This window comes from Rothia kristinae NBRC 15354, assembly GCF_001570865.1.
GTDB classification, from domain to species: domain Bacteria; phylum Actinomycetota; class Actinomycetes; order Actinomycetales; family Micrococcaceae; genus Rothia; species Rothia kristinae.
This window is the reverse complement of record NZ_BCSM01000007.1, coordinates 56,847-114,517: the sequence shown is the minus strand read 5'-3', so window position 1 is coordinate 114,517 and position 57,671 is coordinate 56,847. Positions and strand designations below refer to the sequence as shown.

Below are 57,671 nucleotides of genomic sequence, written 5' to 3'. Positions count from 1 at the left end.
TGACCGTGCAGCTGCTGGAATCCCAGGGGCTGCGGGTGTTCACCAACCGCACCGGCTCCAACTTCGTGCGCGGGGTCGCCGCGGCCCTGCTCGGGGAGATGGACCTGCGCGGGCGCCTGGAGGCGGACATCGCCGTGCTGGAGCTGGACGAGGCCCACGCGGTGCACTTCGTGCGGGCCGTGAAGCCCCGCCACGCCCTGCTGCTCAACGTCATGCGCGACCAGCTGGACCGCTTCGGGGAGATCGACACGACCCGCAAGATGCTCACCCAGGTCGCCCAGGCCACCACCGAGTCCGTGGTCCTCAACCGGGAGGACCCCCGGATCCGCCGGATCGCCGCGGACCTGACCCCCGGCACCCGCGCCGTCTACTACGGCCTGTCCGAGCAGCTGCGCTCCCGCTTCCCCTCCGACGATGAGATGCGGGACAAGACCCCGGCCCACCAGGCCGCGGACCTGCCCGAGGCCGACGTCGTGCTGGAGGCCTTCGAGGGCACCCGCAGCGTGCTGTCCATCGCCGGGCGGGAGGTCACCGCGCAGATCACCCTCTACGGCATCTACAACATCTACAACGCCGCCGGCGCCCTGGCCCTGACCCGCCAGATCATGGGGGAGCGCACCGACGAGGCGGCGCTGCTGCGCGCCCTGTCCGAGGTCACCCCGGCCTTCGGGCGCGGGGAATCCGTGCGGATCGGGCAGAGCACCCTGCAGCTGCTGCTGGTGAAGAACCCCGCCGGCTTCCGCCTGTCCCTGGCCTCGGCCACCGGGGACGACTGGGCCACGATGATCACCATCAACGACGAGTACGCCGATGGGCGCGACGTCTCCTGGCTGTGGGACGTGGACTTCGACGTCCTGCGCGAGGGCGGCGTGGACGTGGTCGGCGGGACCCGCGCCTGGGACATGGCCCTGCGCCTGGAGCACGACGACGTCCCCGTGCGCGAGGTGCACCCGGAGCTTCCCGAGGCCCTGCGCGCCTTCCTGGACGGGGCCGGGGACCGCCCGATGCGCGTGTTCTGCACCTACACCTCCATGCTCGTGCTGCGCCGCGAGCTGGGGAGGATCACCGACGTGGAGGAGATCTGACCATGACCGAGCGCACCGCGCCCGCCGCGCAGTCCCACCAGCCCGACAAGGTAGCGGCCAAGGGCCACCTGCGGATCCTGCAGCTGTACCCCCGGGACATGAACATCTACGGGGACTGGGGCAACGTGCTGTCCCTGTCCCGGCGCGCCCAGAAGCACGGATACACCACCAAGATCATCGACTACAACCCCGAGGACGAGTTCCCCGAGGACGTGGACATCGTCATCGGCGGCGGCGGCCAGGACTCGGGGCAGTCCGTGATCCAGGAGGATCTGCACGCCATCGCCCCCCGGCTGCGCCGGATGGCCGAGAACGGCGTGCCCATGCTGGTGATCTGCGGGCTCTACCAGCTGTTCGGCCACGAATTCACCACCGTGGACGGGCAGGTCCTGGAGGGCATCGGGATCTTCGACGCCCGCACCGTGGGGGGCAGGCAGCGGCTGATCGGCAACATCGTCCTGGACACCCCGGAGTTCGGGCAGGTCGTCGGCTACGAGAACCACTCCGGACTGACCTACCTCGGCCAGGACGTCCAGCCCCTGGGCACCGTGACCCTGGGACAGGGCAACAACCTCGACGACGCCGGGGAGGGCGCCCGGGTGCACCACGTCATCGGCTCCTACCTGCACGGCTCCCTCCTGCCGAAGAACCCCCGGATCACCGACTACCTGATCGGCCAAGCCGCCCGGCGCCGCTGCGGCTCCTTCGACCCCGAGCCGATCGACGACACCCTGACCGAGCGCGCCCGCGAGGTCGCCGCCTCCCGGCCCCGCTGAGTCGGCCGCACCGCACCCCGCCCCCGGCGCCGTCCGAGAGCCGTCAGCGAGTCGTCCGGTAGCCGTCCCGGGGCGGGGCTGGACAGGCGCACTAGACTGGGGAGCAGCCGTGCCCGCGGGCCCGCGCCCCTCGGCGCGCCCGCGGCACCCCGATGATTTTCCGACGATTCCCCGACGCACGAAGGAGACCCCGTGTCCGGTCACTCCAAATGGGCCACCACCAAGCACAAGAAGGCCGCGATCGACGCCAAGCGCGCCAAGGCCTTCGCCAAGTACATCAAGGGCATCGAGGTCGCCGCGCGCATGGGCGGGGCCGACGTCGCCGGCAACCCGGCCCTGGACCTGGCCGTGTCCAAGGCCAAGAAGAACTCCGTGCCCAACGACAACATCGACCGCGCGATCAAGCGCGGCGCCGGGCTGACCGGCGAGGTCGTGGACTACTCCGAGATCCTCTACGAGGCCCGCGGCCCCCAGGGCTCGGCTCTGTACATCGAGTGCCTGACCGACAACAAGAACCGCGCCGCCGCGGACGTGCGCACCGCGGTGACCCGCTCCGGCGGCACCATGGCCGATCCCGGCTCCGTGTCCTTCATGTTCGAGCGCAAGGGCGTGGCCGAGGTGGCCAAGAAGGACGGGCTGACCGAGGACGACGTCCTGATGGCCGTGCTCGACGCCGGGGCCGATGAGGTCAAGGAGGAGGACGAGGTCTTCGAGGTCATCTCCGAGGCCTCCGACCTGCCCGAGATCCGCAAGGCCCTGGACGCCGCCGAGCTGGAGTACAACAACGACGACCCGCAGTTCCGGCCCACCATGACCGTGGACCTGGACGCCGACGGGGCGAAGAAGTTCCTCAAGCTCGCCGACGCGATCGAGGCGCTGGACGACGTGCAGAACGTCTACTCCAACGTGGAGATCTCCCCGGAGGTCATGGCCCAGCTCGAGGATGCCGAGTAGCACCCGATCCCTGCGCATCCTCGGGGTGGACCCGGGGCTGACCCGCTGCGGGTTCGGCGTCGTGGACATGGACGCCACCCGGAAGGCGAGCCTCGTGCGGGTGGGGGTGGCCGGGACCCAAGCCGCCGACTCCCTGGACGCCCGGGTGCTGCACATCCAGGAGCACGCCCTGGCCTGGATGCGCGAGCTGCGCCCGGACGTCATGGCCATCGAGCGGGTCTTCGCCCAGGAATCCGTGAACACGGTCATCGGCACGGCCCACGCCTCCGGGGTGGTCATCGCCGCGGCCGCCTCCCTCGGCATCCCCGTGGCCTGGCACACCCCCTCCGAGGCCAAAGCCGCGGTGACCGGCGACGGCCGGGCGGACAAGGCCTCGGTCGGGCGGATGGTGACCCGCATCCTGGGCCTGGAGGCCATGCCGCGCCCGGCCGACGCCGCTGACGCGCTAGCCCTGGCGATCTGCCACGGCTGGCGCTCCGGCGGGCTGGGCACCGGCTACGACATGACCGCGGGCGTGCAGACCCACCAGGGCTCGATCCCCGCCCGGGCGACCCGCACCGGGCTGACCCCGGCCCAGCGCGCCTGGCGGGAGGCCGAGCGCTCCGGGCGCCGCGGCGCAGGATCCGGCGGGGTCGGCCGCCGCTGAGCCCGCGGCCGACGCCGAGGCTGGGATTCGCAGATGTGTTCGAATAGGATGGGTCCATGATCTCCACGCTGTCCGGAACCGTGGCCCACGTGGGCCTGCACGAGGCCGTCCTCGAGGTGGGCGGCGTCGGCCTGCTCGTGGCCGCGACCCCGGCCACCCTCGCCGGCCTGAAGGTGGGGGAGACGGCCCGGGTGCAGACCCACCTGGTGGTCCGGGAGGACTCTCTGACCCTGTTCGCCTTCCGCACCGCGGAGGAGCGGGAGGTGTTCACCACGATGCTCGGGGTCTCCGGAATCGGCCCGCGCATCGCCTTGGCCGTGCTGGCCGTGCACTCACCGGCCGACGTCGCCCGCGCGGTGGCCGCCGGAGACGACAAGGCCTTCTCCCAGGTCCCCGGCATCGGCCCCAAGGGCGCCCGGCGGATCGTGCTGGAGCTGGCCGGCAAGCTCGTGCTGCCCGAGGAGGAGCCCGCCCCGCAGGGCGGGACCGGCTCCGCCGACGGGCCCGCCTGGGCCCCGCAGGTCACCGAGGCGCTGATCGGGCTGGGCTGGTCGGAGAAGGACGCCGCGACCGCCGTGGACGGCTATGTGCGCACCGACCCGCAGGCGGCGGACCTGACGGTGCCGGCCGCGCTGAAGGCCGTGCTCGCCGGACTCGGCGCGGCCCGCCGCTGACCCACCGCCACCCAGAGCCCTGCCGCCGCGAGGTGCGGCGCAGGATCGACCACGCGGCGGACCCGCCGGCCCGCCAGGAGGAGCACCCCGCATGAGCCAGCAGCCAGCAACCGGCGGCCCGGCGCCGCACGAGCGCCTCGTGGACGCCCAGGCCGAACCCGAGGACCAGGCCATCGAGGCGGCCCTGCGCCCGCGCACCCTGGACGACTTCGTGGGCCAGCAGCGGGTGCGCGAGCAGCTGTCCCTGGTGCTGCGGGCCTCCAAGCTGCGCGGGCGCAGCGCGGACCACGTCCTGCTCTCCGGCCCGCCGGGGCTGGGCAAGACCACCCTGTCGATGATCATCGCCGAGGAGATGGGCGCCCCGCTGCGCATCAGCTCCGGCCCGGCGATCCAGCACTCCGGGGACCTCGCCGCGATCCTGTCCTCCCTGACCCCCGGGGAGGTGCTGTTCCTGGATGAGATCCACCGGATGTCCCGCCCGGCCGAGGAGATGCTCTACATGGCCATGGAGGACTTCCGGGTGGACGTCGTCGTCGGCAAGGGCGCCGGGGCCACCTCCATCCCGCTGGAGCTGCCCGCCTTCACCCTGGTCGGGGCAACCACCAGGGCCGGGCTGCTGCCGGGGCCGCTGCGGGACCGCTTCGGCTTCACCGGGCACCTGGAGTTCTACGCCGTGGAGGAGCTGGAGCTGGTGCTGCGCCGCTCCGCAGGCCTGCTGGATCTGGACATCTCCGCGGAGGGCTACCGGGAGATCGCCTCCCGCTCCCGGGGCACCCCGCGCATCGCCAACCGCCTGCTGCGCCGGGTCCGGGACTGGGCCTTGGTGCACGACGTTGCCCGGATCGACGCCCGCGCCGCCGGGGCCGCCCTGGACATGTACGAGGTGGACGCCCGGGGGCTGGACCGGCTGGACCGCTCCGTGCTGCAGGCCCTGGTGGGCACCTTCGGCGGGGGACCGGTGGGCCTGTCCACCCTGGCCATCGCCGTGGGGGAGGAGACCGAGACCGTGGAGACCGTCGCCGAGCCGTACCTGGTGCGCGAGGGGCTGATGGGCCGCACCCCGCGCGGGCGCATCGCGCTGCCGGCGGCCTGGGAGCACCTGGGCCTGGACCGACCGGAGCAGTGAGCCCGCGCGATGCGCCCCGGAACGGGACGCATTCGGTGGGCACCCAGTTGCGTCCTCTAGGATGGGCGGGACCGTCCGCCACCTCCCCGATCCTCGAAGGAAGACATGCACCTGTTCGCTGACCCGTCCGCCGGCACCCTGCAAGCAGCCGAAGGAGGTGCCGCGGGAGGCAACCTGATGTTCCTGCTCATCGCGGTCGTGTTCATCGTGCTCTTCCTGGTGCTGCCGGCCCGCCGGCAGAAGAAGATGCGCCAGGAGATGCAGCGCAAGCAGGAGGCCATGGGCCCGGGCACCCCCGTGATGACCCAGTTCGGCCTCTACGGCACCATCGCCTCCGTGGACCGCGACAACGCCACCGCGATGCTCGAGGTCTCCCCGGGCACCACCGTGAAGGTGCACCTGCAGACCGTGACCACCATCCTCGATGAGAACGGCAACGTGCCGGGCTCCCCGCAGGCCGCGGCCGCCGGGGCCCGCCCCGAGCAGGAGGTCACCGGGCACAACGACGCCGAGGGCACCGGGCAGCAGCAGGTCCGCGGCGGCACCACCGTCAACGGCGAGACCGTCGACCCCGAGGACCCGCGCGGCACCGACCGCTGACCCGCCTCACCCCCTCCCACCCCGCCAGGTGCCGGATGACCGCCTCCGCGCGGCCCGGCACCTGCGCATGAGCACTTCAGGACCTCCCTCCATGGCAAGGAAGAACCGCACGGCCGGGGCGCGTCGCGCCCTGATCCTGCTGACCGCGATCATCGCGATCATGATCGGGGCGATCGGGCTGAGCGCCGCCAAGTTCGGCGGCAGCTGGACCCCCAAGCTCGCCCTGGACCTCTCCGGCGGCACCCAGATGATCCTCTCCCCGGAATCCACCGACGGCGGGAGCATCTCCTCCGATCAGCTGGACCAGGCCGTGGAGATCATCCGCCAGCGCGTGGACGGGGCCGGGGTCTCCGAGGCCGAGGTCACCACCCAGTCCGGGCGCAACGTCGTCGTGTCCATGCCCGGCGTGCCGGATCAGCAGACCCGCGACCTCATTCAGGCCTCCGCCCAGATGTCCTTCCGCGCGGTGCTGGCCTCCGGGGACGGCAAGCCCGTGCCTGAGGGGCAGCGCACCGACTACGCCAAGCTCAAGGAGCCCACCGAGAAGCCGAAGAACGGCTCCGACCAGAACTGGATCACCCCCGCGCTGCAGAAGGAGTACGAGCTCAAGGACTGCTCGGCCACATCCTCCCAGCAGGGCCAGCGGCAGCTGCCCGCGGACCGCGCCGTCGTCGCCTGCTCGGCCGACGGCTCGCAGAAGTACATCCTCGGGCCCGTGGAGCTGAAGGGTCAGGACATCAAGGACGCCTCCTTCTCCCAGGTCACCTCCGGCAACGGCATGACCACCACCGGGCAGTGGGGCGTGGACATCACCTTCGACGACGCCGCGAAGAGCACCTTCAAGGACGTCACCACCCGGCTGTACCAGATCTACGGCCAGGACCCGAACAACCCCCGCGCCTCCTTCGCGATCATGCTCGACGACGAGGTGCTCTCCGCCCCGCGCGCCGAGGCCGTGATCGCCGACGGGCAGGCGCAGATCACAGGGAACTTCACCGAGGAGACCGCGAAGAACCTCGCCGAGCAGCTGAAGTACGGGGCGCTGCCCATCAGCTTCCACATCGAATCCGAGCAGCAGATCTCCGCGACCCTGGGCACCGACCAGCTGGAGATGGGCATCATCGCCGGACTGATCGGCCTGGCCCTGGTCTGTGTGTATTCCCTGTTCCAGTACCGCCTGCTCGGCTTCGTGACCATCGCCTCCCTGGTGGTGGCCGGGGTGATCTCCTTCGCCGCGATCATCCTGCTCGGCTGGGGCATCAACTACCGGCTGTCCCTGGCCGGGGTGGCCGGGCTGATCGTGTCCATCGGGCAGACCGCGGACTCGTTCATCGTCTACTTCGAGCGCATCCGCGACGGCCTGCGCGATGGGCGCAGCGTGCCCTCCGCGGTGGATCACGGCTGGCTGCGGGCCCGGCGCACCGTGCTGGCCTCCAAGGGCGTGAACCTGCTGGCCGCCGTCGTGCTGTACTTCGTGGCCGTGGGCAACGTCCGCGGCTTCGCCTTCGCCCTGGGGCTGACCGCGGTCGCGGACCTCATGGTGATCTTCTGGTTCACCCACCCGGTCATGGTGCTGCTCTCGCGCACCCGCTACTTCGGGCAGGGCCGCAAGCACTCCGGGCTGGACGCCGAGGCCCTGGGTGCGGTGCCGCTGTACCGCGGGGCCGGGCGGCTGCGGGACCCGCAGGACGCCCCGCGGCGTCGGCGCCGGAGGAAGGGCGCCGCCTCGGAGGAGCCGGCGGCCCCGATGACCATCGCCGAGCGGCGTCGGGCCGAGGCGTGCGCGGCCGAGGACGCACCGGCGCAGGACGCGCAGGATGAGCAGGACGCGGCGGGCGAGAGCCCCCGCACCGAGCAGACCCCGGGCGCCGGGACCGACGCCGAGGACACGGAAGGAGCCCGCCGTGGCTAGATTCGCCGAGTTCGGCAGCAACCTCTACACCGGGAAGACCTCCATCCCCTTCGTGCCCAAGCGGCGCCTGTGGCTCAGCATCGCCGCGGCCCTGGTGGTCATCTCCGTGCTCATCCCCGTATTCGGGGGCGGGCTGAAGTTCGGCATCGACTTCCGCGGCGGCTCCGAGTTCACGGTCTCGGACGTGTCTAACACCGACGTGAAGATCGGGCAGCAGGCCGTGGCCGATAACGCCCAGGCCGAGCACACCGAGGTCACCAACATCGCCCCGGGCACCATCCGGGTCCAGACGGACCAGCTGGATGACGCCCAGACCCTCGCCGTCAAGCAGGCTCTGAAGGACGCCTACCACGTCACCGACGACGAAGTGACTTCCTCCTTCGTCGGACCCTCCTGGGGGGCCGGGGTCACCCGGCAGGCCACCTGGGGGCTGATCGCGTTCGTCGCCCTGGCCACCGTGGGCATGGCCCTGTACTTCCGCACGGTCAAGATGTCCCTGTCCGCGATCGCGGGCCTGCTGTTCACCGTGATCACCACGCTCGGGGTGTACGCCGCATGCGGCTTCGAGATCACCCCCTCGGCGATCATCGGCTTCCTCACGATCCTCTCCTACTCCCTCTATGACTCCGTGGTGGTCTTCGACAAGATCCGCGAGAACACCCAGGGCTGGCAGACCAACCGGCGGCGCACCTTCGCCGAGGAGGTCAACCTGGCTGTGAACCAGACGCTGGTGCGCTCCATCAACACCTCCGTTGTCGGGATCCTGCCGGTTGGCTCGATCCTGTTCATCGGCGCCATCCTGCTGGGGGCCGGGACCCTGCAGGACCTGTCCCTGTCCCTGTTCATCGGCATCATCATGGGCACCCTCGGGACGCTGTTCGTCTCCGCCCCGCTCTACGCGGTGCTGCGCGGGCACGAGGCCGGGATCCGCGAGCAGACCGCCGCGGTGCTCACGGCCCGTGAGAACGGGCAGAGCCCCGAGGAGGAGGCTCAGCCGGAGGCCTCCGAGGGCACCGGCAGCGGGTCCCACCGCGCCGGGGACCCGGAGACGGGGGAGGAGGAGCAGGCGCTGCCGGTGCCGCGCTTCGAGCCGCAGGCCAAGGGTCGGCCGGACAACGGCGCCGTCGTCTGAGCGGGCTTCCGCGGCCGACTACACTAGGTCCATCACACAGACGGGACCCGCCGCAGGCGGGCGCGAGGAGGCCGATGTGAGCACACAGCACGACGGCGAGGGCCACGGGACCCACCGGGTCATGTCCGCGTCCGCGCGCACCCCGGTGCGCCGATCCTTCCCGACCCTGAAGAAGCTCGAACCGGGGGCCGGCACCCTGACCAGCCAGCTGCCGGCCATCTCCCCGGTGCTCGTGCCCCTGCTGCGCACCGTGATGCAGCACAATCCGCAGGAGGACATCGGGCGCATCGAGAAGGCCTTCAAGGTCGCGGACCGGTGCCACACCGGGCAGAAGCGCAAGTCCGGGGACCCGTACATCACCCACCCGGTCGCGGTCACGACGATCCTCGCCGAGCTCGGGGCCTCCGGGGCCACGCTGATCGCGGGGCTGCTGCACGACACCGTGGAGGACACGGACTACACCCTGGAGCAGCTGACCGAGGACTTCGGGGCGGAGGTCGCCGAGCTGGTGGACGGGGTGACCAAGCTGGACAAGGTCACCTACGGCGAGCACGCCCAGGCGGAGACCGTGCGCAAGATGGTCATCGCCATGGCCAAGGACATCCGGGTGCTGGTCATCAAGCTCGCGGACCGGCTGCACAACGCGCGGACCTGGCGCTTCGTCTCCCCGGAGTCCGCGGCCAAGAAGGCCAAGGAGACCCTGGAGATCTTCGCCCCGCTGGCCCATCGCCTCGGCATCAACACCATCAAGTGGGAGCTGGAGGACCTCTCCTTCGCGGCCCTGGAGCCGCGGATCTACGACGAGATCGTGCGCATGGTGGGGGACCGGACCCCCCAGCGGGAGAAGCAGCTGCAGCAGATCCGCACCGGGGTGATCGAGGAGCTCGAGGCCGCCGGCATCGACTGCCAGGTCACCGGGCGGCCCAAGCACTACTACTCCATCTACCAGAAGATGATCCTGCGGGACAAGGAATTCGACGAGATCTACGATCTGCTGGCGATCCGCGTCCTGGTGGACAGCGTGCGGGATTGCTACGCCGCCCTCGGGGTGGTGCACGAGAAGTGGAAGCCCCTGCCCGGGCGCTTCAAGGACTACATCGCCGTGCCGAAGTTCAACACCTACCAGTCCCTGCACACCGCGGTGATCGGGCCCAGCGGACGCGCCGTGGAGGTGCAGATCCGCACCCACGACATGCACCAGAAGGCCGAATACGGCATCGCGGCGCACTGGAAGTACAAGGCCGCCGCCCGCGGGGAGGCCACGGGCCGCGATGCCCGCACGGAGGAGTCCGCCGAGGGCATGAAGTGGCTGCAGTCGCTGATGTCCTGGCAGTCCGAGACCCAGGACTCCTCCGAGTTCCTGGACTCCCTGCGCTACGAGGTCAACGCCCAGGAGGTCTTCGTCTTCACCCCCGCCGGGGACGTGCTCTCCCTGCCGGCCGGCTCCACCCCCGTGGACTTCGCCTACGCGATCCACACGCAGGTGGGGGACCACACCATCGGCGCGCGGGTCAACGGCAAGCTCGTGCCGCTGTCCTCCAAGCTGCAGCACGGGGACCGGGTGGAGGTGCTGACCACCAAGGCTGAGGACGCCGGACCCAGCGAGGACTGGCTGAAGTTCGTCGCCAGCCCCCGGGCCCGCACCAAGATCCGCCACTACCTGACCAAGGAGCGCCGCGAGGGGGCGATCGAGAAGGGCAAGGACAACCTGACCCGCTCGATGCGCCGGCACAGCCTGCCCCTGCAGAAGCTGCTGACCTCCCAGCTTCTGGTCTCGGTGGCCGAGGAGCACGGCAAGTCCGACGTCGCGGCCCTGTACGAAGCGGTCGGCGAGGGGCAGATCAAGGCCCAGGACGTCATCGACCGCCTGGTGGACCTGCTGGGCGGGCGCGCGGGCACCGAGGAGGACCTCGCCGAGGAGACCTCCATCACCACCCGCTCCCGCCCGCAGTTCGGGGACTCCGGGGTGATCGTGGAGGGCGCGGACAACGTGTTCACCAAACTCGCCCGCTGCTGCACCCCGGTGCCCCCGGACGAGATCATCGGGATCGTGACCCGGGGCAAGGGCATCTCCGTGCACCGGGTGGACTGCCCGAACATGCGGGGAGCCCAGGACGACCCGCGGCGGATCGTCGTGCGCTGGGCGCCGACCTCCTCCTCGGTGTTCCTCGTGGAGATCCAGGTGGAGGCCCTGGACCGGCGCTCCCTGCTCTCGGACGTCACCCGGGTGCTCTCCGAGTCCCAGGTCAACATCCTCTCCGCGACGGTGCACACCAACGTCTCCCGGCTGGCGATCTCCCGCTTCGCCTTCGAGATGGGGGACCCCCGCTACCTGGACCACGTGCTCACCGCGGTGCGCAACATCGACGGCGTCTACGACGTCTACCGCATCACCGGCTCCCGCCCCGCGCCGGACCAGTGATCACGGACCGATGAGTCCGGTTCGGTGATCCCGGCTCCGTGATCTCCGGCGCGGCGTCGGATCGGGCGGCGTCGGGCGGGGGCAGCGCGCCTGCGACCTCCCGCAGGGTCGCCAGGGCCCGGTCCCTCGCGCTGAGCCGGGGCTGGGCCCGCAGCGCCACCGCGATCGCCTCGGGGCTGACCCGCAGGCGCGGGTGCAGCATCAGGGTGGCCAGCGCCGAGCGCGCCGCGGGGCTCAGGGGACCCCGGGTCAGGTCCACCGCGGTGCGCAGCGGCGTGCTCACCCGCACGGGGCCGATGCGCTGATCCTCGTAGCGGGTGTGCCGCAGGTACCGCCGCTGCACGTGCAGCAGCTCCAGCGGGTGCAGGCGCCGGGCCCCGCGGGCCGCCGCGATCTCCAGGGTGCGCGGGGCCGCGGCCGCGCCGTGCACCCACGCGGCGGACAGCCCGCAGATGACCGCCTGCTCCCGTGTCCCCGGGCGCAGGTGCAGCCCCGCCGCCCAGGCACGCAGCAGCGGATCCGGGCAACGGGGGCTCCACAGGCCCGGCATGAGGGGGTGCAGCAGCCCCCGGGCGTCCAGGGCGGAGGCCTCCCCGGGGCTCAGATCCACCCCCTCGCACAGCAGCTGGCGGGGAGGCAGCAGCCCGGAGATCATCCAGAGGCGTCGGGGGTCCATGACGGTGGCGCTCATGCCACCATCGAACACGCCGTCGCGGCCCGCCCGCTGCCTCGGACCGGCCCCCTGTGGATAACGGGGCCGGTGCGGCTACCGGTCGGCGGCCTCCAGCTGCGCCAGCCAGGCCCGACGGGTTTCCAAGGCCTCCCGGGCCTGGCGGGCCCGGCGCTCGTCCCCGGCCTGCTCGGCCTCGGCCAGGGCGCGCTCCTCCTGCGCGATGGTCTCGCGCAGCTGACCCAGCATGGAATCGGCCCGGGCCCGGGTCTCCGGGTCCGAGCGCTCCCACTCGCGCTGCTCGGCCTCGGCCACGGCGTTCTGCACCTTCTGCAGCTCGGATTCGATGCGCCGGAAGTCCGTGCGCGGGACCATCCCGGTCTCGTCCCAGGCCTCCAGAATCGGGGCGAGCTGCGCCTTGGCCCGCTCCGGGTCCTGCACGGGCAGCACCGCCCGCGCCCGCTGAAGCAGCTCCTCCTTGACCCGCAGGTTCTCCCGGAACTCCTGCTCGGTTTGCTCGTTTGCGGCGGTGCGGGCGGCGAAGAACACGTCCTGGGCGGCCCGGAAGCGGGCCCACAGGGCGTCGTCCTCCCGGCGGGCCGCGCGCGGGGCCTGCTTCCACCGCTGCATCAGCTCCCGGTACCGCCCGGAGGTCTCGCCCCAGTCGGTGGACCCCTGCAGGGCCTCCGCCTCCGCGATCAGCCCCTCCTTGATGCGCACGGCCTGGGCGTTGCGCTGATCGAGGTCGGAGAAGTGCTCCTTGCGCATTCGCTCGAACCCGGAGCGGGCGGCCCGGAAGCGGGCCCACAGGGCGTCATCCTGCGACTTGGGCAGCCGCTGGGTGCGCTGGGCCTGCTTCCAGGCGTCGAACAGCTGGTTCAGCCGGGTGCTGGAATCCTTCCAGTGCAGGGTCTGCGGATCCTGGGCGGCCACCTCCTCGGCCGCGGCGACGATCCGCTCCCGCTCGGCCACGGCCTCCTCCCGGGCCCGCTGGGCGGTCTCCCGCTGCTCGGCCTCCAGGGCATCGATGCGCGTGTGCAGCTCCTCCAGCCGCGCGTCCAGGGCGGCGAGATCCCCGACGGTGCGCCGGGCCGCGGCCTGCTCGCGCAGGGTCGCCAGGGCGCGGCGGGCCTCCTGGGCGCCGGCCCCGCGCTGCACCCGCCCCTCCAGCAGGGCGATCTGGGCCAGCAGCTCCAGGTGCTTGCGGGCGAAGTAGTGCAGCGCCTCCTCGGGTCCGGCCTCCGGGTAGGCGCCCACCGGCACCTCCTCGCCGGCCACCACGACGACGACCTGCCCGTCCTCGCGGACCCTGCCGTGGGAGGCGGCCTCGGCCAGGGCCGCGGGATCCTCGGTGGAGGGCGCGTGCACCGGGGTCGTGGCGGCGGGGCGGGCACCCGGCGTCGCCGCGGGCCGCGGGGCGGGACCGCGACGCAGGGCCGAGGGCTTCGGCGCGGCCGGCTTCGGCGCAGCGGGTTTCGGAGCGGTGGACTCCGACGCAGAGGCGTTCGGCGCGGAGGAGTCGGGGGCCGCGGCGTCGCGCGGTGCGGAGGCGGGCTGCGAGTGATCATCGGTGGGGCGCATCCCTCCAATATATCTGTCGCGTGCATCACGCGGAGAATCCTCGAGGCCCCGTGACGGGTCCGGCGCCGTCGTGCCCGGTGCGCGCCGGCGGTACAGTGGTGGGGCGCGCGGCCCATCCGCGCGGTGTCGACCCCGAACCCCGTGGAGGAGAGGCCCATGGCCCGCAAGGCGTCCCTGTCAGGTTTCCCGGAGCTGCTGCCGGAGGAGCGGGTGGTGGAGAACCACGTGCTGGACACCCTGCGCCGGACCTTCGAGCTGCACGGCTTCTCCAACATCGAGACCCGCTCGATGGAGACCCAGGAGCAGCTGCTGCGCAAGGGCGAGATCGACAAGGAGGTCTACGCCGTCTCCCGGCTGCAGGAGGACGGACCCGCCCCGGAGCGCCGGGCCAAGGACCGCCTGGCCCTGCACTTCGACCTGACCGTGCCCTTCGCCCGCTACGTCGTGGAGAACGCCGGGCACCTGGACTTCCCCTTCCAGCGCTACCAGATCCAGAAGTCCTGGCGCGGGGAGCGGCCCCAGGAGGGCCGGTACCGGGAGTTCACCCAGGCCGATGTGGACGTCGTCGGCGACGGCGCCCTGCCCTTCCGCTACGACGTCGAGCTCGCCCTGGTCATCGTGGACGCCCTGTCCGCCCTGCCGCTGCCGGCCTTCCGGATGCGGGCCAACAACCGCAAGCTCTCCGAGGGCTTCTACCGCGGCATCGGGCTCACCGACACCGCCGGGGTGCTGCGCAGCATCGACAAGCTGGACAAGATCGGCCCGGAAGCCGTCGGGAACCTGCTGCGCGAGGAGCTCGGGGCCACCGAGGAGCAGGTCGGCAAGGCCCTGGCCCTGGCGGAGATCACCGCGGAGGATCTGTCCTTCGTGGACCGGGTGCGGGCCCTGGGCGTGCAGGACCCGCTGCTGGAGGAGGGCCTGGCGGAGCTGGCCGAGGTCGTCGGCCAGGCCGCCAAGCGCGCCCCGGGCCAGGTCACCGCGGACCTGTCCATCGCCCGCGGGCTGGACTACTACACCGGCACCGTCTACGAGACCGTGCTGGTCGGACACGAGGAGCTCGGCTCCATCTGCTCCGGCGGGCGCTACGAATCCCTGGCCTCGGACGGCAAGCGCACCTTCCCCGGCGTCGGGCTGTCCATCGGGGTCACCCGCCTGGTGGCCCGCATCCTCTCCCAGCACCTGGCCGCGGCCAGCCGCAAGGTCCCCACCGCGGTCTACGTGGCGCTGACCGACGAGGACACCTGGTCCGCGGCGCAGGACGTCGCCCAGCAGCTGCGCGCCCGCGGAATCCCCACCGAGGTCTCCGCGCAGGCGGCGAAGTTCGGCAAGCAGATCCGCCACGCCGACCGCCGCGGCATCCCCTACGTCTGGTTCACCGGCAGCGACGAGCAGGGGAACCCGACCCACGAGGTCAAGGACATCCGCTCCGGCGAGCAGGTGCCGGCCGATCCCGCGACCTGGATGCCCCCGGCCACGGACCTCGCCCCCCAGGTCACCGCCCCCGCCGCAGACTGAGCCGAGCGCTGCCCCTCCCGGGCGGGGCGTGAGCCCGCGCGATAGACTCGATCACCAGAACCCGCCGTCCCGTACGCCGTCCCCCTCGGGGCCGGCGCGCGGTCCGGCACGCACCCCACCGAAAGGCCGTAACCCCCGTGCTGCGCACCCACACCCTCGGCGAGCTGACCGCCGAGAACATCGGAGAGACCGTGACCCTGGCCGGCTGGGTCGCCCGACGCCGCGACCACGGCGGGGTGGCCTTCGTGGACCTGCGGGACCGCACCGGCATCACCCAGTGCGTCTTCCACGACGAGGCCGACTTCGACGCGCTGCGCAACGAGTACGTCCTGCAGGTCACCGGCACCGTGCGCGCCCGCCCGGAGGGCAACGAGAACCCGAACCTGGTGACCGGGCAGATCGAGGTGGAGGTGGCCTCCACCGAGGTGCTCAACACCGCGGCCCCCCTGCCCTTCCAGATCGACGAGCACGTGGAGGTCGGTGAGGAGGCCCGGCTGCGCCACCGCTACCTGGACCTGCGCCGCCCGGAGCCGGCGAAGATCATGCGGCTGCGCTCCGAGGCCAACCGCACCGCCCGCGAGCTGCTGCACGAGGACGGCTACGTGGAGGTGGAGACCCCCACGATGACCCGCTCCACCCCGGAGGGCGCCCGCGACTTCGTCGTCCCGGCCCGCCTGGCCCCGGGCTCCTGGTACGCCCTGCCGCAGTCCCCGCAGCTGTTCAAGCAGCTGCTGCAGGTCGGCGGGATCGAGAAGTACTACCAGATCGCCCGCTGTTACCGGGACGAGGACTTCCGGGCGGACCGCCAGCCCGAGTTCACCCAGCTGGACATCGAGGCCTCCTTCGTGGAGGAGGACGACGTCATCGACCTCGGGGAGCGCATCGTCGCGGCCCTGTGGAAGCTGATCGACGTCGAGGTGCCCCGCCCCATCCGCCGGATGACCTACGCCGAAGCCATGGAGAAGTACGGCTCGGACAAGCCGGACCTGCGCTTCGGCCTGGAGCTGACCGAGCTGACCGAGTACTTCCAGGACACCACCTTCCGCGTGTTCAAGGCCCCGTACGTGGGGGCCGTGGTCATGCCGGGCGGGGCCTCCCAGCCGCGGCGCACCCTGGACGCCTGGCAGGAGTGGGCCAAGCAGCACGGGGCCAAGGGCCTGGCGTACGTGCTGGTCCAGGAGGACGGTACCCTGACCGGCCCGGTGGCCAAGAACATCACCGACGCCGAGCGCGAGGGCCTGGCCGCCGCGACCGGTGCCGAGCCCGGGGACTGCATCTTCTTCGCCGCGGGCGAGGCCAAGGCCTCCCGCGCCCTGCTGGGCGCGGCCCGCGTGGAGATCGGGCACCGCACCGGGCTGATCAAGGACGGCGACTGGGCCTTCGTGTGGGTCGTGGACGCCCCGCTGTTCGAGCCGGCCGCCGACGCCGAGGAGTCCGGCGACGTCGCCCTGGGCCACTCCGCGTGGACTGCAGTGCACCACGCCTTCACCTCGCCCAAGCCGGAGTTCCTGGACACCTTCGACCAGGACCCGGGTGCGGCCCTGGCCTACGCCTACGACATCGTGTGCAACGGCAACGAGATCGGCGGCGGCTCCATCCGCATCCACCGCCGGGACGTGCAGGAGCGGGTCTTCCAGGTCATGGGCATCTCCGAGGAGGAGGCGCAGGAGAAGTTCGGCTTCCTGCTGGAGGCCTTCAAGTACGGCGCCCCCCCGCACGGCGGCATCGCCTTCGGGTGGGATCGCGTGGTGGCCCTGCTGGCCGGCACGGACTCCATCCGCGAGGTCATCGCCTTCCCGAAGACCGGCAACGGCTACGACCCGCTGACCGCGGCCCCCGCCCCGATCACCGCGCAGCAGCGCAAGGAGACCGGGGTGGACGCGAAGCCGGAGCCGGCGAAGGACTGACCGACGTCGGCGAACCCGCCGAGACCGCACATCATGGCCGAGACCGCGCCCGACGGGTGCGGTCTCGGCCGTTTCGTGCGGTCTCGACGGAGGTGAGCTCGGCGCCGTCGGCTACGGTGGGACCATGCGCATCGTCCTGCAGAGAGTCAGCACCGCCGAAGTCACGGTCGTCCCCGAGGACGGGGGAGAGCCCGAGGTCGTGAGCGCGATCGAGGGCCCGGGCCTGCTGGCCCTGGTGGGCGTGACCCACGGGGACGGACCCGACGAGGCAGCCAAGCTCGCGGAGAAGACCTGGCGCCTGCGGCTGCTGGACGGGGAGCGCTCCTGCGCGGACCTGGACGCCCCGATCCTGGCCGTCAGCCAGTTCACCCTCTACGGGGACGCCCGGAAGGGCCGGCGCCCCTCCTGGTCCGCGGCCGCCCCCGGGCCCGCCTCCGAGCCGATCGTCGACGCCTACGTGCAGGCCCTGCGGGATCTCGGGGCTACCGTGGCCACCGGGCGCTTCGGCGCGCACATGCGGGTCCAGCTGACCAACGACGGGCCGGTCACCCTCATCCTGGACACCGCGGACCTGTGACCGGCGGGAAGGCCGAGCCCTCACCATGACCCAGTCCCTGTTCGGCGACGACGACGCCGCGGCCGCCCCCGCCCGCGGGCGTACCGGACGCGGCGGATCCCGCACGCCCGCCCCCGGCCCTGCGAACGGCCGGTCCGCCGGCGCCCGCAGCCCGCTGGCGGTGCGGATGCGCCCGCGCACCGTCGAGGAGATCGTGGGGCAGGCCCATGCTCTGAAGCCCGGCTCCCCGCTGCGGGTGCTCGCCGGGGAGGACGCCGGCCCGGCCGGACCCAGCTCCGTGATCCTGTGGGGCCCGCCCGGCACCGGCAAGACCACCATCGCCCACGTCATCGCCCGCGGTTCCGGGAGGAAGTTCGTGGAGCTGTCCGCGATCACCGCCGGGGTCAAGGATGTGCGCGCGGTGATGGAGCAGGCCCTGGATGACCGGGACCTGCACGGCATCACCACCGTGCTGTTCCTGGATGAGATCCACCGCTTCACCAAGGCCCAGCAGGATGCCCTGCTGCCCGGGGTGGAGAACCGCTGGGTGGTGCTGGTGGCCGCGACCACCGAGAACCCGAGCTTCTCGGTGATCTCCCCGCTGCTCTCCCGCTCCCTGCTGGTCACCCTCACCCCGCTGGAGGACGCGGACATCGCCGCGCTGATCGACCGGGCCGTCGCCGATCCGCGCGGGCTCAACGGGACCGTGACGCTGGAGGAGGAGGCCCGGGATCACCTGGTGCAGCTGGCCTCCGGGGACGCCCGGCGGGCCCTGACCACCCTAGAGGCCGCCGCGGCCGTCGCCTTCGGCCACGCCGAGGCCGCACACGACCGGGCCGAACCGGTCGGCGAGGAGGCCGGGGACGAGGCCGCGGAGGCGACGCAGCCGGGGGCCGAACCCGCCGCCGTGGTGGTCACGGCGGCGCACGCCGAGGAGGCCACGGACCGGGCCGCGCTGCGCTACGACCGGGCGGGGGATCAGCACTACGACGTCATCAGCGCGTTCATCAAGTCCATCCGCGGCTCGGATCCGGACGCCGCCCTGCACTACCTGGCCCGGATGATCGAGGCGGGGGAGGACCCGCGGTTCATCGCCCGGCGCATCGTGGTCCACGCCAGCGAGGACATCGGCATGGCCGATCCCACCGCGCTGCAGACCGCGGTGGCCGCCGCCCAGGCGGTGCAGCTGATCGGGCTGCCCGAGGCCCGGATCAACCTCGCCCAGGCCGTGATCCACCTGGCCACCGCCCCGAAGTCCAACGCCGTCATCCGGGCGATCGACGCCGCGCAGGCCGACGTGCGCGCCGGGCGCTCCGGCGTCGTGCCCCCGCACCTGCGCGATGCCCACTACGGCGGGGCCGCCGCCCACGGACACGGAAAGGGGTACGTCTACCCGCACGACGTGCCCCACGCCGTGGCCCCCCAGCAGTACCTGCCGGACACCCTGCGCGACGCCCAGTACTACCGGCCCACTGAGTACGGGGCGGAGCGGACCGTGAAGCGGCGACTGGGGATCCTGCGCGACATCCTGCGCGGCCGCCGACCCCGAGCGGGCGGGGACGCGGGCGGGACGCCGTGACCAGAGGCACCCTCGCCCGGTCGGCCCGGTGACCTGACAGCCCGGCCCGCGTGCCGTAGAGTGGGGCGCTGTCTGGCACGCCGTGGACGAAACGCATCCCGACCCCCGGGATGATCACCGACCGCGGTGGCAGCAAGGGTAGCGGCTGACCCGCGCTCTCCGCCGCGCAAAACCGTGCGCGGATCCCGGAGGCCAGTTGACACCAGAACAAATGGGGCGGGCTCCCGCTGAGCCCGCGCCAACCGCATGAAAGGCAATCCTTGGCTACTACCACCAAGACCAAGCGGGCGCGCAACCTCGTCCGCAAGTCCCGCGCCCTCGGGATCCCGCTGACCCCGAAGGCCGAGAAGTACTTCGAGCGCCGCCCCTACGGCCCCGGCCAGCACGGGCGCGCCCGTCGTCGGCAGGACTCCGACTACGCCGTGCGTCTGCGCGAGAAGCAGCGTCTGCGCGCGCAGTACAACATCCGCGAGGCGCAGATGCGCCGCGCCTACGCCGAGGCCAAGCGCACCGAGGGCCAGACCGGTGAGAACCTGGTCGAGCAGCTCGAGACCCGCCTGGATGCCCTGGTGCTGCGCTCCGGCTTCGCCCGGACCATCACCCAGGCCCGCCAGATGGTCGTGCACCGTCACATCATGGTCGACGGTGTGCGCGTGGACCGCCCCTCCTTCCGCGTGAAGCCGGGCCAGCTGATCCACGTGCACCCGCGCTCGGAGAAGATGGACCCCTTCCAGGTGGCCGCCACCGGCGCCAACCAGGACGTGCTGCCCCCGACCCCGCCGTACCTGAACGTCGAGATCGACAAGCTGCACGCCAAGCTCGAGCGCGCCCCCAAGCGCCCCGAGATCCCCGTCACCTGCGAGGAGCAGCTGGTGGTCGAGTACTACGCCCGCATGGCGTAGCCCGATCCCCACGGGAGACGGCCCGCGACGCAGCCCGCGTCGCGGGCCGTCCCCGTTCCCGCCCCGTGCCGAGGACCGGGGGAGCGCGTCGGACCTGCTGATAACCTAGGCTGGAAACGGTCACGGTTCGGTCACGACGCCGGGACCCGGCGGTCCTGCCCGGACCGCCGCAGCACACCTTTGACCACCACCTGCGAGGAGACGGTTGCGCACATGACGGTCGGATCGATCGCGGGGCTCATCGCCGCCGGCGTCTTCGCCGTGCTGGTGGCCCTGCTGGCCCTGCCCATCGTCAAGCTCGGACGGGTCTTCGATGAGCTGCGCGTGACCGTGCGCCAGCTCAACGAGGGCACCGGCCCGCTGATCGACGAGGTCACCCGCACGGTGGCCACCACCAACACCCAGCTGGAGAAGGTGGACGGGATCACCGACAACGTCTCCGACGCCTCCGCGAACGTCTCCGCCCTGTCCAGCCTGGTCGCCTCCACGGTCGGCCAGCCCCTGATCAAGGTCGCCTCCTTCTCCTACGGCGTGCGCAAGGCCTTCCGCGGCCGCGACGGCGAGACCCAGGCCGCCGATCCCGCAGGCCCCACGGAGGAGAGCGCATGAGCTTCTGGTCCAAGGCCGCACTGACCCTGGCCGGTGCGGCCGCGGGATACTTCGCGGCCCGCCGCGGCCCCGCCGTCGTGCGCACCGGACGCGAGCTGGTGCTGCGCGGGCCCTCCGCGCTGTCCGAGCAGACCCCGAGCCCGGGAGGAAACGCCATGGCCCGCTTCTGGAGCTCCTCCGCCGCCGCCCCGCTGCGCGCCGGGGCCCTGAAGGCCGTGCGCTTCGCCGCGACCGTGAAGCAGGGCATGGCGGAGAAGGAATCCGAGCTGAACCGCCGCTACGCGGCCCAGCAGCGGGACCTGCGCCCCGGCTCCCTGGACAGCTGGGACCGGCCCCTGCCGCCGCAGCCGCCGCAGCACATCGCACCCCGAGACGTCAGCGCCGCGCCGCCCCCGCAGGCCCACGACGCCGAGACCACCACGAGCCCCACCGAGAAGGACGACCGCTGAGCATGCTCTCCCAGGAAATCTCCCAGCGCTGGACCGACTACTTCGCCGAACGAGGCCACACCGTGGTCCCCTCGGCCTCGCTGGTCTCCAACGCGCCCGGCTCGATGTTCACCATCGCCGGCATGGTCCCGTTCATCCCCTACTTCCTCGGCCAGGAGACCGCCCCGTACTCCCGCGCGGTCTCCGTGCAGAAGTGCATCCGCACCCTGGACATCGAGGAGGTCGGCAAGACCGCCCGGCACGGTACCTTCTTCCAGATGGCCGGGAACTTCTCCTTCGGCGACTACTTCAAGGCCGAGGTGATCCCGTGGGCCTGGAACCTGCTGACCTCCCCGGTCTCCGAGGGCGGCTACGGCCTGGACCCGGAGCGGCTGTGGGTCACCGTCTACGAGGGAGACCAGGAGGCCTACGACCTGTGGACCCGCGAGGTCGGGGTGCCCGCGGAGCGGGTGCAGCGGATGGACATGAAGGAGAACTACTGGTCCACCGGCCAGCCCGGCCCCGCCGGCCCGGACTCCGAGATCTTCTACGACCGCGGCCCCGCCTACGGCAAGGAGGGCGGGCCGGCGGCCGACGACGACCGCTACATCGAGATCTGGAACCTCGTGTTCATGCAGTTCCAGCGCGGCGAGGGCATCGGCAAGGACGACTTCGAGATCCTCGGGGAGCTGCCGAAGAAGAACATCGACACCGGCCTGGGCGTGGAGCGCCTGGCCATGCTCCTGCAGGGCGTGGAGAACTTCTACGAGACCGACCAGGTCCGCCCCGTCCTGGACGCCGCGGCCGAGCTGTCCGGCAAGCGCTACTCCGGCTCGGAGTCCGCGAAGGACCCCGGCTACGAGGACGACGTGCGCATGCGCGTGGTCGCCGACCACGTCCGCTCCTCCCTCATGCTGATCAGCGACGGGGTGACCCCCTCCAACGAGGGCCGCGGCTACATCCTGCGCCGCCTGCTGCGCCGCGCCATCCGCGCGATGCGCCTGCTCGGGGTCACCGAGGCCTGCCTGCCCGTGCTGCTGCCGGCCTCCCGCGACGCCATGAAGGGCGCGTTTCCCGAGGTCGAGCGGGACTTCGAGCGCATCTCCCGGGTCGCCTACGCCGAGGAGAAGGCGTTCCTGCGCACCATCGAGTCCGGGACCAGCCGGCTCAACGAGGCCGTCACCGCGGCCAAGGCCGAAGGCCACGCCGTGACCGGCGAGGACGCCTTCACCCTGCATGACACCTACGGCTTCCCCATCGACCTGACCCTGGAGATGGCCGCCGAGGCCGGGGTCTCGGTGGATGAGGCCTCCTTCCGCGAGCTCATGGAGGAGCAGCGTCACCGCGCCCAGGCCGATGCCCGGGCCAAGAAGGGCGGGCACGCGGACCTGCACGTGCTGCGCCAGCTGGCCGACGAGCGCGGCTCCGTGTTCACCGGCTACACCCAGCTGCGCACCGAATCCGCGATCCGCGCGATCCTGGTCGGCGGGGCCACCGTTCCGGCCGCCTCGGCCGGGCAGGAGATCGACCTGGTGCTGGATGAGACCCCGTTCTACGCCGAGGCCGGCGGTCAGGCCGCCGACACCGGCACGATCTCCGGCAACGGCTTCTCGATCCGCGTCAAGGACGTGCAGCAGCCGGTTAAGGGCCTGAGCGTTCACCGCGGCGTCGTCACCGAGGGCGAGGTCCCCGCGGGTGCCGCGGCGGTCGCCCAGGTGGACGTGCAGCGGCGCAAGGACGCCGAGAAGGCCCACTCCGGCACGCACATCGTGCACGCGGCCCTGCACCGGGTGCTGGGCCCCGAGGCCGTGCAGCGCGGCTCCTTCAACAAGGAGGGCTACCTGCGCTTCGACTTCGCGTGGAACGAGGGGCTGTCCGAATCCGTGCAGGCGGAGGTCGAGGAGGTCTCCAACACCGCGATCCGCGACAACTACGAGGTCATCACCCGCGAGATGCCGCTGGCCGAGGCCAAGGCCATGGGCGCGATGAGCCTGTTCGGGGAGAAGTACGGGGACATCGTGCGCGTGGTGGAGATCAACGGGGACTTCTCCCGCGAGCTGTGTGGGGGGACCCACGTCGGGTCCTCCGCGGAGATCGGCTCCCTGTCCCTGCTCTCGGAGGCCTCCGTGGGCTCCGGGAACCGGCGCGTGGAGGCCCTGGTGGGCCTGGACTCCTTCAACCACCTGGCCGCCGAGCGCACCCTCGTCAACCAGCTCACCTCCCTGATGCGGGTCCAGTCCTCCGCCGAGCTGCCCGAGCGCATCGGTCAGACCCTGGAGAAGCTGAAGTCCGCGGAGAAGGAGCTGGAGAAGCTGCGCCGGGAGAAGCTGCAGGCCGAGGCCGGCAAGCTCACCGAGTCCGCCGAGCTGATCTCCGGGATCCGCGTGCTCACCCACGACGCCGGGCAGATCCCCGCCGACGACGCCCGGGGCCTGGCCACGGATCTGCGCCACCGGCTCGGGGAGGACCCGGCCGTGGTGGCGGTGGCCGCCGAGGCCAAGGGCCATCCCGTGATCGTCGTGGCCACCAACCAGGGCGCCCGCGACGCCGGGATCAAGGCCGGTCAGCTGGTGCGCACCGCCGCCGGGATCCTCGGCGGCGGGGGCGGCGGCAAGGATGATCTGGCCCAGGGCGGCGGTCAGAACCCGGCCAAGATCGCCGAGGCCCTGGAGGCCGTCGCCGGCCAGATCGCGACCGCGGCGAAGTAGCCGCCGCACCACGGGCCGGGAGGACACGGGAATGGGATTCAGCCGAGGCGTGCGGATGGGCGTCGACGTGGGCAACGCCCGCGTCGGCCTGGCGCTGTCCGATCCGGACGGCATCCTCGCGACCCCGTTGAAGACCCTCAAGCGCAACCTCAACACGGATTCCGATCGGCGGGTACTGCGCCGCCTGCTGGAGATCCACGAGGTCGCCGAGGTCTACGTCGGGCTGCCCCGCACCCTGTCGGGGGGCTCCTCGGCCTCCACCCAGATGGCCGAGGACTACGCCTCCGGCCTGGTGGCGGAGCTTGCCGCCGAGGGACGCGAGATCCCCGTCTGGTTGGTCGATGAGCGGCTGAGCACCGTCTCGGCCCAGCGGTCCCTGCACGAGGCGGGGGTCTCCTCCCGCCGGTTCAAGACCATGGTGGACCAGGTCGCGGCCGTGGCCATCCTGCAGCAGAGCCTGGACGCCCTGAAGGCCGATCGCGCCGTGGCCGGGTATCGTGTGGAAGCGCTCACCGTGCCGCGCGAGGACGCCCGGTCCCAGCACCTCGATCCGACCTCGGAGCCGAGGCCCGAGCAGAACGGAGATCCCGCGTGAGCGACGACTCGACACGCCGACGCCCCACCTCGTCCGAGGACGAGGCCGGGTTGCACGACATCCTCGCGCCCAGCGACGCGGACCGACGCGATGGGGTCCTCGGGCTGCGGGTGGAGGACGAGGACATCACTCCGGAGCAGGCCCGGCGACGCCGGAAACGGCGCCAGCAGTCCCTGGTGGCCGCGGTGCTGGTCTTCGTCCTGGCCCTGGTGGTCTCCGGGGCGATCGTGGGGCCCAAGCTCGGATTGTTCCAGGCCAAGGACTACGACGGGGACGGCAACGGCACGGCCGTGACCTTCACCGTCAGCTCCGGGGAGACCAACCAGCAGATCGCCCAGGGCCTGGAGGACAAGGGCGTGGTGGCCGACGCGGGCCGCTTCGTGGACGTCTACGAGGAGAAGTCCGACGGCTCCTTCATCCAGCCCGGCACCTTCCAGCTGCAGGAGCGGATGAGCTCCGAGGCCGCCGTGGACGCCCTGCTGGGCACCGGTGGGGAAGCGGTGCACTACGTCGCGATCAACCAGACCCTGCGCAAGGACGAGGCCTTCAAGGCCCTCGCCGACGGCACCGGCATCCCCGTCTCGGAATTCGAGCAGCTGGACAAGGACCCGGCGAAGTTCGGCATCCCCTCGCAGTTCCCCTCCCTCGAGGGCTACCTGCACCCGGGGGAGTATCGCTTCAAGACCGACGCGACCGCCGAGGACATCATCCGCGAGATGGTGGATAAGACCAAAGCGGATCTGAAGAGCGCCGGGGTCACCGGGGACCAGCACACCTTCGACGTGCTGACCATCGCCTCGATCCTCGAGTTCGAGGCCACCCCGCAGGACTACCGCGCCGTGGCCGGGGCGATCCACAACCGCATCGACAACCCCGGCGGGGAGACCAACGGGTACCTGCAGTCCGACGCGACCGTGGCCTACGGGCTGGGGGAGAAGACCTACCAGATCACCGCGGAGCAGAAGCAAGACGCTTCCAACAAGTACAACACCTTCGCCAACAAGGGCCTGCCCGAGGGGCCCATCGGCTCGCCGGGACTGAAGGCCATCCAGGCCGCGCAGAACCCCCAGAAGAACGACTACTACTACTGGGTCACGGTCAACCTGGACACCGGCGAGACCAAGTTCGCCAAGACCTACGCGGAGCATCAGAAGAACGTGGAGGAGTACCAGAGCTGGTGCTCGGATCACGAGGGCAAGTGCTCGTGAGCCCGGAGCCCCCGAAGGAACCGGACCCAGCCGCATGGGCGGCGGTGCTGGGCAGTCCGGTCGGGCACAGCCTCTCCCCGGACCTGCATGCGGCCGCCTACCGCGAGCTCGGCGCAGCCGTGCGGTACCGGCGTCTCGAGACGCCTCGGTCCGAGCTGGGGGCCCGGCTGGCCGCCGCGGCCGAGCCCGGATGGCGCGGCTACTCCGTGACCATGCCCCTGAAGGCCGACGCGGCCCGGGCGGTCTCCGCGCTGACCCCGTTCGCCCGCGCCGTCGGGGTGGTCAACACGGTCGCGGCCGCGTCGCGGGGCGCCGACGGGGCGGCCCGGGGCCTGCTCGGGCACAACACCGACGTCGCCGGCATCGTCAACGCCCTGCGCGACCTCGGGCCCGCTGACCCGGAACCGGTCGCCCCCGCGGCCGTCATCGGCGGCGGCGGGACCGCGACGGCCGCCGCGGCCGCGCTGCGGCTGATGGGCTGGGAGGAGACCTTCGTGTACGTGCGCGACGCCTCCCGCACCCGCGAGCTGCGCGCGGCGGCCGAGCGGCTCGGGCTGCGGCTGCGGATGCGTCCCCTGGAAGACTGCCCGGCGGAGCTGGACGGGATCGGCACGGCCGTGTGCACCCTGCCGGCCCGCGCCTTCGACCCGCACGCCCGGCGGCTGAGCGGGGACCTGTCCGGGCTGCGCCTGCTGGACGTCTCCTACGATCCCTGGCCCTCCGTCCTGGCCGAGCGCGCGCAGCAGCGGGGGGCGCGGGTGGCCTCCGGGGCGCACATGCTGCTGCACCAGGCGGTGGACCAGGTCAAGCTGTTCCTCGGCCTGCCTCTGGACCGCCCGCTTCCGCACCAGCAGACCGTCCTGGAGGCCATGGCTGCGGCGATCGGGCTGCCCGCTCCCGTCCGGGAGCCCGTGCCGGTGCATACTCTGGATGGGCTGACCGAGACCGCGCCCTCCGAGGACGGGTGAGCGCCGCACCGAGAGGACCCGCACCGGCAGGCGCTTGCGGCCGGAGCCCGCGCCCGCGGAGAATGGGACGACCCCCGATGACGCCGCCCGGCACCGTGCCCCATGCACGGCCGGGCGGGTTCGCCGAGACGAGACGAAGGAACGTGACCAGGTGACCCTACGCTGGCTGACCGCAGGAGAATCCCACGGCGAGGCGCTCGTCGGCATCATCGAGGGGGTGCCCGCCGGCGTGGAGCTGACCACCGGGCAGCTGCGCGAGGCCTTGGCCCGGCGCCGTCTGGGCTACGGGCGCGGGGCGCGGATGAAGTTCGAGGAGGACCGGGTCCGCATCCTCGGCGGCGTGCGCCATGGGCTGACCCAGGGCGGGCCCGTGGCCGTGGAGATCGCCAACACCGAGTGGCCCAAGTGGACCGAGGTCATGTCCGCGGACCCCGTTAACCCGGCGGTGCTGGAGGGCAGGGCCCGCAACGCGCCCCTGACCCGTCCCCGGCCCGGCCACGCCGATCTCACCGGCATGCAGAAATACGGCTTCGACGAGGCCCGCCCGGTGCTGGAGCGGGCCTCCGCGCGCGAGACCGCGACCCGCGTGGCCCTGGGCGTGGTCGCCGCGCAGATCCTGGACAGCCTCGGCGCGCAGCTGGTCAGCCACACCGTCGCCCTGGGCGGGGTGAGTCTGCCGGAGGGCCACCCGGCCCCGGTGCCGGCGGACACGCCGACCCTGGACGCGGATCCCCTGCGCTGTGCCGACCCGCAGACCTCCGAGGCGATGGTCCGGGAGGTCGACGCCGCGCACAAGGACGGGGAGACCCTCGGCGGCATCGTCGAGGTCCTGGCCTACGGGCTGGTGCCCGGGCTGGGCTCCTACGTGCACTGGGACCGGCGCCTGGACGCGCGCCTGGCCGGAGCGCTGATGGGCATCCAGGCGATCAAGGGGGTCGAGGTCGGCGACGGCTTCCGCACCGCCGCCCGGCGCGGCTCCGCCGCCCACGACGAGATCGTCCCGGACGCCGAGGGCGCCGCGCACCGGACCTCCAACCGGGCCGGGGGCATCGAAGGCGGGATGAGCATCGGGGACTTGCTGCGGGTGCGCGCGGCGATGAAGCCGATCGCGACCGTGCCCAAGGCCCTGCGCACCGTGGACACCACCACGGGCGAACCCACCCGGGCCCACCACCAGCGCTCCGACGTCGCCGCCGTGCCGGCCGCCGGGGTCGTCGCGGAGGCCATGACCGCCCTGGTGCTGGCCGACGCGTACCTGGAGAAGTTCGGCGGGGACTCCATCGCGGAGACCGCGTGCAACAAGGACGCCTACCTGGCCGCGATCCCGGCCTCCCTGCGCACCGTGGGCGACGGGCGGGACCCCCGCGCATGAGCGAGGTCCCGACCGCACCCGACGCCGCCGTGCACCCCCGGCCCGTCGTGCTGATCGGGCCGATGGCCGCCGGCAAATCCGCCGTCGGACAGACGCTGCGCACCCGCCACGGCTACCGGCTCATCGACTCCGACGCGCGCATCGTCGCCGCCCAGGGCACGATCCCGGAGATCTTCGCCCACCACGACGAGGCCCACTTCCGGCGCCTGGAGGCCGCCGCGATCGGCGAGATCCTCGCGGATCCCGACAGCGTCGGCGCGATCGTCTCCGTGGGCGGGGGCGCGCCGATGACTCCGGCGGTGGCCCGCCTGCTGGCCGAGACCACCGTGGTCTACCTGCTGGTGGACGAGCAGACCGTCGCGGAGCGGATCCGGACGGAGGGGGACCGGCCGCTGCTGGCCGGACACCCCCTGCAGCGCTGGCGGCAGATGTACGCCCAGCGCCACGAGACCTACGAGCGGCTGGCGGACCTGGTCGTGGACGCCCGCGGGCACCGGGACCTTGTCACCCTGGCCGATGAGATCCACGAGCACCTGGCCCGCGCGGCCGGGAAGGAGCAGCGATGAGCAGCCAGCCCAGCGGCGAACCCGAGCCGATCACCCGGATCCCCGTGACCGGTCAGCGTCCCGGCGAGAGCTACGAGGTGCTCATCGGCCATGACCTGCTGCGCGAGCTGCCCGGGATCCTGGGCCCCCGGGTGCGCCGGGCCCTGATCGTGCACCCGCGGGCCCTGCGCTCCACCGGCGAGCTGGTCATGAGCGATCTGCGCGCCGCCGGATACGAGGCCTTCTCCGCGGAGATCCCCGACGCCGAGGAGGGCAAGCACGCGCAGGTCGCGGCCTTCTGCTGGCAGGTGCTCGGGCAGAACGACTTCACCCGCTCCGACGTCGTGATCTCGGTGGGCGGGGGAGCGGTCTCCGACCTCGCCGGCTTCGTCGCCGCGACCTGGCTGCGCGGGGTGCGGGTCGTGCACCTGCCCACGACGCTGCTGGGCATGGTCGACGCCGCGGTGGGCGGGAAGACCGGGATCAACACCGCCGAGGGTAAGAACCTCGTCGGGGCCTTCCATCCGCCGGCGGCCGTGCTGTGCGACCTGGGCACCCTGCGCACCCTGCCCGTCAACGAGCTGCTCACCGGGCTGGCCGAGGTCGTCAAGTGCGGGTTCATCGCCGACCCGAAGATCCTCGAGCTCCTGGAGGCCCACCCGCAGCAGCTGCGCGACTCCCAGTCCGCGGTGATCCGGGAGCTGATCGAGCGGGCCGTGCGGGTCAAAGCCGAGATCGTCTCCGAGGACCTGCGCGAGACCGGGCGGCGGGAGTTCCTCAACTACGGCCACACGCTGGGGCACGCGATCGAGCTGGCCGAGCGGTATCAGTGGCGCCACGGGGCGGCGGTCGCGGTGGGCATGGTCTTCGCCGCGGAGCTGTCCGCCGCGGCCGGCAGCCTGGACCCGGCCGTCGTGCAGCGCACCCGCGCGATCCTGGAATCCCTGGGCCTGCCCACCGGATACCGGGCGGATCGCTGGGCGCGGCTGCTGGAGGCCATGCACCGGGACAAGAAGACCCGCGGCAATCTGCTGCGCTTCGTCGTCCTCGACGGGATCGCCCGCCCGCGGATCATGGAGGTCCCGGACGAGACCCTGCTGTTCGCCACCTACCAGGAGATCGCCGAGGCCTGAGGAGGCCCCCGCCGACCGCGCCACGGGGGAAGCGGGCCGGGGAGGCGATACAATGGCACCTGATCCGCCGCCGCACGGATGCGCCCTCCCGCGCGTCCCCGGATGCGGCGAGAGCAGTACGAACCGAGAAGGAGTGTCCGTGGCAACGACCAACGACATCAAGAACGGGACCATCCTCAACCTGGACGGGAACCTCTGGGGCGTCATCGAGTTCCAGCACGTCAAGCCGGGCAAGGGCGGGGCGTTCGTGCGCACCAAGCTGCGCAACGTCAACACGGGCAAGGTCGTGGACAAGACCTTCAACGCCGGCGCCAAGGTGGACATCACCACGGTGGACCGCTCCGAGTACCAGTACCTGTACCAGGACGGCGAGGACTACGTCTTCATGGACAACAAGACCTACGACCAGGTCACCGTCCCCGCCGCCGTCGTGGGCGATGCCGCGAACTACATGCTGGAGAACCAGAACGCCACGCTGGCCTTCCACGAGGGCACGCCGCTGTACATCGAGCTGCCGCCGTCGGTGGTCCTGGAGATCACCTACACCGAGCCCGGCCTGCAGGGCGACCGCTCCACCGGCGGCACCAAGCCCGCGACCCTGGAGACCGGCGCGCAGATCCAGGTGCCGCTGTTCGTGGAGCAGGGCACCCGCGTCAAGGTCGACACCCGCAGCGGCGACTACCTGGGCCGCGTCAACGAGTGAACTCCCGGACGAAGGCGCGCGTGCGCGCCCTGGAAGTGCTGTTCGAAGCCGATTCGCGCGGCGAGGACACCCTCGAGGTGCTGCGTCGGCGCCGCGCCCACACCTCGGCCCTGATCTCCGACTACTCCGAGCGGATCGTGCGCGGGGTCCTCGAGCACGACGAGGAGATCGCCGAGGCCCTGGAGACCTACTCTAAGGGCTGGACGCTGGACCGGATGCCGGCCGTGGACCGGGCGATCCTGCGCATCGGGGCCTGGGAGCTGCTGTACAACGACGACGTCCCCGACGCCGTCGCCGTCTCCGAGGCGGCGGGCCTGGCCCGCACCCACTCCACGGATGACTCCCCGCGGTTCGTCAACGGGCTGCTGGGCCGGCTGCAGAAGGTCAAGCCGACCCTGCTGGCCTGAGCACCCGCCGAGGCCGCCCGGACCGATCGCGTCCGGGCGGCCTCGGCGCGTCCAGGCTCCTGTGGTAGGTTCGAGCCCAGCAGAGCACCCTTTAAGCTCCCGTCCGGTGAGGCGGGGAAGGAGGCCGAGTCCATGACCGATCAGCATAACCGAGAGGACCCCCCGAGGGTCTCGCCGCGAGCCCGGGTGATCCTGGACGCGGCCGACATCGACCGGGCCCTGACCCGGATCGCCCACGAGATCCTGGAGGCCAACAAGGGCGCCGAGGACCTCGTGCTGCTCGGCATCCCCCGCCGCGGGTATCCGCTGGCCCGGCGCCTGGCCCAGCGCCTGCACCGCATCGATCCCGCCTTCGACCCGGCCGCGGCCCTGGGGCAGCTGGACGTGACCATGTACCGGGATGACCTGCGCACCGGCACCTCCCGCACCCCCGAAGCCACCCGCCTGCCGGGCCTGGGGATCGACGGACGCCGCGTCGTTCTCGTGGATGACGTCCTGTACTCCGGGCGCACCGTGCGCGCCGCCTTGGACGCCCTGGCCGACTACGGCCGCCCCGCCCTGGTGCGCCTGGCCGTGCTCGCCGACCGCGGCCACCGGCAGCTGCCGATCCGCGCGGACCACGTGGGCAAGAACCTGCCCACCGCCGCCGCCGAATCCGTGCGGGTCTTCCTCGCCGAGACCGACGCCGCCCCCGCGCTGAGCGGGAAGGACGAGCGGGATCTCAGCGACTGCGTGCTGCTGGACCCGGCCCCGCCGCGCCCGGGCCCGCAGACGGCGCCGAGCGCGGGGGAGGCCCGGGCATGAGGCACCTGCTGGACACCCGCTCCCTGACCCGCGAGCAGGCCATCGCCCTGCTGGACACCGCGGACCGGATGGGGGAGGTCGGCTCCCGCGAGGTCAAGAAGCTGCCCGCCCTGCGCGGGCGCACCGTGGTCAACCTGTTCTTCGAGGACTCCACCCGCACCCGCATCTCCTTCGAGACCGCGGAGAAGCGGCTCTCCGCCGACGTCATCAACTTCGCGGCCAAGGGCTCCTCCGTGTCCAAGGGCGAATCCCTGAAGGACACGGCCCAGACCCTGGAGGCCATCAACGCCGACGCCGTCGTGATCCGCCATCCCGCCTCCGGCGCCCCGGCCCGCCTGGCGACCAGCGGGTGGATCCAGGCCCCGGTGGTCAACGCCGGGGACGGCACCCACGCCCACCCCACCCAGGCGCTGCTGGATGCGATGACCCTGCGCCAGCGTCGCGCCGAGCTGACCGGCACCGGCGCCCAGGGCACGGACCTGGCCGGGATGCGCATCGTGATCGTGGGCGACATCCTGCACTCCCGGGTGGCCCGCTCCGATGTGTGGCTGCTGAGCACCCTGGGCGCGCAGGTCACCCTCGTCGCCCCGCCGACCCTGCTGCCGGTGGGCATCGACGACTGGCCGGTGCGGGTCAGCTACGACCTCGACGAGGCCCTGGCCCAGGACCCGGACGCCGTGATGCTGCTGCGCATTCAGCGCGAGCGCATGCACGCGGCCTTCTTCCCCAGCTCCGAGGAGTACGCGAGGCTCTGGGGACTCAGCCCCGAGCGCCTGGCCGGCCTCAGCGCCCGCGGGGCGCAGACCGCGATCCTGCACCCGGGGCCGATGAATCGGGGCCTGGAGATCAGCGCCGACGCCGCGGACTCCCCGCGCTCCCTGGTCCTGCGCCAGGTGGCCAACGGGGTCTCCGTGCGCATGGCCGTGCTCTACCACCTGCTCACCGGCGCCCCGGACCCCGCCGGGGCCACCGGGGACCCGGAGGCCGATCGTGCCTGAGGGCACCGGAAAGGACACCATGACCGACGCCGCGATCCTCATCCGAGACGCCCGCCTGCTGGGCGAGCAGACCGTGGACGTGCTGGTGCGCGAGGGGCGCATCGCCGAGCTCGGCGAGAACCTGACCGCCCCCGAGTCCGCCCGGGTGATCGAGGCCGAGGGCCTCGTGCTGCTGCCCGGGCTGGTGGATGTGCACACCCACCTGCGCGAACCCGGCCGGGAGGACGCCGAGACCGTGCAGACCGGGACCCGGGCGGCCGCCGCCGGCGGCTACACCGCGGTCTGCGCGATGGCCAACTCCGATCCCGTCGCGGACACCGCCGGGGTCGTGGAGCAGGTCCAGCGGCTGGGCCAGGACGCCGGCTGGGTCGAGGTTCGACCGGTCGGGGCGGTGACCGTGGGTCTGCAGGGTGAGCGCCTGTCCGAGATCGGCGCGATGGCCGACTCCCGCGCGCAGGTGCGGATGTTCTCCGACGACGGAAAGTGCGTACACAACCCGGTGCTGATGCGCCGGGCCCTGGAGTATGTCAAGGCCTTCGACGGGGTGATCGCCCAGCACGCCCAGGAGCCGCTGCTGACCGACGGGGCCCAGATGAACGAGGGCGCGGTCTCCGCGGAGCTCGGCTTGGCCGGCTGGCCCGCGGTGGCCGAGGAGTCCATCATCGCCCGGGACGTGTTGCTCGCCCAGCACGTCGGCTCCCGGGTGCACATCTGCCACCTGTCCACCAAGGGCTCGGTGGAGATCGTGCGCTGGGCCAAGCAGCGCGGCATCGCCGTCACGGCCGAGGCCACCCCGCACCACCTGCTGCTCACCGACGAGCTGGCCCGCACCTACGACCCCGTGTACAAGGTCAACCCCCCGCTGCGCACTGCCGAGGACGTCCAGGCCCTGCGCGCGGCCGTGGCCGACGGGACCATCGACGTGATCGGCACCGACCATGCCCCGCACCCGGTGCAGGACAAGGAGTGCGAGTGGGCGTGTGCGGCGATGGGCATGACGGGTCTGGAGACCGCTCTGTCCGTGGTCCAGCAGACCCTGGTGGACACCGGGCTGATCACCTGGGCCGACGTCGCCCGCATCATGTCCGCCGACCCCGCGCGTATCGCCCGCATCCCGGGACAGGGCCGTCCGATCGCGGTGGGGGAGCCGGCCAACCTCGTGCTGGTGGACCCGCAGGCCCGGCGCATCGTCGTCCCGGAGGAGCACCAGAGCAAGGGCCGCAACTCGCCCTACCGCGGCCTGGAGCTGCCCGGGCGGGTCATGGCCACCGTCTGGGAGGGCCACCCGACCGTCCTGGACGGGCGCATGGCGACCCCCCGCACCCCGGAGGCTGAGGGGGCGCGCGCATGACCTTCCACCACCTGCTGACCCTGCTCTCCTCGTTGCTGCTGGCCGGGATCGTGCTCGGGCTGATCGGACTGGGCTGGCGCCACCGCCGGGACCGGCAGTCCGGGATCGCCCGGCCCGCCCCGGTGCCCGAGCGCCTCGACGGGGCGCAGGCCTCCTTCGCCTGCCCCGCCCAGTACGTCAGCACCACCCGCGCGGGGGACTGGCTGGATCGGATCGCGGTCCACGGGCTGGGCGCGCGCGCCGACGGGCAGGCCCTGGTCCTGACCGAGGGCCTGATCATCGTGCGCGACGGCGCCGAGGACCTGTGGGTGCCCGCCGAGGCGATCCGGGTGCTGCGCCGAGAATCCGGGATGGCCGGGAAGTTCGTGGAGAAGGACGGGCTGGCTGTGATCACCTGGGACCTGGGCGGACTGCTCGTGGACACCGGGCTGCGCACCCGCCGCGCCGCGGACACCCCCGCCCTGCTGCAGGCCCTGCGCGCCATCGCCCCGCACGCCGCGGACCGCCTGCCCGAGCCCGCCCCGCCGGCACCAGCCGCCCCCGCCGATCAGACCACCGCCGCGACCTCGAGGAAGTAGCACACACCATGACCACCCACGCCACCCCCGCCCCCGCACCGGCGGTCCTCGTCCTGGAGGACGGCTCCGCCTGGGAGGGCAGCGCCTACGGCGCCGTCGGCTCCACCCTCGGCGAGGCGGTGTTCTCCACCGGCATGACCGGCTACCAGGAGACCCTCACCGACCCGTCCTACGCCGGGCAGATCGTCATCCAGACCGCCCCGCACATCGGCAACACGGGTGTCAACGACGAGGACGCCGAATCCCGGCGCATCTGGGTCGCCGGCTACGCGGTGCGCGAAGCCGCCCGCATCCCCTCGAACTGGCGCTCCCAGCGCAGCCTTGACGAGGAGCTCACGGCCCAGGGTATCGTCGGTATCCGCGGCATCGACACCCGCGCCCTGACCCGGCGGCTGCGCGAGGTCGGCGCGATGCGCGCCGGCATCTTCTCCGGGGACCAGGCCGATCGACCCCGCGCCGAGCTGCTGGCCGAGGTCTGGGACTCCGCCGGGATGCTCGGGCGCCGCCTGGCCGAGGAGGTCAGCATCGCCGAGGAGCAGATCGTCGAGCCCTCGGAGTGGGGCTGGGAGGGCGAGCCCCGGGGCACCGTGGTCGCGGTGGACCTGGGCATCAAGTCCATGACCCCGCGCCGCTTCGCCGAGCGCGGGCTGCGCACCGTGATCGTCCCGGCCGACACCGGATTCCAGCGGATCCGCGAGCTCGGGGCGGACGGGGTGTTCTTCTCCAACGGCCCCGGGGACCCCGAGACCGCGGATGAGCAGGTCCAGCTGCTGCGCGAGGTGCTGCGGGCCAAGATCCCGTTCTTCGGGATCTGCTTCGGCAACCAGCTGCTGGGCCGGGCCCTGGGCTTCGGGACCTACAAGCTCCCCTTCGGCCACCGCGGGATCAACCAGCCCGTGCTGGACCGGGCCACCGGGACGGTGGAGATCACCGCCCAGAACCACGGCTTCGCGGTGGACGCCCCGCTGGATGGACCCGTCACCGCCCCGCAGGAGGAGTTCGGGCGGGTCGAGGTCTCCCACGTGTGCCTGAACGACGACGTCGTGGAGGGCCTGCGCTGCCTGGACCTGCCGGCCTTCTCCGTGCAGTACCACCCCGAGGCCGCCGCCGGACCGCACGACGCCGCCTACCTCTTCGACCGTTTCATCGACTCCCTCCCGGCCGCCGGATCCGCCGCCGCAACCGCGCAGAAAGCAGGAAAGTAACCCCATGCCCCGTCGCACCGATCTGCACTCCGTCCTGGTCATCGGCTCCGGTCCCATCGTCATCGGGCAGGCCGCGGAGTTCGACTACTCCGGCACGCAGGCCCTGCGCGTGCTCAAGGACGAGGGCATCCGCGTCATCCTGGTCAACTCCAACCCGGCCACGATCATGACCGACCCCGAGTTCGCCGACGCGACCTACATCGAGCCGATCACCCCGGAGACGGTCGAGAAGATCATCGCCAAGGAGCGCCCCGACGCGATCCTGCCGACCCTGGGCGGACAGACCGCCCTGAACACCGCGATCGCCCTGGACGAGCGCGGCGCGCTGGAGCGCTACGGCGTCGAGCTGATCGGGGCGAACATCGCCGCGATCAACCTCGGCGAGGACCGCGAGGCCTTCAAGGGCGTGGTCGAGCGCTGCGGGGCCGAATCCGCCCGCTCCGAGATCGTGCACTCGATGGACGAGGCCCTGGCCGCCGCCGAGCGGCTGGGCTACCCCATGGTCGTGCGGCCCTCCTTCACGATGGGCGGGCTGGGCTCCGGGATGGCCTACGACGAGGTCGACCTGCACCGGATCGCCGGGGCCGGGATCCAGTACAGCCCCACCAGCGAGGTGCTCCTGGAGGAGTCCATCCTCGGGTGGAAGGAGTACGAGCTGGAGATGATGCGCGACCGCAACGACAACGTCGTCGTGGTCTGCTCGATCGAGAACTTCGACCCCGTGGGGGTGCACACCGGGGACTCCATCACGGTCGCCCCGGCGCTGACGCTCACGGACCGGGAGTACCAGAAGATGCGCGACGTCGCGATCGCCGTGATCCGCGAGGTCGGGGTGGACACCGGCGGGTGCAACATCCAGTTCGCCGTGGATCCCGCCACCGGGCGCGTCGTCGTCATCGAGATGAACCCGCGGGTCTCCCGCTCCTCGGCCCTGGCCTCCAAGGCCACCGGCTTCCCGATCGCCAAGATCGCCACCAAGCTCTCCCTGGGCTATACCCTGGACGAGATCCCCAACGACATCACCCGCAAGACCCCGGCCTCCTTCGAGCCCACCCTGGACTACGTCGTGGTCAAGGTCCCGCGCTTCGCCTTCGAGAAGTTCCCGGCCGCGGACCCCACCCTGACCACCACCATGAAGTCCGTGGGCGAGGCCATGGCCCTGGGCCGCAGCTTCACCGAGGCCCTGCAGAAGGCCATGCGCTCCCTCGAGCAGAAGGACGGCGCCTTCGACTTCGCCGCCGAGACCCCGGACCGGGACGCCCTGGACGAGCTCGTGGAGGCCACCCGCACCCCCACCACTCAGCGGATCCACCAGGTGCGCCGGGCCCTGGCCGCCGGGGCCGGCGTGGAGCGGATGTACGAGGCCACCGGCATCGACCCCTGGTTCCTGGATCAGCTGCAGCTGCTCAACGAGGTGGCCGAGCGGGTCCGGGCGGATCCGGACCTGACCCCGGACACCCTGCGCGAGGCCAAGCGCCACGGCTTCTCCGACGCCCAGATCGCCGCCATCGCCCACACCCGCGAGGACGTGGTCCGGGGGGTGCGCCACGCGCTGGGCATCCGCCCGGTGTTCAAGACCGTGGACACCTGCGCGGCCGAGTTCGAGGCCTTCACCCCGTACCACTACTCCGCCTACGACCAGGAGGACGAGGTCGCCCCGCACGAGGGGGAGTCCATCATGATCCTGGGCTCCGGGCCCAACCGGATCGGGCAGGGCATCGAGTTCGACTACTCCTGCGTGCACGCCTCGATGGTGCTGCGCGAGGCCGGCTACGAGACGGTCATGGTCAACTGCAACCCGGAGACCGTCTCCACCGACTACGACGTCTCCACCCGCCTGTACTTCGAGCCGCTGACCCTGGAGGACGTCCTGGAGGTCATCGAGGAGGAGCGGCGCACCGGCGGGCTGAAGGGCGTGTACGTGCAGCTGGGCGGGCAGACCCCGCTGAAGCTGGCCGCGCAGCTGCAGGAGGCCGGGGTGCCGATCCTGGGGACCACCCCCGAGGCCATCGACCTGGCCGAGGATCGCGGGGAGTTCGCCCAGGTCCTGGAGCGGGCCGGGCTGATCTCCCCGAAGAACGGCACCGCCTCGACCTTCGCCGAGGCCAAGCGCATCGCCGACGGCATCGGCTACCCGGTGCTGGTGCGTCCCTCCTACGTGCTCGGCGGGCGCGGCATGGAGATCGTCTACGACGAGGCGAGCCTGGCGGCCTACCTCGAGCACGCCACCGAGGTCTCCCCGTCCCAGCCGGCCCTGATCGACAAGTTCCTCGAGGATGCGATCGAGATCGACGTCGACGCCCTGTTCGACGGCACCGACCTGTACATGGGCGGGGTCATGGAGCACATCGAGGAGGCCGGAATCCACTCCGGGGACTCCGCGTGCACCCTGCCGCCGGTGACCCTCGGCCCGGACGTCATCGACCGGGTCTGCGCCGCGACCCGCGGGATCGCCGAAGGGGTCGGGGTGCGCGGGCTGATCAACATCCAGTTCGCGGTGGCCTCGGACATCCTCTACGTCATCGAGGCCAATCCGCGCGCCTCGCGCACAGTGCCCTTCGTCTCCAAGGCCACCGGGGTGCAGCTGGCCAAGGCCGCCGCGCTGATCGGGGTGGGCCGGAGCATCCGAGAGCTGACCGAGCAGGGCGTGCTGCCCTCGCACATGGACGGGGCCCGCATCCCGGAGGGCACGGCGATCGCCGTCAAGGAGGCCGTGCTGCCCTTCAGCCGCTTCCGCACCCCCGAGGGCGTGGTGGTGGACGCGCTGCTGTCCCCCGAGATGCGCTCCACCGGCGAGGTCATGGGCCTGGACCCCTACTTCGACACCGCCTTCGCCAAGGGCCAGGCCGCCGTGGGCAGCCCGCTGCCCACCGAGGGCCGGGTCTTCGTGTCCGTGGCCAACCGGGACAAGCGCTCCGCGGTCGTCTACGTGAAGATGCTCCAGGACCTCGGCTTCGAGATCGTCACGACCGGCGGCACGGCCCAGGTGCTGCGGCGCAACGGGATCCCCTGCACCGTCGTGCCCAAGCTCGGCGACGTCGCCGAGGGGGAGCGCTCCGTGGTGGACATGATCCGCGAGGGGCAGATCGACCTGATCTTCAACACCCCCTCCGGCGGCTCGGCCCGCGGGGACGGCTACGAGATCCGCGCGGCGGCGACCTCGGTCGGGGTCCCGCTGATGACGACGCTGTCCCAGTTCGGGGCCTCCATCCAGTCCATCGCGGCCCAGCGGGAGCACTCCTGGGACGTGCTGAGCCTGCAGGAGCACGAGGCCACCCTGGCCCAGCGGGCCCAGCAGGCCCCGGCAGCTGAGGGGGACCGGGCGTGAGCGGGGCCGCGGAGACCGCCCGGAGCCCGCGCGGCGAGGCCGGTGACCGGCTGGTGCGGGCCATGGCCGAGCACGGCCCCCTGTGCGTGGGCATCGACCCCCACCCGGGGCTGCTGCGCGACTGGGGGCTGGCCGATGACGCCGACGGGGCCCGGACCTTCGGCCTGCGCGTGGTGGAGGCCGCCGCGGGGGCCGCGGCCGTCGTGAAGCCGCAGGTCGCCCTGTTCGAGCGCCACGGCGCGGCGGGCCTGGCCGCCCTCGAGCAGGTGCTCACCGCCGCCGCGGATGCGGGGCTGGAGCTCATCGCCGACGCCAAGCGCGGGGACATCGGCTCGACCATGGCCGCCTACGCCGACGCCTGGCTGCGCGAGGGCTCCCCGCTGGCCGCCGACTGGGTCACGCTCAGCCCCTACCTGGGCTTCGGCTCCCTGGATCCGGCCCTGAACCTGGCCGCCGAGACCGGACGCGGCGCCTTCGTCCTGGCCCTGACCTCCAACCCGGAGGGTGCCTCGGTGCAGCACGTCGGCGGCCCCGAGGCCTCGGTGGCCCGGGGAATCGTGGCCGCCGCGCGGGAGCTCAACGAGCGGCTGCGCGAGCCCGGCCTCGAGGGGGCCGGCGGGTGGGAGCTGGCCGGACCGTGCGGGCTGGTCATCGGGGCGACCGTGGGCGCGTCCCTGTCGCGCCTAGGCATCGACCTGGCGGACTTCCCCGGTCCGATCCTCGCCCCCGGCTACGGGGCGCAGGGGGCCACCGAGGAGGATCTCGCCCGCGTCTTCGCCGGGACCGAGCGGCGCCTGGTCGTCTCCTCCTCACGGGCGATCTTGCGCCACGGACCGGAGGTCGCGGCGCTGCGCAGGGAGATCCTCGGGACCAACCGGCGGCTGGCCGCGGGACTGGCACCCTCCTGAACCGAGGACGGGTGCGGGCCCGGCCGGGGTCCGCTGCGTCACGATTGGTCGCCGCGGGCCCTTTTTCGGTAATTTGATCTGCGTACCCGTCGTCGGCCGACCCCGGATCCCGCGAACCGAGGCGGGCCCACCCAGGCCACGAACGAGAGGATGGCTCCATGGTTCTGCAACCCCTCACCGACGAGCAGCGCGCGGCCGCCCGGGAGAAGGCCAAGCACTCCCGGCAGGTGCGCGCCGAGGCGAAGCAGGCCCTGCGCCGCAGGGAGATCACCGTGGCCGAGTTCCTGGAGCGGGCCGACGGGGACGAGGCCCTCGAGCGGATCCGGGTCGAGGACATGCTGAAGTCCATCCCCAGCATCGGCGACGTCCGGGCCCGCGCGATCATGCGGGACCTGAAGATCGCTTCCAGCCGCCGCCTGCGCGGACTGGGCACGCACCAGCGCAACAGCCTGATCTCCTATCTCGAAGGGTGAGTCCATGTCCGAGGGGAACCACCGCACGCTGACCGTCCTGGCCGGTCCCACCGCCGTCGGGAAGGGCACCGTCTCCGCCTACATCCGAGACCACTACCCCCAGGTGTGGTTCTCGGTCTCCGCGACCACCCGCGGGCCGCGCCCGGGGGAGCAGGACGGGGTGCACTACTGGTTCGTCTCCGACGAGGAGTTCGACTCGATGGTCGAGCACGACCAGCTGCTGGAATGGGCCACGGTGCACAACAGCCACCGCTACGGCACGATGCGCGCCAAGGTGGAGGAGGCCCTGGCCGCGGGTCGTCCCGTGCTGCTGGAGATCGATCTGCAGGGCGCCCGGCAGGTGCGCAACGCGATGCCGGACTCCCGGCTGATCTTCCTGGCTCCGCCCAGCTGGGACGAGCTGGTGCGGCGCCTGCGCGGCCGGGGCACCGAGTCCCCGGAGGAGCAGCGCCAGCGCCTGGAGACCGCCAAGGAGGAGCTGGCCGCGGAGCCGGAGTTCGACGTCACCGTGACCAACGACGAGGTGCGGCGCGCGGCCGAGGAGATCGTCTCCCTCATGGGGCTGGACCCCGCCGCACACCGCGACTGAGCCGCACCCCCGGCACCCGGGGGTACCCTGCCGACGCACCACGCGGTATGATGGCCGTTCGGTCCCCGCACCAGGCGGCGGCAGGGCCGATCCACACCCGACCAACGGAGCTAAACCCTTGTCACTTTCCGAACACGAAGGCATCATCGACCCGTCCGTGGATGAGCTGCTCGGCAAGGCCGAGTCCAAGTACGGCCTGGTGATCTTCGGAGCCCGCCGGGCCCGGCAGATCAACGCCTACTACTCCCAGCTGCAGGAGGGCCTGTTCGAGCATGTCGGGCCGCTGGTGGACACGGACATCAACGAGAAGTCCCTGTCCATCGCGATGCGCGAGATCGACGAGGGGACCATCGAGGCCCACCACGTCGAGGGCGGGAAGTTCAACGAGAACGGCCAGCTGGTCCACGACGACGCCCCCGCGGACTTCTTCGGCGCCGACTTCTTCCCCGAGGACGTCGAGATCAACGGCGACGCCTCCGTCGACTTCAGCTCCGGGCAGACCCCCGAGGTCATCGACCGGACCAGCCAGAGCGCCGAGCAGGAGCAGGCCGCCGAGGATCCCTCCGGCGAGCAGGCCTGATCCCGGCCGCGGCTCGCCCAGGGCCGCGGCGCGATCGCCACGGGCCGCCCTTCCCATCCTCACCGGTGGGCGGGGCGGCCCGTTCGCGTCCGCGATCGCCTGCTCCGCACCGGCGGGGGGCGGCCAGCGGTGCTCCCGCGTCGAACCCCGGTGCCCGGTAGCATGGGCCGGGTGCGCATCGTCTTAGGAATCGGCGGGGGCATCGCGGCCTACAAGGCCGCCATCCTGCTCCGCCTGCTCAAGGAATCCGGTCACGACGTCGTCCCCCTGCCCACGGACACCGCCCTGAGGTTCGTCGGCGCCCCCACCTGGGAGGCGCTGTCCGGGCATCCGGTGAACACCAGCGTGTTCGACGAGGTCCAGGCCGTCAACCACGTCCGCCAGGCCGAGGAGGCCGACCTCGTCCTGATCGCCCCGGCCACCGCGGACCTGCTGGCCCGGATCGCCGCCGGCCGGGCCGATGACCTGCTCAGCGCGACCGTGCTCACCGCGACCTGCCCCGTGGTGCTCGCCCCGGCGATGCACACGCAGATGTGGACCAACCCCGCGACGCGGGACAACGTCGCCCTGCTGCGCTCCCGCGGTCTGCGCGTGATCGAGCCGGCCGTGGGGCGCCTGACCGGGGCTGACTCCGGCCCCGGGCGCCTGCCGGAGCCGGCGGACATCGCTCGCCAGGCCCTGGCCGCCGTGTCCGCCGCGGGCCTCACCCCGAAGGAGGCGACCCGGCTGGCGCGGCTGCGCGTGCTGGTCACCGCCGGCGGCACCCGGGAGGCCCTGGACCCGGTGCGCTACCTCGGCAACCGCTCCTCCGGCAAGCAGGGCATCGCCGTCGCCCGGGCCGCCGCCGACGCCGGGGCCGTTGCGCACCTGGTGCTGGCCCACGCGGAGGTGCCCGCCCCGCAGCCCACCACGACGCTGAGCCTGTCCCGGGTCTCCTCCGCGCTGCAGCTGCGCGAGCGGGTGGGGGAGCTGATCCGGCAGGAGGCGCCCGACGTCGTCGTGATGGCCGCGGCCGTCGCGGATTTCCGCCCCGCCGCCTACGCCGAGACCAAGATCAAGAAGGACCCGGGCACCCAGGACGCCCCCGGCATCGAGCTGGTGCGCAACCCGGACATCCTGCGCGGCATCGTCACCGATCGCGAGAGCGACCGCACCCCGGAGCAGCCCGGGCCGGTGATCGTGGGCTTCGCCGCGGAGACCGGCTCCGCGCAGGCCAGTGTGGCCGAGCTCGGCCGCGCCAAGCTGGAATCCAAGGGGTGCGACGTGCTCGTGGTCAACGAGGTCGGCGCGCAGAAGGTCTTCGGCCGCGACGAGACCGCCGCGACCATCCTCACCCGCCGCCCCGACGGGGAGGTGGGGGAGCAGGAGGTCGCCGGGACCAAGGACGAGCTGGCCGCCGCCCTGTGGCGGGCCGTGCTGCGGCTGATCGATGACCAGTCGCGTCGCACGGCGTCATCCGCCTCAGCGTGAGGACTCCGCGCCCGGCGGGGGAGGAGACGACGCGGACCAGCGAGTACAGTGGTCGCGTGACTTCCGACCAGCGAGACCACCTGCGCCTGTTCACCTCCGAATCCGTCACGGAGGGGCACCCGGACAAGATCTGCGACCAGATCTCCGACTCCATCCTGGACGCCCTCCTGGACCAGGACCCCCTGGCCAACGTGGCCGTGGAGACCATGGTCACCACCGGGCAGGTGCACGTGGCCGGGGAGGTCACCACCAGCGCCTACGTGGAGATCCCCAAGATCGTGCGCGAGACGATCCTGGACATCGGCTACAACTCCTCGACCCACGGCTTCGACGGCGAGTTCTGCGGCGTCTCCGTGTCCATCGGGGAGCAGTCCCCGGACATCAACGCCGGGGTCTACACCTCCCTGGAGCAGCGCAGCGGCACCGCCCGGGACGAGCTGGACCACCAGGGGGCCGGGGACCAGGGGCTGATGTTCGGCTACGCCTCCAACGAGAACGCCGCCCTGATGCCCACCCCGATCTGGCTGGCTCACCGCCTGTCCGAGCGGCTGACCGCGGTGCGCAAGGACGGCACCCTCGCGGATCTGCGCCCGGACGGCAAGACCCAGGTGACCCTCGGGTACGACGGCACGACCCCCGTCTCGGTGGACACCGTGGTGGTCTCCACCCAGCACGACCGCGGCTACGCCCTGGAGCAGCTGCGCCGCGACGTCGAGGAGCACGTGATCCGCCCGGTCCTGGCCGAGCAGGACCTCGACGCCGCGCAGGCGAAGCTGATCATCAACCCCGCCGGGCAGTTCGTGCAGGGCGGGCCCGTGGGCGATGCCGGGCTGACCGGACGCAAGATCATCGTGGACACCTACGGGGGGATGGCCCGCCACGGCGGCGGCGCCTTCTCCGGTAAGGACCCCTCCAAGGTGGACCGCTCTGCGGCCTACGCGATGCGGTGGGTCGCCAAGAACGTCGTCGCCGCGGAGCTCGCCGACCGCGCCGAGGTGCAGGTGGCCTACGCGATCGGGCAGGCCAACCCCGTGGGTCTGTACGTGGAGACCTTCGGCACCGAGCACGTGGACCCGGTGCGCATCGAGAAGGCCATCCGCGAGGTCTTCGATCTGCGTCCGGCCGCGATCATCCGGGATCTGGAGCTGCGCCGGCCCATCTATGCCAAGACCGCCGCCCACGGGCACTTCGGCCGCTCCGAGCCCGAGTTCACCTGGGAGCGCACCGGCCGGGTGGACGCCCTGCGGGCCGCCGTCTAGGTGAGCCCGGCCGTGGATCCCGGGGTGCTGCCCGGGATGGAGGAGCTGAGGGCACCAGAGCCGACGGCGCCCGGGACCTCCCCGGCGGCCGAACACCGACCGGTGGCCCGGGTGGCCATCGACACCCGGGTTCCCCACCTGGATCGGCTCTTCGACTACGAGGTGCCCGCCGAGCTGGAGGAGCAGGCCCAGCCGGGGGTGCGCGTGCGGGTCAGCTTCCACGGCCGGGTGCAGGTGGCGTGGCTGGTGGAGCGGGTGGAGACCAGCGCCGCCGAGACCTCGCTACGCCGGATCCTCGAGGTGGTCTCCCCGCTGCGCCTGCTCACCGAGCAGACCTGGGAGCTGGTCCGGGCGGTGGCCGCGCGCATGGCCGGCCTGGACGCCGACGTGCTGCGCCTGGCCGTGCCTCCGCGGGCCGCCCGCACCGAACAGGCCTTCCTGCGCGAGCACCCCGGACTGCTCAACGGCCCCCAGCCGCCGCCCGCCCCGCCCGTGGCAGACCCCGAACCCGAACCCGGGCCCGCGTCGTCGGGTCCCTGGGGTCTGTATCGCGGGGGAGCGGCCTTCCTCGCCGCCCTCGGCGCCGAGCGCGACCCCGGACAGCCGACGCCGCGGGCCGTGGCCGCCCTGGCCCCGTCCGCCGAGGCCGACTGGGCCCGGCTGCTGGCCGCGGCCTGCCGTGCGGCGGTGAGCGCCGGGCGCCGGGCGCTGATCGTCGTCCCGGATACCACCGCGCTGGATCGCCTCGCCGCGGCCCTGGCCCCGCTGTTCGACGCGGAGCGCATCGCCCGGCTGAGCAACGACGAGGGCCTCAGCGAGCGCGCCGGGGCCCACCTGCGCGCCCGCGCCGGCCTTGCCGACGTCGTGATCGGCACCCGCTCGGCCGCCTTCGCTCCCGTGCCGGAGCTGGGTCTGCTGGCCTGCTTCGACGACGGGGACCCGAATCTCACCGAACGCCAGGCCCCCTACGCCCACGCCCGGGACGTGCTGCTGCTGCGCAGCGCCCGGGAGGAGGTGCCCCTGCTGCTGTGCGGCTACGCGGTCTCCGCGGAGGCCCAGCGCCTGGTGGACACCGGCTGGGCCGTGCCGCTGAGCCCGGATCGGGAGGACCTGCGGCGCACCAGCCCCCTGGTGGTGGCCACCTCCGACTCCTACCAGCGGGCCCGGGACCCTCTGGCCGCCCTGGCCCGGATCCCGCAGCGGGCCCACCAGGCCGCCCGCCGCGCCCTGGAGCACGGGCCCGTGCTGGTGCAGGTGGCCCGCACCGGCTACGCCCCGACCCTGGCCTGTCAGCGCTGCCGCACCCCGGCCCGCTGCCCGCACTGCCACGGCCCCCTCGGGCTGACCCGGGACTCCCGCTCCCATGCCGAGTGCCGCTGGTGCGGGCGCGCCGCGGCGGACTGGGCCTGCCCGAGCTGCGGCAACCGGACCTGGCGGCTGAGCACCGTCGGGGCGCTGCGCACCGCGGAGGAGCTGGGGCGGGCCTTCCCTCGGGTCCCGGTGATCTCCTCCTCAGGGGAGCACGTGCGCGCCCAGGTCCCGGACCGGCCCGCCCTCGTCGTGGCCACCCCGGGGGCCGAGCCGCACGTGCCCGGCGGGTACCGGGCGGCCCTGCTGCTGGACGGGGACCGGATGCTGCAGCGGGACGCGCTGCGCAGCGCCGAGGACGTGCTGCGCCGGTGGGCCAACGCCTGCGCGCTGGTGCGCTCCCGGCAGGAGGGCGGGGAGGTCGTGGTCACCGCGGAGCAGTCCTCGGTGCTGGCGGCACTGGTGCGCTGGGATCCCTCCGGATGGGCCCGGCGGGAGCTGGCCGAGCGGCGGGAGCTGGGCCTGCCCCCGGCGGTGCGCACGGCGGCGATCACCGGGCCCCGCACGGGCGTCGAGGCCTTCCTCCGCGCCCTGGACCCGCCCTCCCTCGGGCAGGCCCCGGCCCTGCGCGTGATCGACCCCATCCCGCTGGAGCCGGACGGAGAGGACCAGGAGCTCTACCGGGCGCTGGTGTTCATGTCCTACGGCATCGCACCGCAGGTCACGGCGGCCCTGCGGCGGGTGCGCGCGGCGTCGTCGGCGGCGCGTGAGCACGCCCCCGTGCAGGTGCGCTGCGACGGCTCCGACGTGCTCTGAGATCCCCGACCCCCTGACGCGGCCCCGAGGGCCCGCTACAATCTCATGCGGTGCCCGGGCCGAGGCGTCGACGCCGGGCGGGCACCCGGCAGCTCCCGCCGCGTCCGCTCGCTCCCGATCCCTTTCGGAAGAGGTCCCCGCATGTCCGTGAAGCGCACCGCGCGCATCGCCCTGTCCTTCGTCGGCCTGCTGGTCGGCGCGGGCTTCGCCACCGGACAGGAGGTGATCCAGTACTTCATCTCCTTCGGGTCCTGGGGCATCGCCGGGGCCGTGCTGGCCGGCATCGTCATGGCCGCCGCAGGCGCCGTGATCCTGCAGCTGGGCAGCTACTTCCTGGCCGATGAGCACAACCGCGTCTTCCGCTCCGTGTCCTACCCCGTGATCGCCAAGCTGCTGGACGCCTCCGTGACCATCACCCTGTTCGCCATCGGGTTCGTGATGCTCGCCGGGGCCGGCTCCAACCTGCAGCAGCAGTTCGGGCTGCCCGCTTGGATCGGCTCGGCCATCATGCTGGTGCTGGTCATGGTCACCGGCCTGCTGGACGTGGACCGGGTCTCCAACATCATCTCCGCGGTGACCCCGCTGATCATCATCGCCGTGTGCGCGGCCTTCCTCTGGACCCTGTTCCACCTGCCCTCGGACCTCTCGGCCCTGGACCATCTGGCCGCCGCCCAGGAGTCCCCGGTCTCGCCGTGGTGGGTCTCGGCCCTGAACTACAACGGCCTGGCACTGATCCTGGGTGTGTCCATGTGCCTGGTCATCGGCGGGAACAACACCGACCCGCGGGAGGCCGGCTGGGGCGGTCTGGCCGGGGGCATCCTCTATACGGTCATGCTGATCATGGCCGCGGTGACCCTGTACGCCAACATCGCGGTGGTCGGGGACTCCTCCGTGCCGATGCTGAAGCTGTTCGAGCACATCCACCCCGTGCTCGCGCAGATCATGGTATGGATCATCTTCCTGATGATCTACAACACCGCGATCGGCATGTTCTACGCGCTGGGTCGGCGCCTGAGCGCCGGACGCGAGCAGCGCTACCGCCGGATCTTCCTCGTCGTGTGCCTGCTGGGCTTCGCGGTGAGCTTCGTCGGCTTCGAGACGCTGATGACCTACGTCTACCCCGTGATCGGGTGGATCGGTGCCGCGATGGTGCTGGTCCTGCTGGGCTGGTGGGTGCTCAACCGCCGCGACATCCTCGCCGAGGGGGACCGACGCCGCAACCTGCGCGCCCTGCTGTACCTGCGCGATCACCCCGAGCGGGAGTACAGCGACGCCCACGCCGCCCGGGCCGAGCGCATCGCCGAGGACTCGGTGGTCGAGGCCCCGCAGGTCACGGCCGCGATCGGCGTCGAGGTCCTGCGCGACCTGGACCGGGACGAGGACGTGGACTCCGAGCGGATCCACCGGGAGCAGGACCGATGAGCGCGCGCCGCACGATGCGCATCGCCCTGGCCTTCGTCGGGCTGGTCGTGGCCGCCGGCTTCGCCACCGGCCAGGAGCTGATCCAGTACTTCCTGTCCTTCGGGGCGATCGGGATCCTGGGGGCGCTGATCTCCGGGGTCGTGATGACGGTGGCCGGGGCCGTGGTGCTGCAGGCCGGCTCCTACTTCCTGGCCAAGGACCACCGGAAGGTGTTCCGCAGCGTCTCCCACCCGGTGGTCTCCGTGTTCCTGGACGTCGCGGTGACCCTGACCCTGTTCTCGGTGGGCTTCGTGATGCTCGCCGGCTCCGGGGCGACCCTGGAGCAGCAGTTCGGGCTTCCGGCCTGGGTCGGCTCCCTGATCATGGTGGCGCTGGTGATGCTCACCGGCCTGCTGGACGTGGACAAGGTCTCGCGCATCATCTCCTCGGTGGCCCCGGTGATCATCCTGGCGGTCCTGGTGGCCTTCATCTGGTCCCTGGCGCACGTGCCCGGGGACCTGGGGGCGCTGTCGCAGCTGGGCCGGACCCAGGAGTCCCCGGTGCACCCGTGGTGGGTCTCCGCCCTGAACTACACCGGGATGAACCTCATGGTCGGGGTCTCCATGTCCCTGGTGATCGGCGGTGCCGAACCCAGCCCGAAGGAGGCCGGCTGGGGTGGGCTGATCGGCGGGCTGATCTTCACTGCCCTGCTGCTGATGAACGCGACCACGCTGTTCTTCACCCTCGACGAGGTCGGGGACGCCCAGGTGCCGGTGCTGAAGGTCTTCGACCACATCAGCCCCGTCTTCTCCACGATCATGGTGTGGATCATCTTCCTGATGGTCTACAACACCGCGATCGGGATGTTCTACGCCCTGGGTCGTCGGCTCACCGCGGCCCACCCGCGGCGCTACCCCTGGGTGTTCCTCACGGTGTGCGCGATCGGCTACGCCGTGAGCTTCGTCGGCTTCGGCACCCTGATGTCCAGCGTCTACCCGGTGATCGGCTACGTCGGGCTCGTGCTGATCGCGGTGCTGGTGCTGTGGTGGTGGCCGCGTCGGCAACGGATCGGCAGCGAGGACTCCCGGCGTCGGCGCATCGGCGCCCTGCTGCGGGTCAAGCAGGATCGCCGACGCCGATTCTCCCGGGGTCAGCAGGATCGGCTGGAGGCCCTGCTGGAGGAGTCCGAGACGGAGCCCGCGGCCGTCACGTCCGCGCTGGAGATCCAGAACCGCCAGCACGACGAGCGCGGCTGACCCGCTCGGCCAACTCCACCAGGGTGCGCGCCGAGGCCTCCCAGGAGTACCGGGCGGCGTCGGCGACGCCCCGTGCCGCGAGCTCGGTGCGCACCCGGGGATCCTCCAGGCGGCGCACCGCGGCAGGGAAGGCCTGCGGGTCCTCGAAGTCCACGTGCAGCCCGTGCGGGGCGACCTCCCGGAAGATCGGGATGTCGCTGAGCACCACGGGCACCCCCTGCGCCTGCGCCTCGACCACGGGCAGGCCGAAGCCCTCGGCCCGGGAGGCGCTGACCAGCGCCCGGGCCGTGCGCAGCAGCTCCCGGTACTCCGGCTCGGCGATCCCGTCGTGGAAGACCACCCGGTCCGGATGTCGGATCAGCGCGGCCAGCTCGCGTCGTCGGGCCTCGGGGTAGCGGGAGAGCAGGTGCAGTCGGTACCCGGGCAGCCGGTCCACGCCCGCGATCAGCCGCTCGACCCCCTTGTACGGCATCGCCGATCCCATGTAGAGCAGGTCCGTGCCGCGCCCGCGCGCCCGGGTCCGGGCCTCGAGCGGGTCCAGCAGCACCCCGTCCGGGGCGGCATTGGGCACCACCGTGACGGGGCGGCGGGTCAGCCGGTGCTCGTCTATCAGCCCGGCGGTGGTGTCGCTGACCGTCACGACGGCGTCGGCCCGGTTCAGCAGCCACCGCTGCGGGGCGTAGCTGCGGTGGAACAGCCGCCAGCCCAGGCGCACCGGGGCCGGCAGGAACCCCGGCGGCTGCGGGTGGGCGTAGTAGATCAGGTCGTGCAGGGTGAGGATCTGGGCGTAGTCCCGGCCCCAGGTGCCGATGGTCTGCATCGGGGAGAAGACCACGTCCGGGCGCAGCCGGTTGATCCGCAGGGCGCTCAGCGGCTCCAGAGGACCGGTGGGGGAGAACCCGCGCACCGTCGGCAGCTCCGGCAGCTGCTTCCGCTGGGCCGGGTCGCTGATGAGCATCGCGACCCGCAGCCCCGGGGTCTGCCCGGTGCGGATCAGCGCATCCACCGCGTGCAGCAGCCCGGCCGTGTACCGGCTGATGCCATCGTGCACAGGCCGGACGTAGCGGGCATCCACCAGCAGCCTCACGCCGCACCCCCGTTCCCGTCGGACCGAGCGGGTCCGGCCGCCGGGCGCGATGACGACGCCGCCGGCGCGGCCCCGGTCTCCGGGAGGGCCTCGGCGAGGAAGTCCCCGACCACCCGGGCCGCCCGGCGGGGCGTCTCGTAGTGGATCAGGTGCCCGACCTCGGGCAGCACTTCCAGGCGCGCCTGCGCCTGCGGTGGGAAGGTCTCGCGCAGCCGCCGCTGCCCGGCCACCGAACCGAGGTCGTCCCGCTCGGCGGCCACCAGCAGCGTGCGCACCGTGACCTGCCCGGACCAGTCGCCCACGGTGGCCCGGGTCGAATCGGCGTAGGCCTGAATGACCACCCGACGGGAGGCGAAGGCCCCGAAGTACGCGGCGTGCTGACCGTTGATGAACCGGCGCAGGTGCGCATCGCGGGTCTTCATCATCAGCTCCGAGGAGATCCGGGTGATCGCCGCCGAGCGCACCAGCCGATCTCCCAGCGCCTCGGGCAGCACCGCGCACACCCTGTAGAACAGGGCGGCCCCCAGGGCCGGCAGACGCTGGGCCGAGGCCAGGGCCGGTTCGCAGATGGGGTTGAGCAGGGCCAGCGCCGCCACCGCGTCCGGGTGCTGCGCCGCCAGGGCCGCGGCGACGACGGAGCCGTAGGAGTGCCCGAGCACCGCCAGGGGCAGCCCGTCCTGCGGCAGGGCTTCGAGCAGCTGCCCCAGGATCTCGGCGTAGCCGGCGACGTCGTGGGCGCGGGCTGGGAAGGCCGGGGAGCGGCCGAAGCCGGGCAGGTCCGGGACCACCGTCTCGACGTCGTCCGGCAGGGCGCGGGCCACCAGGTCCAGACCGTGGTGGTCCCCGCGGAAGCCGTGCACCGCGACCAGGCGCACCCGGGGCGAGGTGCGTGCCGGGTAGGTCCAGGTGCGCAGGACGCCGGCGGGCAGATCCCACCGGGTCTCGGCGGGCAGGTAGGCGCCGATGGGGGCGGATTCCAGGATCGAGCTCACGCCCTCCACTCTACGGTTCCTCCCCGGGCCGGGCGCCGTCGTCGGGGCCCGGCACCGCGTAGACTGGGACGGTTCCCGCGCTCACGCGCGGGCGCCCGCACCCCGATGCCGAGAACCGAAGGAATGATGGTGGCCCAGGTGAGTGACGCAGCCCGCGAGCAGGCGGCCGAGGAGAGGATCTACGACGCCGCGGCCCTGGAGGGCCGCTGGCAGGAGTACTGGGAGACCGAGCGGGTCTTCGTCCCCCTCGACGACGGCTCCAAGCCCCGCCGCTACGTCCTGGACATGTTCCCCTACCCCTCCGGGGACCTGCACATGGGCCACGCCGAGGCCTTCGCGATGGGCGACGTCGTCGCCCGCTACTGGATGCAGCGCGGCTACGACGTGATGCACCCGATCGGCTGGGACTCCTTCGGCCTGCCCGCGGAGAACGCCGCCATCAAGAACGGCACGCACCCGGCCGAGTGGACCTACCGCAACATCGAGACCCAGGCGGCCTCCTTCAAGCGCTACGGGATCGCCGTGGACTGGTCCCGGCGCCTGCACACCTCGGACCCCGAGTACTACCGCTGGACCCAGTGGCTGTTCCAGCAGTTCCACGCCAAAGGCCTGGCCTACCGCAAGGACTCCCCGGTCAACTGGTGCCCCAAGGACCAGACGGTGCTGGCCAACGAGCAGGTCGTCAACGGCGCCTGCGAGCGCTGCGGCACCCCGGTGACCAAGAAGTCCCTGAACCAGTGGTACTTCCGCATCACCGAGTACGCGGACCAGCTGCTGGAGGACATGGATCAGCTGGAGGGGCACTGGCCGGAGCGGGTCCTGGCGATGCAGCGCAACTGGATCGGGCGCTCCTCGGGTGCGCGGGTGGACTTCCGGATCCCGGCCGAAGGCGGCCGGTCGGAGCGGGAGGTCTCCGTGTTCACCACCCGCCCGGACACCCTGTACGGCAACACGTTCCTGGTGGTGGCCGCGGATGCGGACCTGGCCCTGGAGCTGGTCACGGACGAGCAGCGGGCGGCCCTGGAGGAGTACCGGGAGCGGGTCAAGGCCTTCTCGGACATCGAGCGGCAGGCCACCGACCGGGAGAAGACCGGCGTGTTCACCGGTCGTCACGCGCTGAACCCGCTGACGGGTGAGTCCGTGCCCGTGTGGGCCGCGGACTACGTGCTGGCTGACTACGGGACCGGGGCGGTCATGGCCGTGCCGGCCCACGACCAGCGGGATCTGGACTTCGCCCGCGCCTTCGACCTGCCGGTGCGCACCGTCGTGGACACCGGGGAGGAGGACCCCGCGGTCAGCGGCGTGGCCACCACCGGGGACGGCGTGCTCACCGGCTCCGGGCCGCTGGACGGACTGGACAAGTCCGCCGCGATCGCCCGCGCCGTGCAGCTGCTGGAGGACAAGGGCGCAGGGGCCGGCCAGACCATCTACCGGCTGCGGGATTGGCTGCTGTCCCGCCAGCGCTTCTGGGGCGCGCCGATCCCCATCATCCACTGCCCGGACTGCGGTGAGGTCCCGGTCCCGGAGGATCAGCTGCCGGTGCGCCTGCCGGAGAACCTGAAGGGCGAGCAATTAGCGCCCAAGGGCCAGTCCCCGCTGGCCGCGGCCGAGGACTGGGTCAACGTCGCCTGCCCGTCCTGCGGCGAGCCCGCCCGGCGGGACACGGACACGATGGACACCTTCGTGGACTCCTCCTGGTACTTCCTGCGCTTCGCCAACCCCCACCTGGACACCGCCGCCCTGGACCCGCAGGCGCTGCGCGACTGGGCGCCGGTGGATCAGTACGTGGGCGGTGTGGAGCACGCGATCCTGCACCTGCTCTACGCCCGGTTCTTCGTCAAGGTGATCCGGGACCTCGGGTGGGTCGACTTCGATGAGCCCTTCCGGGCCCTGCTGAACCAGGGTCAGGTGCTCAACGGGGGCAAGGCCATGTCCAAGTCCCTGGGCAACGGCGTGAACCTCGGCGAGCAGCTGGACCTGTACGGGGTGGATGCGGTGCGCACCACGATGGTCTTCGCCTCCCCGCCGGAGGACGACGTCGACTGGGCCGACGTCTCCCCGGGCGGGTCCCTGAAGTTCCTGGCCCGGGCCTGGCGGCTGGGACAGGATCTGACGGCCCCGCTGGGGGCGGATCCGGCCGACGGGGACCAGGCGCTGCGACGGGTCACCCACCGGATGCTGCACGAGGCCGAGCAGGCCCTGGAGTCGGGCAAGTTCAACGTGGTGGTCGCCAAGACCATGGAGCTGGTCAACGCGACCCGCAAGGCCATCGACGCCGGGCCCGGCGGGGCCGATCCGGCCGTGCGCGAGGCGGTGGAGGCCGTGGCGGTGCTGCTGAGCCTGTACGCCCCGTACACCGCGGAGGACCTGTGGCACCAGGTCGGACACGATGAGCCGGTGCTGCGCGCGGGCTGGCCGCAGGTCCGGGAGGAGCTGCTGGTCCAGGACACGGTCACCGCCGTCGTGCAGATCCGCGGCAAGGTCCGGGACCGCCTGGAGGTGCCCGCGGACATCGACGCCGAGCAGCTGCGCGAGCGCGCCCTGGCCTCGGATGCCGTGCAGCGGTTCCTGGACGGGTCCGAGATCCGCAAGGTCATCGTGCGCGAGCCGAAGCTCGTGAACATCGTCGCCTAGGCGCACGCGGGCAGCGGCCATGACCGAGACGCGGGATCCGGCAGGCACAACCGGGCGGGAGGAGACCGGCCCGGACGTTCCCGGGGCGGTCCTTCCCGAGACGGGCGCGGCGCGGTCGCGGCCGTGTCGGGTCGGGGTGCTCACCGACGCCGCGGCTGGCCTGCCCCGCACCCTGCTGGAGCGAGCACGCGCGGCCGGGGAGCTGATCTGCCTGGATCTGCCCCTGATGATCGAGGGCCAGATCTTCCCCGAGGCCGCGGACCCGCGCGTGCGGGAACACCTGGTGCTCGCCGCCGCCGAAGGCCGCAGCATGAGCACCTCCCGCCCTTCCCCGGGCGCCGTCTCCCGGGCTCTGGCGGCCCTGGCGGCGGCCGGGTGCACCGAGGTGGTGGCCCTGACCATCTCCGGGGAGCTGTCCGGGACGGTCCAGACCCTGCGCACCGCCGCCCGGGAATCCCCGATCCCGGTGCGCGTGCTGGACACCCGGACGGTCGCCGCAGCCCAGGCCGCCGGGGTGGCCGCCGCGCTGGCCGCCGCGCGCACCGGCGCGGATGCCGACCGGGTGCTCGAGGCGGCCCAGGCGGCCCTCGAGGCGACGCAGCTGCTGTTCTGGGTGCCCTCCCTGGAGCAGCTGGGCCGCAGCGGCCGGGTGCCCCGGGCCCTGGCCCGCGTCGGGCAGATGCTGCACGTCAAACCCATCGCGACCGTCGAGCAGGGGCGCCTGCGCTACCTGGAGCGGCCCCGGCAGACGGGTCCGGCGGTCCAGCGCTTCGCCGAGCTGGTCGCGCAGCGCGCCACCCGGGCGGTCCTGGCCGACGCCGCGGCCCGCGGCGTGCCCGACGATCACGGGTGGGCGGTGTGCCTGATCCAGGACTTCTGGGGCCGAGAGGTACCCGAGCGGCTGCACCACCGGATCGAGGAGCAGCTGGGGGGCCGGGTACGCGTGGTGCGGGCGGACCTGCCCGCTGCCCTGGCCGTGCACACCGGCCTCGGACCGACGGCCGCGGCGAGCATCCCCGGGCACCTGGCAGGGGCTCTGGCGGATCCGGCGCCCGACGTCGCGGGGGACTGAGCGCCCTACGGGTCCGCGCCGATGGGGGATGGACGCGGTGTCTTGGCCCCGTCATCCACCGAGGGGTCCTCCGGCCGGGACGGAGTGCGGAGGCGGATCGCGGGTCCTTCTACGGTGAGGCCCATGAACCAGCGCATCGAGGAAACCGAGGACCCGTGGGAGGTCCCGGAGGATCACCGCGTCACCCGCCGCACGGTCCCGTCCCCGCGCCGGGCGGGTCCCACGGCCTCCCGGCAGCGGCTGACCGCGATGATCGAGGGCCTGGCCCCGGACGAACGGGGACCGGCCGCCGTCCCGACGCCGGGGGTCGGGTGGCTGCGCTTCTCCCCGTCACCAAGGGCGGTGCTGGGCCTGCTGGCCGTGGCGGCCCTGGCTGTGCTCGCGCTCGTGCTGTTCGTCCCCCGCGGGGAGCAGCAGGCCCCGAGGATCGCCGTGGTCGCCTCCGGAAGCGCCTCCCCGTTGGAGCTCGGTTCGCCCGACCCGGGTTCCGACGCCGCCCCGGCGGCCGGTGCCCCAGGGACTCCGGGTGCCACGGCGGCGTCGGGCGGGGAGGTCGCCGTGCACGTGGTCGGCGCGGTGAAGTCCCCGGGGCTGCAGCGGCTTCCGGCCGGGGCCCTGACGGCCGAGGCGATCCAGGCCGCCGGCGGCCCCACCGAGGAGGCCGGGCTGGAAGGGATCAACCTCGCGGCCCCGGTGCAGTCCGGACAGCAGATCCGGGTGCCCACCCGAGAGGAGGCGGCCGCCCAGGCCGCGGCACCGCCCAACCCCTCCGGGACCGCCGCTGCGGGAGCCGGGGATACCGGGACGGGTCCGGGAACGGCCGGCAGTGGTGCCGCGAGCGGGGAGCGGATCAACCTGAACACGGCCACCGCCGAACAGCTGGAGACCCTGCCGCGGGTGGGCCCCAAGCTGGCCCAGCGGATCCTGGACTATCGGCAGGTCCACGGGGCCTTCGCCTCGGTGGCCGAGCTGGATGCCGTTCCCGGGATCGGGGAGGCCATGCTCGCCGCCCTCGAGCCGCTGGTCATGGTGTGAGATGCCCGCGCCCGGGCTCGGCACCCAACCCGTGCGAGCCGTGGATCTGCGGCTGCTCAGCGCGGCGGCCGCGGCCTGGACGGCCGCACTCCTCGCCCCCGGCCACCAGCCCCGGGCCCTGCTGGCTGCCGCCGGGATCTGTGCTGCGGGCGCCCTGGTCGGCGCCGGACTGCTCATCCCGGCGGCCATCGGGCGCCGTCGCGGTCCCCGGACCCGAGGTGCGGTCCCGGAGGATCCCGGGGATGGGGGACGGGCGGGTCGGTCCCCGAGATCCGGTCCCCGCGGGCTGCTCCCGCGGGCTCGCGCCGTCCTCGGTGCCCTGGTGATCGCGGCGGTTGGGGCGGGCCTGGTGCTGACCAGCGCCGGCCTGCAGGCGAGGGACCCGGTGGCCCTCGCTCTGGCGGAAGCCGCCCGCGCGAGCACCGACGGCGAATCGGGCACCGACGCCGAGTCATCGGTCGACGGCGCCGCCACCGGGGCGGGGCAGACCCCGGCCTCGTCCGCCGAGACGAACCCCGCGGAGACCGCCGTCCGCCTGGTCGCGCGCGTCGCGGAGGACCCCAGGGAGGTGGAGGGCCGCTTCGGCTCCCGGTGGGCCGTGCCCACCACGGTCCTGGCCGTGCAGCGCGGGCCCACCGGGGAGACGGCGGCGGGCTCGGCGGCGGTGACGCTGTGGTTCGGCGCCGATCCGACGGCGCGCCTGGCCGAGGCCGGCACCGCACCGGTCCTGCTGGCCGGCGTCGTGAGCGCCGGGCGCGGTGGGGAGCCGCAGATCTCGGTGGCCGCCGTGATCGGCCCGGCGGACCCGGACCACGCCGGATCGGGCGGTGCGTCGTCGGGCTCCGCCGACAGGACCGGTGCGCGGCCGGGGATCCTGGAGCGGGCCCGGGAGCGCACCGAGGCCCGGGCCCGGGACCTGCTCGCCCCGGACACCGCCGCCCTGGTGCTGGGCATGGCCTACGGGGATGACGAGTCCCTCTCGGAGCCGACCGCCGAGGACATGAAGACCGCCGGGCTCACCCACCTGACGGCCGTGTCCGGGTCCAACGTCGCGATCGTGCTGCTGCTCGGGGTCCACGCGGTGCGCTGGACCCGCTGCCCACGGGCGGTGACCCTGCTCGCCGGGATCGCGGCGGCCGGGGCGTATCTGCTGCTGGTCGGTCCGGACCCCAGCATCCTTCGCGCCACCGTCATGGGGGTGCTCGGCGGGATCAGCGTGGCCGCCGGGCGCGGCGGATCCAGCGGGGCGGCCCTGTGGGTCAGCACCGTCGTGCTGCTCACGGTGGACCCGAGCCTGGGCGCCGACGCCGGGTTCGTCCTGTCCGTGGCGGCCACCGCCGGGATCATCCTGCAGGGCCCGGCCGTGTGCCGGCTGCTGTGCGGGGTGGCCTGGCGGTGGCTGGCCGAGGCGCTGGCCATCAGCATCGTCGCGAGCCTCTGGTGCGCGCCCTATCTGGTCCACCTGTCCGGGTTCTGGGGGCCGTGGACGGTCCCGGCCAACGTGCTGGCGGCCCCCGCGGTCCCTCTGGGCACGGTCTGCGGTCTGCTGGCCGTGTGCTCGTCCGGGGTGGGCCCGCTGGCGGATCCGCTGCTGCTGGGCGCCGGTGTCTGTGCCCGATGGATCGAGGCGGTGGCCCACGGGATCGGGCAGGCCCCGGCCGCCCGGGTGCCCACCGGGGACGGGCCCGGCGCCGTCGTCCTGGCCGGGCTGTTCGCGGGATTGGCCGCGGTGGCCCTGCAGCTGGCGGACCCGGCGCGCCGGGCTACCATGAAGGAGCTGCCCGACAGTCTGCGGGCCAGCCTGGCCGCCGAGG

Annotated in this window: 49 protein-coding genes (2 of these 49 cut by a window edge); 45 read left to right on the top strand and 4 right to left on the bottom strand. The window is 72.7% G+C overall.

What is annotated here, in order from left to right:
* From KKR01S_RS05990 to KKR01S_RS05945, 10 genes are all read left to right on the top strand, one after another.
* Nucleotides 1-1,085 carry the 3' portion of a Mur ligase family protein gene (locus KKR01S_RS05990; protein ID WP_061225539.1) on the top strand. Its footprint begins 217 nt before the window's first position, so the window shows 1,085 of its 1,302 coding nt (coding positions 218-1,302); its start codon lies beyond the left edge, outside the window; the stop codon is at nt 1,083-1,085.
* A gap of 2 nt (nt 1,086-1,087) precedes the next feature.
* On the top strand, nt 1,088-1,861 hold the full coding sequence (locus tag KKR01S_RS05985) for a type 1 glutamine amidotransferase (RefSeq protein WP_081101594.1): 774 nt from the start codon (nt 1,088-1,090) through the stop codon (nt 1,859-1,861).
* A gap of 192 nt (nt 1,862-2,053) precedes the next feature.
* Nucleotides 2,054-2,815, top strand: coding sequence for a YebC/PmpR family DNA-binding transcriptional regulator (locus tag KKR01S_RS05980; RefSeq protein ID WP_058731447.1), 762 nt, complete (start codon nt 2,054-2,056; stop codon nt 2,813-2,815).
* Nucleotides 2,805-3,461 (top strand): crossover junction endodeoxyribonuclease RuvC, encoded by a 657-nt coding sequence (locus tag KKR01S_RS05975; RefSeq protein ID WP_058731446.1) that lies wholly within the window; start codon nt 2,805-2,807, stop codon nt 3,459-3,461. Before KKR01S_RS05980 ends, KKR01S_RS05975 begins: the two co-directional genes overlap by 11 nt.
* A 56-nt stretch (nt 3,462-3,517) precedes the next feature.
* Nucleotides 3,518-4,135: a Holliday junction branch migration protein RuvA gene (gene ruvA / locus KKR01S_RS05970; RefSeq protein ID WP_058731445.1), complete on the top strand. Its 618-nt coding sequence runs from the start codon at nt 3,518-3,520 to the stop codon at nt 4,133-4,135.
* Nucleotides 4,136-4,226: 91 nt separating this feature from the next.
* The gene (gene ruvB, locus KKR01S_RS05965; protein ID WP_061225538.1) at nt 4,227-5,261 is read left to right on the top strand and encodes a Holliday junction branch migration DNA helicase RuvB; all 1,035 of its coding nucleotides are present in this window, start codon (nt 4,227-4,229) and stop codon (nt 5,259-5,261) included.
* A gap of 105 nt (nt 5,262-5,366) precedes the next feature.
* Nucleotides 5,367-5,861, top strand: coding sequence for a preprotein translocase subunit YajC (locus tag KKR01S_RS05960; RefSeq protein WP_058731443.1), 495 nt, complete (start codon nt 5,367-5,369; stop codon nt 5,859-5,861).
* A gap of 91 nt (nt 5,862-5,952) precedes the next feature.
* Complete coding sequence (gene secD / locus KKR01S_RS05955; RefSeq protein ID WP_081101593.1) at nt 5,953-7,773, top strand: protein translocase subunit SecD; 1,821 nt, start codon at nt 5,953-5,955, stop codon at nt 7,771-7,773.
* The gene (gene secF, locus KKR01S_RS05950) at nt 7,766-8,905 is read left to right on the top strand and encodes a protein translocase subunit SecF (RefSeq protein WP_058731442.1); all 1,140 of its coding nucleotides are present in this window, start codon (nt 7,766-7,768) and stop codon (nt 8,903-8,905) included. Before secD ends, secF begins: the two co-directional genes overlap by 8 nt.
* Nucleotides 8,906-9,026: 121 nt before the next feature.
* A complete protein-coding gene (locus KKR01S_RS05945) occupies nt 9,027-11,327 on the top strand; it encodes a RelA/SpoT family protein (RefSeq protein WP_081101597.1) in 2,301 nt (766 codons plus the stop codon).
* Here the strand turns inward: KKR01S_RS05945 and KKR01S_RS05940 are convergent.
* Together KKR01S_RS05940 and KKR01S_RS05935 are read right to left on the bottom strand one after the other, a co-directional pair.
* Entirely contained in the window at nt 11,296-12,018 is a 723-nt protein-coding gene (locus tag KKR01S_RS05940) for a hypothetical protein (RefSeq protein ID WP_058743458.1), read from the bottom strand. The two genes, KKR01S_RS05945 and KKR01S_RS05940, sit on opposite strands and share 32 nt — an antisense overlap.
* A 75-nt stretch (nt 12,019-12,093) precedes the next feature.
* Entirely contained in the window at nt 12,094-13,578 is a 1,485-nt protein-coding gene (locus KKR01S_RS05935; protein ID WP_081101592.1) for a DUF349 domain-containing protein, read from the bottom strand.
* 156 nt (nt 13,579-13,734) lie between these two features.
* Between KKR01S_RS05935 and hisS the strand changes: the two genes are divergently transcribed.
* The 31 genes from hisS to KKR01S_RS05775 all read left to right on the top strand — a co-directional run bounded on the left by hisS (nt 13,735) and on the right by KKR01S_RS05775 (nt 49,037).
* Nucleotides 13,735-15,093, top strand: coding sequence for a histidine--tRNA ligase (gene hisS, locus KKR01S_RS05925; protein WP_058731438.1), 1,359 nt, complete (start codon nt 13,735-13,737; stop codon nt 15,091-15,093).
* 137 nt (nt 15,094-15,230) lie between these two features.
* Nucleotides 15,231-17,000: an aspartate--tRNA ligase gene (aspS, locus tag KKR01S_RS05920; RefSeq protein WP_058731437.1), complete on the top strand. Its 1,770-nt coding sequence runs from the start codon at nt 15,231-15,233 to the stop codon at nt 16,998-17,000.
* 124 nt (nt 17,001-17,124) lie between these two features.
* Entirely contained in the window at nt 17,125-17,577 is a 453-nt protein-coding gene (dtd, locus tag KKR01S_RS05915) for a D-aminoacyl-tRNA deacylase (RefSeq protein ID WP_061225536.1), read from the top strand.
* A 25-nt stretch (nt 17,578-17,602) separates the two neighbouring features.
* The gene (locus KKR01S_RS05910) at nt 17,603-19,135 is read left to right on the top strand and encodes a replication-associated recombination protein A (RefSeq protein ID WP_061225535.1); all 1,533 of its coding nucleotides are present in this window, start codon (nt 17,603-17,605) and stop codon (nt 19,133-19,135) included.
* A gap of 260 nt (nt 19,136-19,395) precedes the next feature.
* Nucleotides 19,396-20,037 carry a 30S ribosomal protein S4 gene (gene rpsD / locus KKR01S_RS05905; RefSeq protein WP_058731434.1) on the top strand — a complete coding sequence of 214 codons (642 nt, stop codon included), beginning with the start codon at nt 19,396-19,398 and terminating at the stop codon, nt 20,035-20,037.
* A 213-nt stretch (nt 20,038-20,250) separates the two neighbouring features.
* Nucleotides 20,251-20,646 (top strand): DUF948 domain-containing protein, encoded by a 396-nt coding sequence (locus KKR01S_RS05900; protein ID WP_058731433.1) that lies wholly within the window; start codon nt 20,251-20,253, stop codon nt 20,644-20,646.
* A complete protein-coding gene (locus KKR01S_RS05895) occupies nt 20,643-21,095 on the top strand; it encodes a hypothetical protein (RefSeq protein WP_058731432.1) in 453 nt (150 codons plus the stop codon). The genes KKR01S_RS05900 and KKR01S_RS05895 overlap by 4 nt, the downstream gene beginning before the upstream one ends.
* Nucleotides 21,096-21,097: 2 nt before the next feature.
* Entirely contained in the window at nt 21,098-23,782 is a 2,685-nt protein-coding gene (gene alaS, locus KKR01S_RS05890) for an alanine--tRNA ligase (RefSeq protein ID WP_058731431.1), read from the top strand.
* A 31-nt stretch (nt 23,783-23,813) separates the two neighbouring features.
* Entirely contained in the window at nt 23,814-24,377 is a 564-nt protein-coding gene (gene ruvX, locus KKR01S_RS05885) for a Holliday junction resolvase RuvX (RefSeq protein WP_061225534.1), read from the top strand.
* Nucleotides 24,374-25,585, top strand: a complete 1,212-nt coding sequence (gene mltG / locus KKR01S_RS05880) for an endolytic transglycosylase MltG (RefSeq protein ID WP_058731429.1) — start codon at nt 24,374-24,376, stop codon at nt 25,583-25,585. The genes ruvX and mltG overlap by 4 nt, the downstream gene beginning before the upstream one ends.
* On the top strand, nt 25,582-26,553 hold the full coding sequence (locus KKR01S_RS05875; protein ID WP_064725379.1) for a shikimate dehydrogenase family protein: 972 nt from the start codon (nt 25,582-25,584) through the stop codon (nt 26,551-26,553). The genes mltG and KKR01S_RS05875 overlap by 4 nt, the downstream gene beginning before the upstream one ends.
* 151 nt (nt 26,554-26,704) lie before the next feature.
* Nucleotides 26,705-27,925: a chorismate synthase gene (gene aroC / locus KKR01S_RS05870; protein ID WP_061225532.1), complete on the top strand. Its 1,221-nt coding sequence runs from the start codon at nt 26,705-26,707 to the stop codon at nt 27,923-27,925.
* Nucleotides 27,922-28,491, top strand: a complete 570-nt coding sequence (locus tag KKR01S_RS05865) for a shikimate kinase (RefSeq protein ID WP_058731426.1) — start codon at nt 27,922-27,924, stop codon at nt 28,489-28,491. The genes aroC and KKR01S_RS05865 overlap by 4 nt, the downstream gene beginning before the upstream one ends.
* Entirely contained in the window at nt 28,488-29,603 is a 1,116-nt protein-coding gene (aroB, locus tag KKR01S_RS05860; RefSeq protein WP_058731425.1) for a 3-dehydroquinate synthase, read from the top strand. Before KKR01S_RS05865 ends, aroB begins: the two co-directional genes overlap by 4 nt.
* Nucleotides 29,604-29,742: 139 nt before the next feature.
* Nucleotides 29,743-30,306 (top strand): elongation factor P, encoded by a 564-nt coding sequence (efp, locus tag KKR01S_RS05855; protein ID WP_058731424.1) that lies wholly within the window; start codon nt 29,743-29,745, stop codon nt 30,304-30,306.
* A complete protein-coding gene (gene nusB / locus KKR01S_RS05850) occupies nt 30,303-30,713 on the top strand; it encodes a transcription antitermination factor NusB (RefSeq protein WP_058731423.1) in 411 nt (136 codons plus the stop codon). Before efp ends, nusB begins: the two co-directional genes overlap by 4 nt.
* A 132-nt stretch (nt 30,714-30,845) precedes the next feature.
* The gene (gene pyrR, locus KKR01S_RS05845; protein ID WP_058731422.1) at nt 30,846-31,517 is read left to right on the top strand and encodes a bifunctional pyr operon transcriptional regulator/uracil phosphoribosyltransferase PyrR; all 672 of its coding nucleotides are present in this window, start codon (nt 30,846-30,848) and stop codon (nt 31,515-31,517) included.
* Nucleotides 31,514-32,515, top strand: a complete 1,002-nt coding sequence (locus tag KKR01S_RS05840; RefSeq protein WP_061225531.1) for an aspartate carbamoyltransferase catalytic subunit — start codon at nt 31,514-31,516, stop codon at nt 32,513-32,515. Before pyrR ends, KKR01S_RS05840 begins: the two co-directional genes overlap by 4 nt.
* A gap of 19 nt (nt 32,516-32,534) precedes the next feature.
* The gene (locus KKR01S_RS05835) at nt 32,535-33,866 is read left to right on the top strand and encodes a dihydroorotase (protein WP_061225530.1); all 1,332 of its coding nucleotides are present in this window, start codon (nt 32,535-32,537) and stop codon (nt 33,864-33,866) included.
* Complete coding sequence (locus KKR01S_RS05830; RefSeq protein WP_064725354.1) at nt 33,863-34,444, top strand: PH-like domain-containing protein; 582 nt, start codon at nt 33,863-33,865, stop codon at nt 34,442-34,444. The genes KKR01S_RS05835 and KKR01S_RS05830 overlap by 4 nt, the downstream gene beginning before the upstream one ends.
* 8 nt (nt 34,445-34,452) lie before the next feature.
* Nucleotides 34,453-35,649, top strand: a complete 1,197-nt coding sequence (carA, locus tag KKR01S_RS05825) for a glutamine-hydrolyzing carbamoyl-phosphate synthase small subunit (RefSeq protein WP_061225529.1) — start codon at nt 34,453-34,455, stop codon at nt 35,647-35,649.
* Between the two features lie 4 nt (nt 35,650-35,653).
* Complete coding sequence (carB, locus tag KKR01S_RS05820) at nt 35,654-38,977, top strand: carbamoyl-phosphate synthase large subunit (RefSeq protein ID WP_061225528.1); 3,324 nt, start codon at nt 35,654-35,656, stop codon at nt 38,975-38,977.
* Nucleotides 38,974-39,885: an orotidine-5'-phosphate decarboxylase gene (pyrF, locus tag KKR01S_RS05815; protein ID WP_061225527.1), complete on the top strand. Its 912-nt coding sequence runs from the start codon at nt 38,974-38,976 to the stop codon at nt 39,883-39,885. Before carB ends, pyrF begins: the two co-directional genes overlap by 4 nt.
* 158 nt (nt 39,886-40,043) lie before the next feature.
* Nucleotides 40,044-40,358 (top strand): integration host factor, actinobacterial type, encoded by a 315-nt coding sequence (gene mihF, locus KKR01S_RS05810; protein WP_058731701.1) that lies wholly within the window; start codon nt 40,044-40,046, stop codon nt 40,356-40,358.
* Between the two features lie 4 nt (nt 40,359-40,362).
* Nucleotides 40,363-40,947 carry a guanylate kinase gene (gene gmk / locus KKR01S_RS05805; protein ID WP_058731700.1) on the top strand — a complete coding sequence of 195 codons (585 nt, stop codon included), beginning with the start codon at nt 40,363-40,365 and terminating at the stop codon, nt 40,945-40,947.
* A 118-nt stretch (nt 40,948-41,065) separates the two neighbouring features.
* Nucleotides 41,066-41,527 (top strand): DNA-directed RNA polymerase subunit omega, encoded by a 462-nt coding sequence (rpoZ, locus tag KKR01S_RS05800; RefSeq protein ID WP_058731699.1) that lies wholly within the window; start codon nt 41,066-41,068, stop codon nt 41,525-41,527.
* A gap of 162 nt (nt 41,528-41,689) precedes the next feature.
* Nucleotides 41,690-42,997: a bifunctional phosphopantothenoylcysteine decarboxylase/phosphopantothenate--cysteine ligase CoaBC gene (coaBC, locus tag KKR01S_RS05795; RefSeq protein ID WP_500861354.1), complete on the top strand. Its 1,308-nt coding sequence runs from the start codon at nt 41,690-41,692 to the stop codon at nt 42,995-42,997.
* Nucleotides 42,998-43,053: 56 nt separating this feature from the next.
* Nucleotides 43,054-44,256 (top strand): methionine adenosyltransferase, encoded by a 1,203-nt coding sequence (gene metK, locus KKR01S_RS05790; protein ID WP_061225526.1) that lies wholly within the window; start codon nt 43,054-43,056, stop codon nt 44,254-44,256.
* Nucleotides 44,257-44,268: 12 nt separating this feature from the next.
* Entirely contained in the window at nt 44,269-46,380 is a 2,112-nt protein-coding gene (locus tag KKR01S_RS05785) for a primosomal protein N' family DNA-binding protein (RefSeq protein ID WP_244884115.1), read from the top strand.
* Nucleotides 46,381-46,521: 141 nt separating this feature from the next.
* Nucleotides 46,522-47,802, top strand: coding sequence for a YkvI family membrane protein (locus tag KKR01S_RS05780; protein ID WP_099049736.1), 1,281 nt, complete (start codon nt 46,522-46,524; stop codon nt 47,800-47,802).
* Entirely contained in the window at nt 47,799-49,037 is a 1,239-nt protein-coding gene (locus KKR01S_RS05775; RefSeq protein WP_099049735.1) for a YkvI family membrane protein, read from the top strand. Before KKR01S_RS05780 ends, KKR01S_RS05775 begins: the two co-directional genes overlap by 4 nt.
* Here the strand turns inward: KKR01S_RS05775 and KKR01S_RS05770 are convergent.
* Together KKR01S_RS05770 and KKR01S_RS05765 are read right to left on the bottom strand one after the other, a co-directional pair.
* Nucleotides 48,988-50,124, bottom strand: a complete 1,137-nt coding sequence (locus KKR01S_RS05770) for a glycosyltransferase family 4 protein (protein WP_061225524.1) — start codon at nt 50,122-50,124, stop codon at nt 48,988-48,990. The genes KKR01S_RS05775 and KKR01S_RS05770 overlap by 50 nt on opposite strands.
* Nucleotides 50,121-51,116 carry an alpha/beta fold hydrolase gene (locus KKR01S_RS05765; protein ID WP_165596161.1) on the bottom strand — a complete coding sequence of 332 codons (996 nt, stop codon included), beginning with the start codon at nt 51,114-51,116 and terminating at the stop codon, nt 50,121-50,123. Before KKR01S_RS05765 ends, KKR01S_RS05770 begins: the two co-directional genes overlap by 4 nt.
* Nucleotides 51,117-51,239: 123 nt before the next feature.
* Here KKR01S_RS05765 and leuS point away from each other — a divergent pair, with 123 nt between their 5' ends.
* The 4 genes from leuS to KKR01S_RS05745 all read left to right on the top strand — a co-directional run.
* Complete coding sequence (gene leuS / locus KKR01S_RS05760; protein WP_061225522.1) at nt 51,240-53,750, top strand: leucine--tRNA ligase; 2,511 nt, start codon at nt 51,240-51,242, stop codon at nt 53,748-53,750.
* 136 nt (nt 53,751-53,886) lie between these two features.
* On the top strand, nt 53,887-54,822 hold the full coding sequence (locus tag KKR01S_RS05755; RefSeq protein WP_061225521.1) for a DegV family protein: 936 nt from the start codon (nt 53,887-53,889) through the stop codon (nt 54,820-54,822).
* Nucleotides 54,823-54,945: 123 nt separating this feature from the next.
* Nucleotides 54,946-55,857 (top strand): ComEA family DNA-binding protein, encoded by a 912-nt coding sequence (locus KKR01S_RS05750; RefSeq protein ID WP_061225520.1) that lies wholly within the window; start codon nt 54,946-54,948, stop codon nt 55,855-55,857.
* 1 nt (nt 55,858) lies between these two features.
* Nucleotides 55,859-57,671 carry the 5' portion of a ComEC/Rec2 family competence protein gene (locus KKR01S_RS05745; protein WP_061225519.1) on the top strand. 83 nt of this gene lie beyond the right edge of the window, so only the first 1,813 of its 1,896 coding nucleotides appear in the window; it begins with the start codon at nt 55,859-55,861; the stop codon falls past the right edge of the window.

Bases quoted from the DNA above. Each gene is read 5' to 3' on its own strand.
- KKR01S_RS05840 (WP_061225531.1), top strand. From the start codon at position 31,514: ATGAGGCACCTGCTGGACACCCGCTCCCTGACCCGCGAGCAGGCCATC.
- KKR01S_RS05910 (WP_061225535.1), top strand. From the start codon at position 17,603: ATGACCCAGTCCCTGTTCGGCGACGACGACGCCGCGGCCGCCCCCGCC.
- KKR01S_RS05830 (WP_064725354.1), top strand. From the start codon at position 33,863: ATGACCTTCCACCACCTGCTGACCCTGCTCTCCTCGTTGCTGCTGGCC.
- aroB (WP_058731425.1), top strand. From the start codon at position 28,488: ATGAGCAGCCAGCCCAGCGGCGAACCCGAGCCGATCACCCGGATCCCC.
- coaBC (WP_500861354.1), top strand. From the start codon at position 41,690: ATGGGCCGGGTGCGCATCGTCTTAGGAATCGGCGGGGGCATCGCGGCC.
- carB (WP_061225528.1), top strand. From the start codon at position 35,654: ATGCCCCGTCGCACCGATCTGCACTCCGTCCTGGTCATCGGCTCCGGT.
- alaS (WP_058731431.1), top strand. From the start codon at position 21,098: ATGCTCTCCCAGGAAATCTCCCAGCGCTGGACCGACTACTTCGCCGAA.
- KKR01S_RS05960 (WP_058731443.1), top strand. From the start codon at position 5,367: ATGCACCTGTTCGCTGACCCGTCCGCCGGCACCCTGCAAGCAGCCGAA.
- KKR01S_RS05775 (WP_099049735.1), top strand. From the start codon at position 47,799: ATGAGCGCGCGCCGCACGATGCGCATCGCCCTGGCCTTCGTCGGGCTG.
- KKR01S_RS05780 (WP_099049736.1), top strand. From the start codon at position 46,522: ATGTCCGTGAAGCGCACCGCGCGCATCGCCCTGTCCTTCGTCGGCCTG.
- KKR01S_RS05935 (WP_081101592.1), bottom strand. From the start codon at position 13,578: ATGCGCCCCACCGATGATCACTCGCAGCCCGCCTCCGCACCGCGCGAC.
- KKR01S_RS05835 (WP_061225530.1), top strand. From the start codon at position 32,535: ATGACCGACGCCGCGATCCTCATCCGAGACGCCCGCCTGCTGGGCGAG.
- KKR01S_RS05895 (WP_058731432.1), top strand. From the start codon at position 20,643: ATGAGCTTCTGGTCCAAGGCCGCACTGACCCTGGCCGGTGCGGCCGCG.
- carA (WP_061225529.1), top strand. From the start codon at position 34,453: ATGACCACCCACGCCACCCCCGCCCCCGCACCGGCGGTCCTCGTCCTG.
- leuS (WP_061225522.1), top strand. From the start codon at position 51,240: ATGATGGTGGCCCAGGTGAGTGACGCAGCCCGCGAGCAGGCGGCCGAG.
- ruvB (WP_061225538.1), top strand. From the start codon at position 4,227: ATGAGCCAGCAGCCAGCAACCGGCGGCCCGGCGCCGCACGAGCGCCTC.
- secD (WP_081101593.1), top strand. From the start codon at position 5,953: ATGGCAAGGAAGAACCGCACGGCCGGGGCGCGTCGCGCCCTGATCCTG.
- pyrR (WP_058731422.1), top strand. From the start codon at position 30,846: ATGACCGATCAGCATAACCGAGAGGACCCCCCGAGGGTCTCGCCGCGA.
- gmk (WP_058731700.1), top strand. From the start codon at position 40,363: ATGTCCGAGGGGAACCACCGCACGCTGACCGTCCTGGCCGGTCCCACC.
- mihF (WP_058731701.1), top strand. From the start codon at position 40,044: ATGGTTCTGCAACCCCTCACCGACGAGCAGCGCGCGGCCGCCCGGGAG.
- KKR01S_RS05865 (WP_058731426.1), top strand. From the start codon at position 27,922: ATGAGCGAGGTCCCGACCGCACCCGACGCCGCCGTGCACCCCCGGCCC.
- KKR01S_RS05750 (WP_061225520.1), top strand. From the start codon at position 54,946: ATGAACCAGCGCATCGAGGAAACCGAGGACCCGTGGGAGGTCCCGGAG.
- ruvX (WP_061225534.1), top strand. From the start codon at position 23,814: ATGGGATTCAGCCGAGGCGTGCGGATGGGCGTCGACGTGGGCAACGCC.
- KKR01S_RS05940 (WP_058743458.1), bottom strand. From the start codon at position 12,018: ATGAGCGCCACCGTCATGGACCCCCGACGCCTCTGGATGATCTCCGGG.
- hisS (WP_058731438.1), top strand. From the start codon at position 13,735: ATGGCCCGCAAGGCGTCCCTGTCAGGTTTCCCGGAGCTGCTGCCGGAG.
- KKR01S_RS05945 (WP_081101597.1), top strand. From the start codon at position 9,027: ATGTCCGCGTCCGCGCGCACCCCGGTGCGCCGATCCTTCCCGACCCTG.
- ruvA (WP_058731445.1), top strand. From the start codon at position 3,518: ATGATCTCCACGCTGTCCGGAACCGTGGCCCACGTGGGCCTGCACGAG.
- KKR01S_RS05985 (WP_081101594.1), top strand. From the start codon at position 1,088: ATGACCGAGCGCACCGCGCCCGCCGCGCAGTCCCACCAGCCCGACAAG.
- KKR01S_RS05975 (WP_058731446.1), top strand. From the start codon at position 2,805: ATGCCGAGTAGCACCCGATCCCTGCGCATCCTCGGGGTGGACCCGGGG.
- KKR01S_RS05900 (WP_058731433.1), top strand. From the start codon at position 20,251: ATGACGGTCGGATCGATCGCGGGGCTCATCGCCGCCGGCGTCTTCGCC.
- dtd (WP_061225536.1), top strand. From the start codon at position 17,125: ATGCGCATCGTCCTGCAGAGAGTCAGCACCGCCGAAGTCACGGTCGTC.